We start from the raw sequence: 57,671 nt of genomic DNA on the forward strand, positions 1-57,671 counted from the left end.
TTGAGCAAAACGATAAAATAAAAACGCTATACGACAAACAAAAGGAAAAAATAGTTGAGTTATTAAATTTTAATAAGGGAAATCCAAATAATGCTACAGAACAGTTGTTAGAAGAGCGATTAAAAGTGTTAGGTAAATATATAGCCACGCAGCTACATTTACAAAATGTATTTAGGATTAAAGATGTTGATGAGTTGTTTAAGGCTTTTGGGTATGAAGGATCAACTTTATTCAAGCAACAAGCATTATATCATATATTAAAACTTCTGCCACTAAAAATTGAAACTAAAACTTTAGACTCTAAAATTAAAGTAGAGCAAAAAATAGAAATAGGGTTTATCCATGATATAATTAAAAATTATTACTTATTTGAAACAATTAAAGATGAAATTAAAGAATCCAAAAAAAGTGAAATACTTGCTAGTCACAGCATAGTTAAGAATGTTGAGCTAATTAAATTAATCGCGGAAGATTTGGCTTATAACAAGGATTTACAATATTTACAAGAATTTTTAAGAGAGTCAATTAATGAAACTAAACAAGATAAATCTGATGAAGCAGTGACTTTAGCAGCCAATAGCATAACATTACTTGTGGCAGCACAGTATTCATTTTCTGGAGAAGATTTAAATGGTATATCAATCATAGGAGCAAATATTAGAAATGGGATTTTTCAATATGTAGATTTTAGCAATGCAAATTTAACTGGAGTTAATTTAACTAACGCAAATCTAGTAGGTGCTAAGTTTATTGGTACTAATATGAACAGTATTGAGTTGTCAATACATCCTGATTTAGAGCATAATTCTCCTGTTAACTGTGTAAGCTATTCACCTGATGGCAACTATCTTGCCTCGGGTTCTGATGATGAAACAGTAAAAATATGGAATGCTGAGAATGGTAGCTTACTCCAAACTCTAGGAGGAGATGAAGGACATACCAGTTTTGTTTGGTGTATAAGCTATTCACCTGATGGCAAATATCTTGCCTCAGGTTCTAATGATAAAACAGTGAAAATATGGAATGCTGAGAATGATAGGTTACCCCAAACTCTAAAATGTCGTGAAGGATACACCAGTACTGTCGGGTGTATAAGTTATTCACCTGATGGTCAATACCTTGCCTCAGGTTCTTGGGATAAAACAGTAAGAATATTGAATGCTAAGGATGGTAGCTTATTCCAAACTCTAGGAGGACATGAAGGACATACCAATACTGTCTGGTGTATAAGCTATTCCCCTGATGGTAAATATCTTGCCTCATGTTCTTCTGATAACACAGTAAAAATATGGCATGCTAATAATGGTAGCTTACTCCAAACTCTAGGAGGAGATGAAGGACACACCAGTGTTATCCGGTGTATAAGCTATGCCCCTAATGGCAACTATCTTGCCTCAGGTTCTGATGATAAAACAGTAAAAATATGGAATATTAAGGAAGGGAAGAACCCCCAAACTTTAAAAGGACATACCAGTATTGTCGGGTGTATAAAATATTCCCCTAATGGGGAATACCTTGCCTCATGTTCTTTGGATAAAACAGTAAAAATATGGCATGCTGAGAATGGTAGGTTACTTAAAAATCTAAGAGGACATGAAGGAGACACCCATGTAGTCGGGTGTATAAGCTATTCACCTGATGGTAAATATCTTGCCTCATGTTCTTCTGATAACACAATAAAAATATGGCAGAATGGTAGCTTACTTCAAACTCTAGCGGGACATACCAGTACTGTCAGCTGTATAAGCTATTCACCTGATGGTAAATACCTTACCTCAGGTTCTTGGGATAGCACAGTAAAAATATGGCAGAATGGTAGCTTACTTCAAAATCTAGCAGGACACACCGGGGGTGTCGATTGTATAAGCTATTCACCTGATGGCAACTATCTTGCCTCGGGTTCTGATGATGAAACAGTAAAAATATGGGGTCAAAGAAGCAATCCACAACCAAAAGAAGATATGTGGTATCTATCGAAAGAGATATCAGCAACTGAAACTCCTTTAGTAGTAGAAGATTCAATTATTGAAGAAGCTAATATATCAACTAAAAATCAAAAAGTTTTTGAACAAAAAGGAGCTAAAGTACTTAATAATAGAATAAATAACACAGAGAATAAAGAAGTTAACTCTAACGAAGTTGTTATTCCCAAGAAAACTGTCAATAAAGAACCGAACGCTTTATTAAAAGAAAAATTAGAGCTTGCTGCTAAACAAAAAACATTAAAACTAGTGAAAGTTAAAAGTAAGTTTATAAAAGAACCTATTAAAGTAGATATTTCAACTCAAAATGATTATACATCAGTTAATGTACTAGTGGGCATTAAGTATGATAATCCATTACTTAATAATCCGATGTTACTTAAGAAACTTGCCAGTAACTTAAACATTAACTTGAATAAGGCTGTAGACGCGAGCGATTATCTCACTAATTTGTTTGGGAGTAAAAATTTTAACTACATATGTAATTCTGACCAAAACCTGTTACAGGAATTATTGGGGAATTATTGTGAATACTAAGGTAATTATGATCATAAACTTATTAAACAACAAGGAGTAAAATTATGAAAGATAGAGTTCTTAAGTTGCTTACACAAGCTGACTCTGAAAAACAACAAGGAAATATTGAAGTAGCAACAAATACTTTAGACGAAGCTAAAAATCTTCTTCAAGGTGTGGCTGGAATACAGAAATCTAATAGAAATGATACCTCAGGAGATACAAAAGAAATCATATATTTACATAAATACGGTAACATATTGTATGGAATCGAAGAATATGAGCAATCTTTAAAGTATTATAAAGAAATTGCTGAAAAACAACTTAAGCCTAAAGTGAATATATGTAAAGCTCTAGGAGATTGTTTACGTAAACTTACTAGGCATGATGAGGCACTTGAACAATATAATGAGGCTCTTAAAGCATATAAAACTGATAGGTCAGCAAGTTCAGAGGATAAAGCTGCTGTTCATAATAGCATCGGGCTAAATTACGTGGTTACAGAACAAAATGAGGATGCTCTTAAAGCTTTTGAAGAGGCAATTAACGCTAGAACTAAAAACCCCAATCCTCTATATTATTGTAATAAAGGAAGGATACTTTTAGGCATTACAGGTAGAAAAGAAGAAGGTTTAGATTGCTTTAACAAAGCAGTTGAATTAGTTAATAAAGGTAAAGTAGAAGGATTAACTAAGCAGAATATTACTTATATTAACAAGACTTTAGTTCATTACATAAAATTAGCAGATGAAATTGAAAAAACACAAGCAGAAGTTGAAGAAATACAAAGCAAAGGAGTTACTGAACAATTATTGCAAGAATTTAACAAGCTTAAAGAATCTTATAATGAGCTAATGGTACTTGTCAGAAATAGTATATTAAAGAATGAAGAAGCACACTATTTGGAAGAAGCACACTATTTAGAATTGACAGAAAAAATTAGTGAGGTAGAAACAAACTTACAAGTAGTAAAAATAGATTTACAATTAAAAAAGGAAGATATAGCAGATATTAAAGAACAATTAATTAGTTTTGTAAAAAAAGATGAGTTTGAGAAATTAAAATCAACTTCTGCTGAAATTACCAATTTATTTGATAATAAGCTTGAAATAATTGTAACAGAACTGGATGGACAAAAGAAGATGATAGTTCATATTGACGATATTTTAACCAAAGCTAATGTGGATACTGAGGTAGAAATTAAGAAAAAGTTTGAGTTATTAGAAAAAGAACATGGTCCAGAGGTGTGCGAATATGCTACTAAGTTTTACTGTACTTTAAGCGATTGTTTACTTGCATATAAATTGATAAACACTGGTTTAATAAAAGGGAAGGGAGATGATTATAGTTCAATAATCAAAAAGATATCTGATGGCTTAGGTTTAGCTGGTAAGTTTTTTCCACCACTTGGAATTACAGGAGGAGTAATAGGTGTTATAAATGGTTTCTATGAAAAATATACTGAAGTTAAGTTAGTTCGAACGGCAAAAAAAGTAGCTGATAGTATATCTAGTTTTATCCTTCCAAAAGATTTAGATATGGCACTAGCAAGTTCAGCAATTGACATTGCTAAAATCAAAGCTTCAGACGTAATATTATCTAAAGAAAAAAAGCTTGAAGGAATTGATAAAGCAAAAGAATGGTTAAGTAGTGTATTAGACAAACTAGAATTAAAAATTACTAAAATACCAAGCATATCAAAAAGCGAGATAAGTAAGATGGTTTTGGAAGATGTAGTGCTATTTATTTATAGTATCGTTAAATCTGATGACCAGCTTGTGGGAAATAATGAAGATGTTAATATATTAGGTCAGAGAATAGTGGCTCAGTTTAAAAATGACGTTGGAATTAAACAGTTATTAAAAGACCTATACGATGAGGCTCATACTAATGCTAAAACAACAAAACAGGTTCATTTTTTAAATGAAGTAGTTTACGACAACCATTTATTAAATAATTTAGAGTTAATGAAAGATGCAGCCAAATTATTGGGCTTTAATTTTAATAAGGCATTAAATTTAAGTAAAGAATTAAGTCGAGATTTAATAACAGAGGCTATAGAAAATAACGATCCTTCTATTGTATTAGGTGGTTTACTAAGTTTAGCAGATAATAGTAGTGAATGTATTTGAGTAGAATCCTTGCTGAGTGAGAGAGGGACTCTATTGAGTTTCTCTTTCAAAAGATGTAGGTGTATGATTTTACAAAAGTCAAGTGTACTAATCAAATACGAATACTTTTACAATTTTATAAATACATAAAAATTTTTATATATAACTATTATAGCTGGAGTACTAAATATGTCTAAGAGCCAAATGCAAGAAGATGTTCCAGTACTAGTAGGAGGGAAAACAATAGAGGAAGTAAAACTAATATTAGGTTCAAAAGATGTAAGTAATGAATACAAATTTGACCAACTTGAAAAAGTACTAAGTAATAAAACTGAAGATAAGAATGAAAGACTGAAATTAGCAATAAAATACCTAAATGACTTAAAGAGTCCTAAAGTTAAGGAATATATATCTGCTTCAAATAAGATCATGGAACAGTTGCATAAGGCTTTTCAGGGAGACGAATTATATAAACCATGGGTACGTTATTTTGATGTATCATGCAAAGTTGAAGAAGAATCTATAAAAAAGTCAGAACATAGTATATTTACAAGTGGTATAACTACGCTAGTGAAGAAATTGCTATTTGAGAATGGAAATGACCCAATAGACTGGCGAATAACAAAGAAAATGCTTGAAGTAAGAGATATCTTGTTTGAAGAAGATACAATAGATATCTTTCAACTAGAAGATTTATTTAAGCCAATTAAAGCCGAAATAGAAAAAGCAATTGAGTTTCTTTTATGGAAAGATACAAACATTGCTGCTGATAGTATCAAGCTAACTACTGGTACACTAAAAAAACTGAAAGAACATTTTAGTGATCAGAGTAAATTTAATCAACTGCGGGAAGCAATTTTAACTAGCAGATTTGATAAAGAGGAGTTTAATTTACCTAATACAGTGATTATGGGTGAAGATGGTGGTATGTATTTGCTGTTAAATAACCTGAACAGTAATGAGAAAGTTCTTAAAGAAGTTGCTAGCACTGATTACCTAAACAAGATAAGTAACTTAAAGATAAAACAAGGAAAACAATTAGAACAGATTACTATTGGTAAAGGTGGTTTTGGTACAGTAAGGTTTGCCTTAAGTTTATTTGATGCTAAATCCAAGCCTGGTGATTTAATTTGTATCAAAAAAACTAAAAGTATTAACTATCCAGAACCATCTTATGAACAAATTATTGATACAACCCTTAGAGATTACTTTACCAATGATGTAGCAGATATAATATATGCACCAGGTGTTTTTGATATAGCGTTAGTTACTGATAGAGATGCAGGGGAAAATCATCGTAAAGGCTATTTAATGATGGAAATATTACCACAAAATACAGCTACAAAAATGTTTGCAAATCCAAACTATCAAAAGTGGGAATATCAAAAACCTTATCTATTAGATGTGTTTGATAAAACACAAAAGTTATTAGAGCAGAATGTTGCAATGACAGACCTAAAGTCAGACAATACACTTTATAATACAGATACAAGGAAAGCGACAATCATAGATCTTGGTGGAATAGTTAAAATTGACAAAGAAGAAGAAAAAACAAAATTTAATATCCGTAAATATCCTTTTCAACACACAAAAGAGTTTAGTGCTCCAGAATTACAACAAAAAGAGGGAATTATTGATATTGAGAAAGCCTTGTCATTTGCTTGTGGCAGAATTATAGAGGATATTACAAAAGGTGGTACAGATATCAGTAATGTTGAAGTTAAAAACTTAATTAACAGTTTGACAAATCCAAACTCAGAGCAAAGGATTTCAATTACAGATGCCATAGCACAAATAAAAGCAGTTGGTGATGATAGTTATAAAGAAAATGTTATTTTTACCCACTATATCAATAAAATCAAAGAACGACTTAAAAATAATAAATCATCGATAAGTATTAATGAAGATATAGAAAACTTAATAAGTGATATAGAGGTAAGAAAGTTAGTCAGTAATAACAATATAGAAAATACTGAAAATTTATACATAGAACTTTATAGCACCGGGCTTGATCCTTATAGGTATGCTAAGTTAAAAACCGATATTTTATTCAGTAAAATAGATAATTTTTGGAACAGCCAAAAAGAGGTAATGTTACTACTTGGAGTAGCTGGTGCTGGTAAAAGTATCACTCTACAATTAAAGTTTATTGAAGCAGTAAAAAACTGGCAGCCCGGTAACTCTCTTCCAATATATTTTAATTTGGATAGTAATATTGATTTAGTTAAAATCATAGATTCTCTTAATAATGCACTAGGTACTAATCTTAAACTTAATGATCTTAAAAATGTCCATTTGTATATTGATAGTTTTGATGAAGGGTTAGGAATTGCTACTAGTCGTGAAGTATTAATTAGGGATTATATTAAAAAGTTAGAAAATCCTAAAATATTAATCTCTTGTAGAACAGATTATTTACCAAGTAATAATGATTATAATTGGTTCATGCCTGAGTCAAAGCAACTTGAAGTTTGTTATATTGCTCCTATTAATTATAGTGATGAACAAAAATTAGAAAACTATGTAAGCCAATATGTTAAATATGTTGGTAAGTGTAGCAATGACCCAGTTCACGATGAAAAATATTACTTAGATAGAATAGCTAAATTAAAAATAGAACCAATTATTGATACTGGTTTTATGTTTACAATTGTAATGCAAACAATACCTTCAATACGTACACCTTCAATGGAAGAAAAACCTATTAGCAAACAAGATATTTATGATGAATATGTTAAAATTAAGCAAAGCAATAGAGTAGCCGAGCTACACAAAAAACAACAAGACGAAATGGTCAAATTATTGCCAGACTTTAATATAGACCTTAAGAAAAACCCTCAAGAACCAAAGCTAAATCAATTGTTGAAAGAGCTAGGTAAATATATAGCTATACAACTACATTTACAAAATGAATTTAGAATTAAAGATGACAGTGAGTTATTTAAGGCTTTTGGATATGAAGAATCAACTTTATTCACGCAACAGGCATTATATCATATATTAAAGCTTCTACCGCTAAAAATTGACACTAAAACTTCAGTATCTAAAGTTAAAATAAAGCAAAAAGTAGAAATAGGCTTTGCCCATGTCATATTTAAAAATTATTACTTATTTGAAGCAATTAAAGATGAAGTTGAAAAATCTGAAAAAAGTGAAATATTAGCTAGCCATAGCATAGTTAAGGATGTTGAATTAATTAAGTTAATTGCAGAAGATTTAGTTTATAATAAGAATTTACAAGTATTCTTAAGACAAGCTATTAATGCAACTAAACAAGATAAATCTGATGAAGAAGCAACAACTTTTGCATCTAATAGCATAACATTACTGGTAGCAGCACAATATTCATTTTCTGGAGAAGATTTAAGTAATATAGCAATCAAAGGGGCAAATATCAGAAATGGGATTTTTCAATATGTAGATTTTAGCAATGCAGATTTAACTGGCGTTAATTTAACTAATGCAAATCTAGTAGGTGCTAAGTTTATCAATAGCAATATGAGCAATACTCAATTGTCAAGATGTTCTGATTTAGTGCATACTGCCATGGTTAGTTGCATAAGCTATTCCCCTGATGGTAAATATCTTGCTTCAGGTTCTTGGGATGACACAGTAAGAATATGGAATGCTGAGAATGGTAGCTTACTCCACAAGCTAGAGGGACACACCAATACTATCCGGTGTGTAAGTTATTCGCCTGATAGCAAATATCTTGCTTCAGGTTCTTGGGATCACACAGTAAAAATATGGAATGCTGAGAATGGTAGCCTACTCCACAAGCTAGAGGGACACACTGGGGTAATCAAGTGTCTAAGCTACTCCCTTGATGGCAAATATCTTGCCTCAGGTTCTTGGGATGACACAGTAATAATATGGAATGCTGAGAATGGTAGCTTACTACACAAGATAGAGGAACACACTGGGCAAATCTGGTGTCTAAGTTATTCTCCTGATGGCAAATATCTTGCTTCAGGTTCTTGGGATCACGCAGTAAAAATATGGAATGCTGAGAATGGTAGTTTATTCTACAAGCTAGAGGGACACACTAAGGTAATCTGCTGTCTAAGTTATTCTCCTGATGGCAAATATCTTGCAACAGGTTCTCGGGATCGCACAGTAAAAATATGGAATGCTAAGGATGGTAGTTTACTGCATGATCTAATAGGACATAACGATAGTGTTATGTGTCTAAGCTATTTGCCTGATGGTAAATATCTTGCCTCAGGTTCTTGGAATTATACAGCAGACTCTGAGGATAATACAGTAAAAATATGGAATACCGAGAATGGTAGCTTATACTGATTATCTTTCAAAATAGAATTAATAATTTAATTCCAACTAATGATAGCCCTAATACTAAATTATACCATGATACCATGTTAATTCTATTTTGAAAGATAATCAGTATTACTACAAACTTTATGGAATACCGAGAATAGTAGGTTTTTACAAAATTCACTAAGACACATTATGGGTATCAACTGTCTAAGCTATTCCCATGATGGGCAATACCTTGCTTCATGTTCCTCTGATAAAACAGTAAGAATATGGGAGAAAAGAATCAATCCACAGTCACATGAAGATATATGGTATCTAGTAAAAGAAATATCAGCAGCTGAATCTCCTTTATCAGTAGAAGATGCAACTATTGAAAAGGCTGTTATATCTGCCAAAAATCAAAAAGTTTTTGAGCAAAAAGGAGCTAAAGTACTTAATAATAGAATAGATAACAAAGAGAATAAAGAGGTTAACTCTAACGAAGTTGTTATTCCCAAAAAAACTGTCAATAAAGAATCGAACGCTTTATTAAAAGAAAAATTAGAGCTTGCTGCTAAACAAAAAACATTAAAACTAGTGAAAGTTAAAAGTAAGTTTATAAAAGAACCTATTAAAGTAGATATTTCAACTCAAAATGATTATACATCAGTTAATGTACTAGTGGGCATTAAGTATGATAATCCATTACTTAATAATCCGATGTTACTTAAGAAACTTGCCAGTAACTTAAACATTAACTTGAATAAGGCTGTAGACGCGAGCGATTATCTCACTAATTTGTTTGGGAGTAAAAATTTTAACTACATATGTAATTCTGACCAAAACCTGTTACAGGAATTATTGGGGAATTATTGTGAATACTAAGGTAATTATGATCATAAACTTATTAAACAACAAGGAGTAAAATTATGATGGTGCTAGGCAAAGCGGGTAAATTACAGTTGGTGGGAATCCAATCTACGTAAAGTTTAGCCAACAGCGTAGAACCAAATTTCACACATAGGGAGGTAACGAACTATGTGAAGCTGAGAGGAGGGATGTAGTGGGTTGTAACGCAAGTGAAGGATATAAGCCCCGAAATGTGTAAATTGTAAGCAGAGTTTGACCCACTATTGTAATCACATCTGACCCACCTCTTGCAATAGTAAAACCCTGATGAGATATGGATTGTGGAGATTAAATTATGAACTTAGGTGAGTCAATAGTTCATTACAATAGTGGGTCAAACTCTGCTTACAATTTACAAAAAACTCTAAACGCCTTCTGCAGGGTAGGGAACATCCCCAGCTAAGGGTAAGTATGTATGGTTTCGTTATTATAAGAAGAGACATATATAATTAATTTCGACTAGGGTGTATCGTCACGAGATTTTAGCCCACATAAGTAATCCCCTTAAACAAAGACCCGCCATGTATGATTTTGTGTTTTTAGCATATCTTGTTGCTATACCACGCCATTCTTTAAATGTTTGAAATGTATTTTCAATAATGTGCCTTAGCTTATATATATCCTTATCTATCTCTCTTTGAATTTTCCTGTTTCTTTTTGATGGTATCACAGGAATTATGTTTGCTTTCTCGATAGATTCTACTATGAGATTTGTATCGTAAGCTTTATCCGCTATAATGTGCTGTGCCTCTATATTTTGGGTTAATTCACAAGCTTGAGTACAATCGTTTCTGGAACCTTCTGTAATAATAATTCTGACCGGCATACCATGCGCATCCACGGCCATATGTATCTTTGTATTGAACCCCCTTTTGTACGACTAATCGTTTGATTTCCGCCTTTCGCCCCAAGTCCTGCTTTATGAACTTTTACAAATGTAGAATCTATCATTAACCATTCGAAATCAGGATCATTTATAAAAATATTTAGTACATGCTCCCATACTCCATTATCTCGCCACCTACAAAATCTTCTGTGTACATTCTTCCAATTCCCATAATCAGGTGGCAAATCTTTCCATGGAGCTCCTGTCCTAAATATCCACATTACTGCATTTACAAAGGTTCTATTATCTCTTGCAACCCCTCCCCAACAACCTTCCCTGCCAGGCAAATGGCTTTGTATCTTATTCCAAAGTTCATCGTTTATATCATGTCTTCTATGTGCTAGCCTCATAACTCTTACCCCTATTTCTATTACTATAATTAGTATAACCAACTTCACAAATTATTCAATTACAATTTCGTGACGACATACCCTAGAATACAAAAGTTAAGGTTTGACTTCAATATTGATAAAAAATAGTATGATTAGCAAAAATTTTACTAATATCTATTAGTGGATAATAAAACAGGTGTATAATGGTATTATAGTCAGTAGAAAACAGTAAAAACAATGACAGAAAAAAAGGGCAAAAATAATATTAATTATCAACCAAAGATGTTAGTGGGTAGTGATGACTTCTATGATCTGCTAATTAATAGTGATATATTCGTTGATAAGAGTTTAATGATCAAGGAGTTATTAGAAGATAGCGGTAAAGTTACCCTAATTACTCGACCAAGACGTTGGGGTAAGAGCTTAAATATGGATATGATTAGGAGATTCTTTGAAATAGAAATAGATGAGCATGGCAACCCCTTATCATTAGAGCATCAGAACAATATCAAATTATTTACAGGTGGAGAAATAGATTTAGGACTTGCAACTGGTAGAAAAAAATTACTTCAAAAGCTCAAAGTAGCTGAGTATCCACATATTATTTTGGAATATCAAGGCCAATTCCCCGTAATATTCATCACATTTAAAAGCGTGGAAGGTTCAGGCTATCACGATATTGAACAAGGTGTAAAAAGCCAGTTACGGAAATTATTTCAATCACATAGATATTTAGCTAATAGTGATAAGCTTGCATCAGATGAACGAGCAGATTTCAACCACTATTTATTTGAGGAAGTAACTCTAGATAATATCAAAAATAGTTTGGCTATTTTAAGCCACTTGCTGTACAAACATCATAATAGGAAACCTTGGGTATTGATTGATGAATATGATACGCCCATTAATAGTGCTTACAGATGGTTTGGTACTAATGAGGTAGAATTTCAAAAAGTGTTAGAAATTTTTCGTGGAATCATGAAATCTACCTTTAAAAGGGAAACTGGCGATCAAGAATTGCCAGTTGAACGGGGAGTTATTACAGGAATTTTGCGGATTGCTAAAGCTGAGTTATTTTCTGGTTTAAATAATGTTCGAGAATATACTTTACTAGATAAGAAATTTGCTAAGTCTTATGGGTTTACCCCAACAGAAGTTGATGAGTTATTAATTAAAGTGCCAACCAAAACTGATCTAGAAAAAATTAAAGATTGGTATAATGGCTACAGATTTGGTGGAGAAATAATCTATAACCCATGGTCAATTATGCAATATTTAGCAAGTGAAGGTGAGATTGATTATTATTGGCTTGATAGTGGTGGGACAGGTTTGATAGATAAAGTATTATTATCAGATGAAATGCAGGAAGATTTACAGAGCTTAGCTGCTGGCAAGAGTATCACTTCACCTATTACCAAACAAATTAGTTTTGCTGACATCAATAAGCCAATAGGACTATTTAGTTTGTTATTATTTAGTGGATATTTAAACCCTACAGTTCAAAATTCAGAAGAAAATATATATGAATTGTCAGCACCGAATAGAGAAGTACGGTACATATATAAAGTAAGAATGCTCCAATGGGTTACCGATCAGTTAAAAATTGATAGTTCTAGATATTATTCGTTTATTAGTTTGTTACCAGCAGGTAAAGTAGAAGAATTTAAAGAAAGGTTACAAGAATTGTTGCAAAATTCTACCAGTTTTCATCAGACAGGAGAGAAAAAGGCAGAGTTATTTTATAGTGGCTTTATGCTAGGGTTTGTTAATATGCTAGCACCGAGCTATATAATATCAAGTGAGCAAGAATCAGGTGATGGACGCCCTGATGTAATCATGATCCCCAAAGCTGGCAAAGGAGATAGGGCAATTATTATTGAGTATAAGATAGCTAAAAATACAGAAGATTTAGCCTTGGTAGCCCAAATGGGCTTAAAGCAGATTATAGATAAACAATATGACACTAGGATAAAAGAACACTCTCACGTTAAAAAGATCATTAAACTTTCTATGGCTTTTTGTAGAAAAAATATGGAGTTACAATATCAGGTTACAGAGCTTTAGTAATAGACTGTAAGCGTTTGAATAATCAGTAATTTTATGTCTATCGTGGTTCTGAAATTGTCCACTACGCCCCGCCAATCCCTATCAGGGTTTCAGGATTTCTTTACTCTTTTTAAAAATTTCATATGTGTACCATATGTACTAATCTTAAAAATTGACCTACAAAAAAATCTATTTTGGGGGACTTTTGGTGGGAAACCAAAATAAAAATGCTTTTAAAAAATTATAAAAGCCTTGGAGTCCTAATACATATGGTGGCGCACCCGGAGGGAGTCGAACCCCCAGCCTTATGATCCGTAGTCATATACTCTATCCAATTGAGCTACGGGTGCTATATATACTCTTCTGTTTTAAAGAATTGTTTTTTGAGATATTATTGGATTCACGTACCAAAGTACACTGAGTGCGTTCCTAATTCATTTTCAATTCGTAAGACCATTCGAGTATACTTGAATCCTAGATAGCATAGTGTGCTTATTTTTATAAAACATCTTAAAATTGAAAATTTTTAGAAAGAGTATACTATATCCCTAAACTCCTATTATGTCAAGATCATAAGTTTCCAAACCTAGAACAGGGCAGTTTAAAAATCGCAACTGTGAGTAGAAGGGGGTGCAAATGTTTAGAACAGGAATAAAAGAACTAAAAGATACTGCAAGCTAGGAAATAAGGTATCTAGAAAGGGATAAAGATAGTAAGAAAAAGTGGCTTTGTTGCATAAATAGGATTTGAGATAAATTACCCCTAACCCCAAAATAGAAGGTTAGCAAACGGCAACAGAAATTGGTTTGCCAATCTCAAACATTTTGTTTAGAAGGTAGCATTTAAATTGTAAAAGTAAAGACTTGATCTGACAGTTTGGAGTTGTTGGGTACGAAAATATGGAATAAAATCGTACCCAGCAAATTTTAACAACCTCTTATTAAGGAGACTGTCAGATGACAACATATCAAGAAAAAATCATAAAACCAAGAATTGGTTTATTACAATTAGCAGAACAACTAGGAAACGTATAGCAAGCTTGTAAAGTAATGGGCTATAGCAGAGATACATTTTACCGCTATAAGGAACTGCATGAGCAAGGTGGAGCAGAATCTTTGTTTGAGATGACTAGAAAGAAGCCATGTTTGAAGAATCGTGTTCCATCTAATATCGAGGATGCAGTAGTTAATATAGCTGTTGAATTTCCTGCTTATGGTCAGGAACGTACTGCTAATGAATTACGTAGGAGAGGTATCGTTATCTCTGGAGGTGGAGTAAGGTCTGTTTGGCTACGTCATGATCTAGAGAATTTCAAAAAACGTCTAAAAGCATTGGATGCTAAAGTTGCAAATGATGGTATTATTTTGAGTGATGCACAACTTGCTGCACTTGAGAAAATCAAGAATAAACGTGAAGCAACTGGTGAGATTGAAACCATGCATCCTAGTTACCTTGGCTCTCAAGATACCTATTATGTTGGAAACATTAAAGGCATAGGACGTATCTACCAACAAACCTTTGTAGACACTTATTCTAGGGTAGCTATTTGTAAGCTTTATACCGAGAAAACAGCTATTACTACAGCAGACCATTTGAATGATAGGGTTATTCCATTTTTTGAAAAGTATAATATCCCTTTGCTTCGAATACTTACAGATAGAGGCACGGAATATTGTGGTAAACCTGAGAATCATGCTTATCAACTATATCTTGGTATTGAGAATATAGATCATTCTAGAACTAAAGCATATAGCCCTCAAACTAATGGTATATGTGAGCGTTTTCACAAAACTATGCAGGAAGAGTGCTATCACATTCTATTTCGTAAAAAGCTCTATAATACATTAGATGAGTTACAAGCTGATATAGATACTTGGCTTACAAATTATAATAACGAAAGGTCTCATTCAGGTAAACATTGTTTTGGTAAAACACCAATGCAAACTTTTAGAGATTCACTTTATATTGCTAAAGATAAAAATATTAGTAATATAGAGAGAATATCAGACAACTTGGCTATTACTTATCAAGCTGCCTGATTATTACTTATTGTCAGATTAAGTCGTAACTAGTACATAAAAAGTCTATCTTAATCCACTTACGAGGTAAACAATAGGATTAACTAGAGACACTTTTTGCCAAAAATCTGGTAACATGTAAGTAAAAACCTTCTCTTTTGTCCAGTAGTGTGACTAGTTGTACGCCTAGCATGCTCACCATTCATTTTCAAATCCAATTCTTCAAATCTATTTGAGTATATTCTTTATACTTTGCAAAATTAACTCTCTTAAGTAAGTTAAGCCAAGCAATCCAGTCACGTTTGCCTAAATCTTCTTCAAATGACAATAGATCTTGCACAGATTTTTTACAAATTTCTTGAGATGGCAAGATTAACTCCTGATTTGTTGAACATGCTAAACATTGGGTCTTACATGCTTGCTCTAGATGATAAGTATAGAACATAGCTTCATGGATTGTTTTACCACAAGCTAATATTCCATGATTACGTAGAAACATAACATAATTTTGTCCAAGATCATCAAGCATTGTATTACTTTGATTAGATTTAAGTAGAAGAGAGTTATAGTCATGATAAGATAGTTTTCCATAAAAATGCAACGCCCATTGACTTATGGGCATCAATCCAACTCGCATGGATGATACAGCAACAGTTGCTGGAGTATGTAGATGAAAGATAGATAAAATGTCTGATCTTTTTTTGTATATATTACCGTGAGTGACGTAGCCGGTTTCATTGTAACTATCTTCGCTACCCTCTAGAACTGTTCCATCAAAACCAACTCGCAGTAAATTATCGCTAGTTACTTCTTCAAACCTTAAACCAAAAGGATAAATATAGTAAAAATCCGCCCCTTCAGGTCTTGCAGATAGATGTGTATAAGTATGGTCATCTAGGGTCAAAATCGCAAGAATTTGATATGCAGAAGCTAAGTTAAATTTGATCTCTTCTAAAGTCATTGTTATATTAGTTTAAGCTTATACATTATTATTTTGAAATACTTTTAATTTGAATTCAGGAATCACTGCAAACAAATGATCAAAAATACCGCTTTGAATATCTTCATATATATCCCCTCTTGTTTCATTAGTAAAGACATATAATTCTATTGGTAAACCATTAGGGGTTGGAGCTAACTGACGTACCAAAAATGTAAAATTTTCTTTATATATCGCAGGGTGATTTTTAAGATATTCTTTTATATATAATCTAAATATTTTTATATTTGTTATATCGCTACCTATATGTTCCAAATTCACTTTATTTATTGCTTCCGGTGCAAGATATGGTGATTTTTGTAACTCCTGTATAAATATAGTTGGAACAAATACGATACTATTTGTATCAATACATATTGCTCTCTGAATTTTTTTTGCCACTGATTCCGTTATACCACGAGAATTCACTACATTAGTTGTTAAAAGACTAGATGTAGGTATTGTTGAAATAGTTTGATCGGCATTTTTAATCTTAACTACTGTAATAGTAATTTTTTCTACAGTACCTTCAACATTATACTGGTTAACAGTAACAAAATCACCAATTCGTATTATATCCTGAGAAATAAGTTGTAAGCTTGCTAACAAACCTGTAACAGTATCTTTAAATAGGAAGGTTAACAACGCTGCCGCTGCTCCTAAACTAGTAAAAAATGCACCAAGGGAAATATTCAAAATACTGGAAATAATTATAATGGTAGCAACAGAAACAATAAGTATTTTTGATATTTGTGTGTATAAACTTAAATAGGCTTGTACAGAAGTTGCCATTTTGTTTCGATAAATATCGGCAAAAGCCTCTATAAGAGATAGGATTAGCAATGTAACGAAGCTACCTGTATAGAGTGTTATTACAATATTCTTAATACTAATTATCCAATGTGGAATAGGAAATGCCTGTAAGATATTGCCACAAAATATAAGGTATAAACTTAGCAATGTATGTAATAAGTAGGTGTATATAGAGTATTTTTTAAATGTTTTTTCATAATCATGATGGCGTTTATTAATATAGTTTTTTATCATTGAAAATATTACTGTCTTAATAACAATAACCAATGGAATGATTGAAACTATCATAATTATTAACATTAAAGTTTCTTTATCGTATTTGTGATAAAGATGCAATAAATACTGTGTCATAAATCAACCTTTTTGATATTTGTTCATTGTATGATATTAATTAGTCAACTATTAGTCTAATTAATTCGATGATTTATTTAATATTTTTTCCAACACTTGCAATCTATCAAGTTGGTGTATATAATTACCGTATGCTCTTCCCAAATATCAATCCTGTTATTTTTTCTATTGGATCATTTACCGTTTATTGGTACTCCATGGCTTATGTTTTGGGTATAATAGTTGGGTGGTTCTATGCTTATAAAATTATAAAAAAATTTGAAGTTGGTGTTACCGCGTCACACTTAGAAAATTTTGTTACTTGGGCTATTCTCGGTATAGTAATAGGGGGAAGATTAGGCTATGTATTACTATATAATCCGATTAAATATTTTTCTGATCCTATTACCATTTTAAAGACTTATGAAGGAGGTATGTCATTTCATGGTGGTATGATTGGTTTAATCATATCTAGTTATTTTTTCTGCCATAAGTATAAAATTAACTTCTTATTTCTATGTGATCTATTAGCTACAATTGGTCCTATCGGTTTATTTTTAGGTAGAATAGCCAATTTTATTAATGGTGAATTATATGGTAGAATAACTAAAATGCCTTGGGGAATGATTTTCCCAAATAGTGATCTACAAATAAGACACCCCAGCCAACTTTATGAGGCATTTTTTGAAGGAATTATATTACTGTCAATTCTAGCTTATGCCACTTTTAAATACAAAACTATAAATATCCGTGGTTTGAATTTTGCTATATTTTTAATATTATATTCTGTATTTCGAATTATTATAGAAATGTTTCGTGAGCCAGATTTTCACATAGGCTTTATTTTTAATAACTTAACTATGGGACAAATTTTATCATTACCTATGCTAATACTAGGAATTTATTTAATAATACGAATTAGATGCCAATCGACTCTAAAGTAAGAAAACTTATTGAACAGAATGGTAGTATTAAGCTTGACGAAATGATGCTCCAAGTAATGTCGGTAAATCCTTCTTCTTACTACAAAAAACAAGATAAGTTAGGTTGCCTAGGAGATTTTACCACAGCTCCAGAAATTTCTCAGCTTTTTGGTGAAATGATAGCGTTATGGGCTATTGATCAATGGCATAAAATGGGATGTCCTCAGAAGACTAATTTAGTTGAGTTAGGTCCTGGACAAGGAGTATTAATGCGGGATTTTCTCAATGTTGCTAAATTAGTTCCAAAATTCTACCAATCCATTTCAATAGAATTGATTGAAATTAATCTTCATTTTATCAAGAAACAGAAAACAAACCTCAAATTAGCTGGTTTACCTATTAAACATCATACAGCAGTACAATATATATCTAAAATTCCTTCTATTATAATAGCTAACGAATTTTTTGACGCTATGCCAATTAAACAATATATTAAAAGCAAAGAACTTTGGTACGAGTCAATACTTATTATTGACCCAACTGATGGTAAAATTAAGTTCGATAAGATAGAAGTTAGTAAAGAATTGCAACACTACTTACTGCAAGAACACCCAAACGCATATGACGGAGCAGTAATAGAAGAATCACCTAAATCATTAGAAATCATAAAATTTATTAGCAAGCATATAATGAAATTTGGTGGGGCTAGCTTAGTTATTGATTACGGTTATGATATAGATCCAATAAAAAGGATGCGTAACCAATACGACCCTACTTTACAAGCGATAAAAAATCATAAATATTACCCTCTGCTTGAAACTTTAGGAGAAGCTGATTTGTCAGCACATGTTGACTTTTATGCTTTAAAAACAGTAGCCCAAAATATAGGAATAAATGTTTATGGATCAATAACACAACGTGATTTTCTAATTGGTAATGGTATATTATTACGAAGTAAACTATTGCAAAATAAATTACCTATTATAGAAGCAAATATAATAGCAAAACAAGTTGATAGGCTAATCGCTCCTAATAAAATGGGACTATTGTTTAAAGTATTGTGCCTTGTACAGGAGTAAGGTATAATTCCACGGCGTCATTGCGAGGAGACCGTAGGTCGACGAAGCAATTGTAACTTAGATATTAATGAAGAATTTTTAAAACTAGCAAAGTCAATTAATGAAAAGGCTAGGACTAATTTAATATCGGAAGATGTCGGATCAGCAAAAAAAGAAGCGTTATCTTACTTATCTAGTAAAGATAAATGGTTATTAGTATTTGATAATTTAAAAATTAAAGAAAATCATAAGGTGCAAGAATTTGTTAATTGGGAACATAATGGTCATGTTATTTTTGCTTCCCAAGATAGTGAGCTATTACCTAATATAGTCAAAATGACGGCATTTAATAAAGATGATGCTATTACTCTTGCTAATAATATTTTAGAAAAAAATGATCCTAAACTAGCAGAGTTTTTGGTTCGAGAATTTGTATGTAATGTAGTATATTTCTTAGCTAAAGCCTATATTTCACTAGGGAGAACTCAAAAAGCAGAGGAAAATATTCAAATAGTAGAAAATATGTTTAATAAGGAGTTGGTAAATAGTCCAGATGTAGTAAATTTGTATTATGCCAAAACAAGTTTATTTTTTATGCAAGGAAAATATAAAGAAGCACTAGAGCAAGTTAATAATACTATAAAAAAACATATTGAGGGTGGAGTACAAGCTAATGATATATATCTTGTAGGACCTTATATGTCAAGATCTGAAATACTAAACTCCTTAGGTAAATATAATGAAGCCTATGAACAATCACAGCAATTATATGATATGCATAAGTCAGTAAAGAAAGAAGATCATGAAGTATTTGCTCGCATTTATACCCAAATGTCGAGAGCTATACTTGGATTGGGTAATACTCAAGAAGCTCTAGAATATGCCCAAAAAGCAATAACCATATTTATTCAGAATCCAAGCAGACCTAATAAAAACCTTACCATCTCACCAGATATAGATTTAGCTAAGGCTTTTGTTGCAGAAGGAGATGCATTAGCAGCTCTTGGTCAAAATGAGAAAGCAGTTCAGTCTTATTTAACAGCAGAAATGTTATATTGGAATAATTACAAAGATAATGTGAAAAATGTTGACGAAGTAAGTAGAATGTACCTAGCAGCAGCAAAAGCTACTTGCCATTTAGCAGAAAAATCTTGGTATATTAAATTTCATGATCAGCATATAAACAAATTTGGTTTAGATCATCCTAAAAGTGTTGAAATACTAAAGATGGATTCGACATGCTATCCTAAATCTCAACGTTGAGTAATTTAGATTCAGAAGAATAATTAAACACTTCATTGATCATTGAGGTGACATCAACACATGAAACATTTAATCGCTGCACTTTAATTTCAATTATTACTTGCTCTGCTACTTTTATAAGTAAATCTGAGTCTTCAGGTATCAAAGATGGATAATACCAATTCCCTAATTTAAATTAGTATAAATAGTAGAAAAAAGCTCAGTACAGGACAAAGAGATTAAGGAGAGAATAAAAAATAGTAGATAACGCGTAGACAAAGCTCTATTAATTAGGTTGTTAAAGACTTAAGAGGCAAGAGAATGATTACAGCGTTATCACAATTAATAGGAGACTACTTTTTTATCAGCATTGCTTGGGGATCGGGAGTTTATTGGTGATTTATGGCTAAAGTTTTTAGCTGATAAAATGATACCATTTTATATTAGAATCAAAGCCAATCTTACCATTGGTAGAGCAGAAGATGAATTAGTTACTGCTAATCATTTAATTAAGAGGTTACAGAATGGTGAATATATGTTGTTTAAAGGAAAAAGATATTTGGGTAAGAATTATAAAGGACCTAAAGTATCTGTAGCAGCATTGCGTAATGATCAAGGAGAATTAGTAATCATAGCTACCAATGATAACCCTAATATAGCACTAAATAATATATAAAAAAAGATGGGAAATAGAAAATCTTTTTGCTTGCCTTAAAACACGAGGATTTAACTTTGAAAACACCCATATAATACATTTAGATAGAATTAGTAAATTGCTTGGTTTACTTGCTATAGCATTTACTTTTGCTTATGTTGTGGGTCAATGGCAAAATTCTATCAGACCCATAAAGCTTAAAAAACACGGTAGAAAGTCTATCTCCTTATTCAGGTATGGCTTAGATTACTTGCAGAGAATATTTTTGAATATTGAAGAAATGATGGAAGTTATAACAAAATTTATTAAGCCCATAACACCATCTTTACTTCGATTATCACCTTGTTAATCTCTTTGTCCTGTACTGAGATATTTGTCAATTTATCATAAAAACTAGGGCGATTTCTTAAAAAAACCAAAATAAAACCTACATGAGAAATAATAGTTTCTAGTCACATTATTAGTTGAATTATTATTTTAATATTAAACTAAAATAAGTTAATTAAATAAATTAATCTTTTTCAATTGTTTTTGCTTAAAACTTAACATTAATAATTAAACTAATAGACTAGTTGATTAAATTAGTCATTATATCATAAATACTACTCAAATCGTTGATATCTTGATAAAAACTTGCTACCAAAAGAAGTTTTAAAACGAAAAAGCGTATTTTCTACGCTCTCCCTTCGGTCATAACTATTCTTTACTATCCATGCTTGATATCCCCTCTTTCGTTGATATTTTACAGCTTTATCTCTCTCTGTTTTAGGCTTGTGTAATTTAACTGATAATGAATGGTTGGGAGGTCTGATAACTGGCTTCATTCCTTTCTTTCTCAACAATTGATATACAGCTTCACCGTCATACCCTGAATCCCCAAGGAAATCTTTAGCCCTGATACCAATCAGCAATGGCTCAATCTGAGATATGTCACCTGTGTTATGTTCTGTAGTGCTATCAGCTAGGATTATTCCCTTATCATTTACAACAATATATGGTTCTTTTTTCTTCTCTCTTGTCAATTCTGATTTCTTTTTAATTTCTCTCCTTTCTATCAGATTATTTATACTTTTATACTCTATTCTCTATTTATGCAACAAAGCCAGACGGTATTAAAGAAAAAATTGATGAGAGATCAGGGTTCTTTTAGCTTATCACTACAATCTTTGAAATTAGTCACCAGCCCTTTAATAATTGACTCACTTGATTGTTATTGAGTAGCTTAGGTTTTTATGGTTATTTTTTCTAAAACTATTTTATTGTCAAAAGCACCATTGGTATCTTTTTTGTGCTTTTTAATGTTTAGTATATCCTTTAATTTATAAGAGTTGCTATTACATATTGCCTCAAGTACTTCTATGATATCAGCAATTTCTTCGATAGATTCACTTTCTAAAAATTCTTCTACCTCTTCAGAAAGTTTCTGTCTTAATAATTGTTTATACTCAGCCAATTCTGCAATACGAAAGACTGGTATTCGACCAGATTTTAAGATAATTTGCGGAACTGAATCTCTCACTAATTTTGTCATATTACCTGTGTATTATTGGTTAAAGGTTAACCAATTGTCATAAAATTGGCATTTTCTAGCCATAAAATTTTGCAAATAATTTCATTGTTAGGATATAGTTTTGCTACTATATGTTGGTAAAAATTCAACTGATCAATATAAGATTCCTGAACTAATTGACAGGTTTTAGGTGGACCAGCATCGGATTTATAATCAATAATGGTTATTTTTCCCGTATCAATGGCAAGTAAATCAATTCTTCCTATCTTAACCTCATAATTTAGAGTTGTCCCTATCGTCACTTCAGTTTTTAGCTCTTGGGAAATAAGTGCCATAAATTCTATATTATTCAGTAATTTATCAATATTGCTATGAATCTTTTCTTGCAGAGTTGTTGGTAACTTGTGAATAAACGGATGTTTATTCATCATAGAAAAATCATTGATCTTTGTGGCATCTTCTAGAATTTTATGAAATATCTTACCATATTCTAAATGATCATTAACTATAATAGGAGAATTGACTGAATAATTTTGCTTTGTATTTTTGGTGATTTTATTAATTAAAAAAAGATTTGGTATCCAATCTTCAATATCATTCCCACTACCTTCAATGTCATTCCTGCTTTCCTTGATGTCATCCTGCTTCGGTGCGGGATATAGAATATCTAAAGCACCTTTTTGGTCTATTTCTTTAGATTTCTGCCCATTTCCACTTCCTTCAATAACTGATTCATAAACTATAATACCATTTTCCTGTACCTTCCCGTGCATATTCATTGTTCTAGCAACCAACTCATACCAACAATTTTGTGGTAGCTTACTACTTGACTGATAACCACATATCACTAAATGGTCTTCGGCTCTAGTCATTGCAACATAAAGTAGTCTAATATATTCTTGTAAGTCTTTTTGTTGCTCCTTTTCTTTGAGAATTTTAAAGAATTCTGGGCTATTGGCTGATTGAGTGGTAGAGAACACTTGATTTTCGTCCCAAATGAATTTATTACTATTAGTTGGTACTGAACTAGTATCGCACAGAATAACAATAGGTGCTTGCAGACCTTTAGAAGCATGCACGGTCATAATTTTTATCTTACTTGACGATTCTAAGTTTCTTTTAATCTCAATTTTGTTATTTTCAAACCAATAAACAAAGCTTTGCAATGAGCTATCTATATTATTAGCATAATTGCTACTCAAATATATCAATTCATTTATTACGTCATCACTATCAAAGCCATTAGCCTCAACTAAAACTTTTCTAACATCCAAACAATCGACAATAAGTGGAAAAAAATTCTCACAATTGGCAACCTTATATAGCTGCAAGAAATGGCACAGTTTCTTATATATACTTGCATAGTCTTGGACAGTTTGTAGGTAACCCCAGATAGAATTTTTGCCTCGAGAAATTGCAATAGTTTGTAGTGCCTGTTCACTCATGCCGATTATTGGTGATTTTAACAGACTAGCCAAATTCAAATCATCTTGAGGTAGTAGTACAAATTTCGCTATGCTCATTAGGTCTAATACTGACAAACTTTTATTTAAAGTAATCCGATCAACATCTTCTACTGGCAAACCATGTTGCTTAAGACAGTTAATAATCTCAAAAATCAACTCATCTCTCTTGCGTACCAAAATCATAAAATCTGATTCTTTGACTGCGGAATTAGTAGCAGGCAGGATTCTTCGACTTGCTATTTGGCTTTTTATAAAACTAGCAATTTGTTGTGCAAGTAATTGCTGAGCAGATTTGGATTTATTATGCTCTTCCAGTAAAGGCCAAAACAACTTACTCTCTTTTTCATCCTTAACTAATGGCCAAAGTTCAACTCTACCTTTATGAGTTTGACGAAATGGCAAAATTTTAGGGTTATCAGATGTAAATAATTGTGGGGTAGTATGTTTAATTTGTTGAAAAATTAGATAGACAATATCAATAATTTCTTTAGTAGATCTATAAGACCACTGGAGGGTAATATTTCTGAAATTCTTATTTGCATCAGATAGGTTTTTATACAAATTTTCATTAACATAACTAAAAGAACTAATATCTGCTCCTTGGAAGCTAAAAATCGACTGTTTCTCATCGCCTACAACAAAAATAGTACTTTTTTGCTTAGTGCTAGAAGTAAAGTCTGCTATAATTGCAGTGATAATGTCCCATTGTTCTGGGCTAGTATCTTGTGCTTCATCAACAAGCAAGTGGTCAATCCCGCCATTAAGTTTATAAGCTACCCAATTTTTTGCAGTATTATCCGTTAATAATAACTGCGTAAGATAAATTAAATCATCATAATCAAGCAAACTATGCCCGGTTTTGTAGGAATCATATTTATCAAGAAAAATCTTTGCCAAGTTACGTAATGAATTTGAGTAATTCTCCATATCTTGCATTTTAGCTTGTTGATCTAGCTGAAAAATTCTCTCTTGAATATATTCAAGTTCATTCAATAACTTTGGGTACTTCATTGCCACAGATTTAGGCAATATGTTCTTACGCTTAAGGTTTTCTTTAGTAAGAAAAAATTGTTGAATTTCTTGATCTAGGTCAATAACTATTGAGTATTTTGCCAATAATTGCTTAGCTTGATCATAAATATTTAGTAATTGTGCAGAAATAGTTTGAGTATCGTACTCTACAGAATCCATTTGTTTGGCAAATAATTTCTTAAACTTAATTTTTTGCTGGATTATTTCAGAGAAAATATCATTGATAGTTGTTTCATGGAAATTTGTCAGAAAAAAACTAATCAGCTCATTATAAGTCGGATCTAAATAGATTTGGTTTCTTATTTTGCTAAGAACCCCTTGTGCTGTAATCTCGTCAAGAATCTGAAATTTTGGATTAATACCAACTTCAAAAGGAAATAATTTAAGCATTTTCTGACAGAAAGCATGGATAGTGTAAATATGAATACCATCTTCAGAGTTTAGTAGTCTGTGATATAAAGTTTTGGTATATTGTACCTCACTTTTTAAAGGCTCTCTAGTAAGTAATAAACCTAACTCTTCAGTTAATTTAGTGGTTTCGTTTGCAGCAAATTTAGCAAGCTTATTTTTAATCCTACTCTGCATTTCAAGGGCGGCTGCATTAGTAAAAGTTAAGCATAGAATCTTTTCAAATGGAACTCCCTTAATTAGTAACCGCAGCACCCTATCTGTTAAAATTTTGGTTTTGCCTGTACCAGCTGATGCAGAAACCCAAACAGAATATTTTGGGTCAGATGCTTGTTGTTGTAATTCATTCATTTAATTCCTATTTACCTCAGTTTTGGATTAAAATTAAAAATTTCAATCCAAAACTGGCTAGAATATCAGAAAAATGCATTCTTAAAGCGGTTTTGCGAATGCATTTTAAACCTTTCTAAAGCTAAAAACATGATTTTAAAAGATTAAAATCATGTTTTTAGCAAAATGGATTGCCACGCTCACGTATGTTTGTTCGCTAATAGACATATACGTCTATAAAACGTCTATTAGCGAGGAGTCGCGAAAAAGCGGCGACGTGGCAATCTAGGATACGCGAAGCGTACTAGACAGCTTCGCTGTTTACCTAGATCGCCACGGCATCTAAAGAGCCTTGCTATGACGATTATAGGAAAATGTAGGATACTATGCTTTTTTACTCACATTAATAGCCATATTACACATTAATTTAATAACTTTATTGATTAAGGAAGCAAATACTACCTTACTGCTACCTTGTACTAGAGCTATATCTTTATGTTCAATTTCCTCAGCCTGAAATTGTTTTATGCTATCTACCAATTCTTTCTCTAAATTATACAATTCGAGATAATCTATTTGTTTCTGATAATGTTGTTCAATCACTTCTTCTACACTTTGCGTTAGTAGCATGGCAGTTTTTGTTCCTATCAATATCGATCCACTACCAAGTATATAGCCAATAATATGCCAAAATGGTATAAAAATAGTTGGTCTAACATTACGTTGTAATAACAAATTAGTAAAGTAGCTCAAATGTACTTCTTCTTGCTGCATCATATGTTTTATTGTAGAGGAAGCTTCGTGGTTTTTGCAATAATTTAATTGCCCTTGATAAATTCGTTTAGCTCCATATTCTCCAGCATGATTTACTCTAATAATTTCTTTTATGATATTGTCTGAATTGGTGAAATCGGGTCTTGCCATATGCTGCTTTAGTATCTAAATAACGGATAATTTATTGCATTTTATAATATATCAATTTTATTAGATCGGGTAATCTTAGAGATAGTACTAGGAATTAATACAAAAATTCCAAAAACAAGAACACTATATTTTAATATAATACTACAATAGAAAATAAAAATGTTTATTTTTAGAGTAGGTATGAATTTTGCTATGCCAATTAAAATGGTCAGGGATATTAGAGCGGTTGGAATACTAATTTTGTGCTGTAGACCAACTGCCTGATTTTCTATCCATCGTAAGGATAACCCAAAGCCAATGAGAGCTCCTATTGCCATCGGTATCATAGGTGGCCATGGTAAAGATTGAGACACTATGGTGTATAGTGAGATTATTATAGCAAGTAAAAACCAAAATTTTTTGCAACTATGTTGAAATACTTCTACAAGTAATGCTCTTTCTAAATATGTTTTCCATATATGGAAAACACAAAACCCAAATATCAAACCACCAATTACATCATATATACTATGAACACCAAGATATACTCTTGAAAGACCAATACCAATTATTGGCAGTAAGCATAAATACTTAAAAGGACTATTTTTAAGACTTAAAAAGATTGCTAGCCAAAAAGTGGTTGCCACTTGAACATCACCACTAGGAAAGCCAAAAGGATCATACACAGATATTAAATGTAAAGATATGTCAGGACGCGATATTTTAAATAAATTCTTTAACAAGCAATTAAGTAAAGTACAAAAAGGTATTAAAAATCCTAATGATCTGAATAATAATGCCGATGGATTTAACCAATATCCTAAAGCAGTAATGGTAATGTAAAAGTAATCACTAGCAAAAAATGGAAATAACTTAAATATGGTTGTTAGAAAATCTGTTCTTATTTCTACAATCCAACTAGTATCTATCATGAAAAGAACGCTTATAATGATTGATATAGTTTGCAATAAAAACTGATGCTGGGATACAAAATCCGATTATAGCCCATTGCATTTGCCTGATAGCTAATGGTAAAGAGGAGATATAACCAACTGTAAAAAGCATTTTGATTATAAAGAGCATGAAAAAACACAGTATTGTTGCTGATATTTTGCTTCGTAGATTTATAATTATAATTGTTATTTTTTTTGTAAAAATGTTTTCAGAAAATATTACTCCAATAAGAGCGTAATATGCCATATATAGATGTTCTTCTACCTTATGTATAGATGCAATGTACAACATCAAAAATGTAGTAAAAGTCAATAAAACTGGTGGCAATATTTGCTTTTTTGTGCTTGCAAGAAATGTATAAAAGGCTATTAATAAAGAACCAAAAAATATGGCTCCTAGAATATCAAAATAATTATGATAGCCAAAATAGACTAAACTCATTCCTATTCCAAATAGCAAGCCAGTTATCAGAATTTTACATATACGGCTTTGTGTTTTTGTCATCAGCCAACCATACAAAACAACTGAAGACTGCATATGACCACTTGGAAAAGCAAAACCTTGTTTACCAATATGAGCAGATAGTGGTACTTGAAATATAATTTTTAGAGCAAAATTAAATAACATACTTACTAATATTAAACATATTGCATTAAAAAACACTTTTTGCTCTAACCAAATATAGCCTAGTATCAGTAGTGGGATAATGACTATATCATGACTAAAACTTAAAAAAATCTTAGCAACATTGTCTAGCATAAAAAATTGTAGAAGATTTGAACTTATAGACACTATTTACCTAGTCGCCAATTAAACTTCACCCATTATACAGAGTATCTGTATACAAGATTTTATCATTTTGTCAATAGCTAATTACCCAGCTAAAAGCTCCAGTGATTATAATTGTCTTTTTATAGGTGATCATTTATAATTACCTAATTACTTACTGTACAAACTATCAGAGTTGGCTAGAGGAAAAACAACATATTGTTATAAAAAATATTTGATCCTTGATGACTTAGTGGAAATCTAATATATTGTATAATATAGGGAGGGTGCTTATGAATTTATCCAAAAAAATAAAGAACCATAAAAAACAAAAAAACTACACTCTGTTATATGTGCTTGTAGCTATGATTGTATTGGTGTATTTTGTAACTTTAATAAAGCTTTCAAGTTAAAACTATGGAAAAAAAAACTATCCTTCAATTTTTTGGAGGTATTATTCTATTGATAGGTGTAATAATTTTTGCAATTAGTCATCGAAGCACATCTAAGAATGATGTAGATATTAATATAGTAGAAATTGTAACGGTTATAAAGAATCATAGATTTGAGCCAAATATTATTAGAGTAGAAAGTGGTAAGAAGATTCGTTTTACTATCCACAACCAAGATAGTACAGTAGAAGAGTTTGAGAGTCATGATCTGCACCGCGAAAAGATTATTATGCCAAATGACTCTATAAATATCATCCTTGCCCCTTTAGCCCCGGGTAAATATGATTTTTTTGGAGACTTTCATCAAGAGACAGCACAAGGGTCTCTCATTGTTAATTAAATTTATTTAGGTTTAGATGTTTAAAATAGCATTAGTGGTATTCAGGGAATGCCTAGAAATAGCTTTGTTGCTTGGTGTAATACTTGCTGTGACAAAACAATTAGAAAAATCTAGAATTTATATAATTGCTGGAGTCATGCTTGGTACAGTTTCTGCTGCGTTATTTGCTTTCTTTACTCGTAGTATAACCGTAGCATTTAGTGGTCTAGGTGATGAGATATTTAACTCTGGAATTATTTTATTAACAGTTGCATTAATTGGTTGGACTATAGTATGGATGCAAGGTTATGGTATTAAGATAAAACAAAATCTTAATGATTTGTCTGTAAAAATTAGTAGCGGTGATAGTAGTTATATAATGCTAGTACTGATTGTTGCGGCAACTATTCTTCGAGAAGGAATGGAAATTATTATATTAGTTTATAGTATTTCTTCAGTCGAAATTATTGACAGTAATAGCTATCTATTAGGATTAATTATTGGTATAGTCAGTGGTCTAACTTTGGGTGTCATTATCTATTTAGGTTTAATAAAAATAGTAAACCAACAATATATATTTCGTATATCTTCCATTTTATTAATGCTTGTTGCTAGTGGCTTTGCAGCAGAAGCTGCTGGTATATTGAGTTCTTCAGGGATTATTACTATTTTATCCGACCAGCTTTGGGATAGCTCTTGGCTCATTTCTGACAGAAGTATCTATGGTAAATTCCTAAAAATGATTACTGGATATATTGCTAGACCTAACGGATTACAAGTTGTTTTTTATGTTTGTACTCTAGGTTTAATTAATATCTTAATACAAATAAAAATCAGACACACAAAAGCAGTAACAGAGAAATAAAACTATTTATGATTAATTTTTTATCAGAAGTTGCTCCGCTTATAGCTTTTTTTATTGGCTATTTTTATGGTGGTAGTATACAAAGTGCGACGTTATATATACTTATTACTTCAATTATTTGTGTTAGTTTGTGTTATCTTATAGAAGGAAAAGTTTCCAAATCCTCCTTAATATCTTCTGGAGTGTTATTAGTTTCAGCTAGTATAGTTTTGATTAGTGGTAACTCTATGTATATCAAAATCAAACCAACTATTCTATATGTAATTTTTGCTAGTATATTTTTTATCAGTGCCATAAGAAATAAGGCCTTTTTGAAATATATGTTTAATCATTTTGTCCAACTTGAAGATAAGAACTGGAATATTTTAAGCTATAGATCTGCTGCTTTTTTACTGTTCATGGCAGTGTTAAATGAAATAATATGGCGTAATTTTGCAGAATCTACATGGGTTATATTTAAAATATTTGGAGCAATACCTGTAACGATCATTTTCTTTTTACTACAACTACCTTTTATATTGAAGAACAGACTTCCAGATTCAACAGAGTAAGGTATATTCGATGAAAATCAAGAATTGCGTTGTCGTCTTCAGGACACAACTGTTGAAAGTTAAAAAATCATCTATTAGCGAAGTGCTGTTGTAAGGCTTAAACCGTCATTGCGAGACGCCGCTGCAAGTGGCGACGTGGCAATCCATGAAGCTTGTTATATAGATCAACTATGTTCGCAATAAAAATTTAAATAAATTTGGTTTAAATTTTTATTGCTTGTGCAGAGCTAGTTAAATCACGTAACTTAGCGTTTGCAATCACAATGATTTTACGCATTAATGCTACCATCGCCACCATTTTCTTTTTTCCTCTATTGATCAATTTTTCATAAAATACCTTCAGTTCAGAGTTGGAATTTCTAGCAGCCATAGCAGCTACAAACAACATAGGTCTAACAAAATTTCGACCATGTCCTGTATGTCTATATCCGCTATATCTACCGCTATCATTAGATATTGGTGCAACACCTACTAATGATGCTATTTGTTTGCGCTTCAATGTACCAAGTTCAGGTAACAAAGCTATAAGCTCATTAGATACTACTGTGCCTATACCACTAATAGTTTGCAGAGTCTCTTTTAGCCTGCAAGAGTTTATCTTTTGCTATTAAGTCGTCTATTTCTTTAGTAATAGATGCAATTTGCTCTTCTAGTACTTCGATCATTTTAACACAACTAGACTTGATTAAATCAGCTCTCGGGGACTGAAACCTATTTTTTTCTGCAATCAACATTTGTTTAAGATCGTTCCTACGTCCTACTAATTCATACAAGTTTAAAGCTTGCTTAGATTGTACTTTAAATAGCTCTAATCTTTCTGATCGTTCAAAACCATAAAGTGCTAGAGCTTTAGCGTCAAGACTGTCAGTTTTAGCTGCATTACCAAAAGACCTAATAAAGTTTTTAACTTTACGAGTATTGGCTCTATGTACAGCAAAACCCTGATTGCAAAGCGTTAGTAATAGTTCCATTTCATATCCACCAGTAGTTTCTAAAACACACAATGCAGAACTAATCTCTTTTTTGTAATCCTTGATAAAATCAGCTATTCCATTAGAGTTGTTATTATATTCTTTAGTTTCTTTTTTTCCATGAATAGCAACAACAAAATTGAATTTTCCTATATCAAGACCGATAAAATTATTGTATAATAGCATAATACCTCGAAGGCTTTTAATGTTTACGATTGTAAGCGGGCGTGCAAAGGCATCCCAATCAACTATTCAAACGTCTCGGGGATTTGGGCTAGAGTACCAGGATCTATACGATCTTAAAACCAATTGCTTCACGGTCGCTCACGCCTGCACAGCGATAGTCATTTATATTATTAATGACTATCGCTGTAATACCCCCTTATAAGTCAGTATAAATCATTATTTACATTGACTTCAATATCTATTATATCATACTTTTAACTTACAATTGCTTCGTCGACCTACGGTCATAACTGTCGAAAGTTAAAAAAGGTATTAAAATATAACTAAAGATTGTGTATAAATTAAGTTCATATAAATACAAAAAGTTGAATAATATACAAATATTATAAATTTAATAGGTGAAGATAAACTAAATGAAGTAAATAAATTATACAAAATAGATAGGTCATTGCTTGAGACAGAAATTATCAAAGATATAGTATTATTTTGCAGCGGAGAGCCTAATCTTGTAGATTTAAAATTATAAATGTTAGATTATTATTTATGTATAATTTTTGGTTGCAATGAATTATAGTTTTTAACTTTCGACAGTTGTGGACCTACGGTCTCCTCGCAATGACGTTTTGTACTTTTCGGCAATTTTTAAATGCTATACGTAAGGTGAATGACTCAGAAAAAAACTTGATTATCGAGCAGTATATAGATTGATGAAATATTTTGTAACATAATGTAACTTGCATGTAGTTGTTTAAGGCATTAAAATAAGTTGAATTTCTAAAATGTTAGTAAAATTAACCAATGCAAGTATCAATACTAAACCCAGTAAGTTGTTATGGTGTGGGCGTTCATTCCGGTAACATTACTCAGATGACTTTAAGACCAGCTGTAGAAAATACCGGTATTGTTTTTATCAGAACTGATGTAAGGCAAGAGATAAATTTTATTCAAGCTAGTTGTTTAAATGTTTCAGAAACTTATTTATCTACTACCATAAAAAATGAACATCATATTTATGTTTCAACTATAGAACATTTAATGGCAGCTCTTTGGGGATGTGGAATCGATAATTTAATAATTGAAATCGATGGTCCTGAAGTCCCGATAATGGATGGTAGCAGTAAACCATTCGTCTTTATGATAGAATGTGCTGGTAGACAATTACAAAATACTCCAAAGAAATACCTAAAAATCTTAAAAGAAATTAGGGCAATTCACAAAGATTGCGAGTTAGTAGCTAGCCCTGCTCATAGCATGACGGTTGATATAACAATAGATTTTGCTAGTAAGGCTATTGGCAAGCAAAATTTAGTCTTCTCGGAGAATGAGTCTTTCAAAAATAACATTGCTGATGCTAGAACTTTTGGATTTATCCATGAACTTGAATATTTAAAAAGTAAGGGCTTAGCACGTGGTGCATCTCTCGATAACGCTATAGGTATAGATCAAGATATTATAATGAACCACGATGGACTAAGATATACTGATGAATTCGTGCGTCACAAACTTCTCGACCTGTTTGGAGATTTATATACTACAGGAGGTCATCTAATAGCTGACATCACGGGTTATAAAACTAGTCATGCTCTTAATAACCAATTCTTACGACAAGTATTTAGTGATCGCAGCTTCTATCAATGGGTTAGTGCTAGAGAAATTTAGGTTATTTTTTACCCAAAAACTTGAAAATTGGTTTACCAACTCTTCAAGTTTTTGCAGTATACTCGAATAATTTAAAGAGGGGGTATTTCTATTTATACTGCTCGTAAAGGAAGAGTTGATAGACGATAGAATCAAAATCATAATAGTAGCAGGAATTACCAAGTCGAGGAGTGGAGCGTACATTTAGTACGTTAGCACCGCTAGAATCTTGGATAATGACAACGCAATTCTTGATAATATCGGCTATTTTACATAAATCGTTAGTATCTTGAAATTGCATATTTGAAGTTGTAGTAAATTTGTTTTTAAAATAATATTATGATAGAAAAATAAGCTTGTCAATTAATAGAAATCATTTATTGAATAAGTAATAGGCAATTATACCTATTGAGAGTAACCCTGCCTATTCTTTTTGCTCTTTAGCTAGGCTTCTTTATTATTGATCACAAAGACCACAAAGAAGTCCAAAAAGTCAAAGAAGCCGAAGTATGATGAAATTGTTAAAGTAGCAATGGAAAATCCTATGGTAGCTTATGATTTTCTTAAAACTCATTTGCCTAAGGATGTGCTGGCTATAATTGATACGTCTACGTTAAAAATAGAAAACGCAAGCTTTATTGAACCAAGGCTTACTCGTAGTAGCTCGGATGTATTATTTTCGGCTAAATTTAATGATCAGGATGTTATATTTTCACATTGATAGAACATGTGCGACATGAAGTTGCACAAGAGAATATGCATAAATATGCATTAGGACAGCATCGAAATCCTATTGTCACGCCTTTGGTGCAAATCGGGTAACTAATTTGTGCTAAGCAAGGGCGAAAGCCGAACCAAAGTATTTAGTTGGAAAAAAAATGGAGGCAAGACAAAATCGAAATAGGTTGAACGCAAGTGAATCTTTGATTTAAAATACCGTAGCGACTCATCTTCGAGACAAAAAAGTGCTTAAAACGTCTAAAGAATCAGGTTTGCAGTGGTTTTGGCATGAAGTTTGTAGTCATGTAAACATCACTTTTCTACTTGACATACTAAAAATTAGTCAACATAATGCTTCTTATGTGTATTACCATTGTTTTGTTTCAAATAAAAACTCTTGTCATTAAAGTACACTTTTATCAGTATTTCTTTATTATAAAATTCCACAGGTGAAAAAATAATGGTATGAACCTCCTGATATACAGAATGAAAAGCAGTTGCTAATCTTCTAAAGTTAATATTAAAATAACAATCAGGAGGCTAAGATGGAAGTTACCACAATTGGTATAGATATTGCAAAAAGAATTTTCCAAATTCATGGTGTAGATAAAAATGGTAAGACGGTATTAAAGAAAAAATTAATGAGAGATCAAGTTTTAACATTTATGGCTAATTTACCAAAATGTTTGGTAGGGATGGAAGCTTGCGGCGGAGCTAGTTACTGGGCAAGAGAAATAACTAAATTGGGGCATACAGTAAAACTAATGGCAGCACAATTTGTCAAACCGTATGTTAAAACTAATAAAAATGATCAAGTTGATGCAGAAGCTATATGTGAAGCGGTAACAAGACCAAATATGAGGTTTGTACCAATTAGAACTGTAGAACAACAAGATATTTTATCAATTCATCGAGTAAGAGAGAGATTGGTAAAAAATCGTACTGCCCTTGCTAATGAAATTAGGGGTCTACTACATGAATTTGGTTTTATTATTCCTCAAGGGATCAATAAGGTTATGACAAAATTAACCGAGATTTTAGATGAAGGAAATTTAAGCCAGCTGGGTTATCAAACATTTAGTGAACTGAAAGAGGAATTTTTGGATAATGACAAAAAAATAAAAGAGATAGAAAAAAGATTAAAAATAATAGCTAGCAACTTAACTCAATATCAACGATTAACAGCTATACCTGGTCTTGGTTTAATTACTGCTACTGCTTTAATAGCATCAATAGGTAATGCTACAAGTTTTGAGAATGGTAGGCAATTATCGGCATGGTTTGGATTAGTGCCAAGGCAGCATTCCAGTGGAGGGAAAGATAAGTTGCTTGGAATTAGCAAGCGAGGTGATGTTTACTTGCGTACTCTATTGATCCAAGGAGCTAGAGCTGTACTAAATGCCAAGATAAGATTTACATTGGAAGAACAAAAATCTAAAAAAGATTTTAGCAAATTTACGCAGTGGATGTTTAATTTATCTGAGCGAAATGGACATAATAAAACAGTAGTTGCTGTAGCTAATAAACTGGCAAGAGTGGTGTTTGCAGTACTAAGGTCAGGGGATGATTATGTAGAGAGTAAAGTTTGTAGCACAAAGCTATTATAATTAACATAAAATAAAATAAATAGTGGTTTATTAATTAATAGGTAAACAAAGAATATGTAAGAGATTCCAACCCGGAATATGCGTGAGATAATAATATTGATGGTAAATAAGACAAACCTTAGCTTACAAAGAAACTGATGACTACAATGGCTCTTTGAAGCCGATAAAATGATAAGTATATAGTAAATTTGTAAGCCAGCGAATTCCATCAGGGCTGTAGGATAAATTACACATAATTTATTAACTATAAGCCGGATACATGTATGCATTTGCATTTTTGCTATTAGATGTTATTTTTTTCTTGCATTTTACAGGAGGTTCATACATGTAGTCAGTAACGAGAATTTAATTCTACACTCCACTCGTCGCATAATACTCACGTTCTATAGCATAATTTCTGCTCATATTTATCTCGAAGATGAGTCGCTCACCCCTTGTTTTACGTTCCAATTCTTTAAATCATTTGAGTATAGTTGTAAATGTTGCTCTAGTAAATGATCAGGCAGTAGTGCCATATCAGGTATTAAATATGGCTTATTGTCTATTTGCTGTACTAAATGCTGATAAAGATGCCAATTACTTTCATTAATGCCATATCTATTAAGCAAAGTTTGTAAGTTATGATATAGTGAGTTAAAGGGCTTATTAACTTGTAATGCTAAATTATGCGATAACAAATTACCAACTGTAGATTTCCAAGTATTATCCCACCATTCCATAAAGTTTAGTTTAAAAAATGCATTGGTAAGTTTAAATATGCTACCAGATACTGGATACTCTCCTGCAAAACGAGAATGACTGTGACTAAGCAGTGAATCTACAGCCACACCAAGCAAACTAGCAAGCTCTTTTTTCTTTTTACCATTAAAGCCTGTAGCCGCCACTTGTAATAAATTAGCATAAGACTGAAGTAGTGGTATGCCATTGTTCTGTAACTCACTGACAAAACTTATCATATCAGGGATTGAAGAAAGTACCACCTTGCCAAGATTTACCATACATTTCCAAGCACGATAAGCTCCAAAGATACGGTCAACTGATGGTATTTGTGGTTTTACTCCTAGCATTAGGTCTAATTGATTAGTAAAACTGTTGGAATTACTAAGTACTGCTAGTTGCTTTAAAATAGCTGGGTCTTTAATTGCTAACTCTTGTAGCTCCTTGGTAAAAGTGCCTTTGATTGATTGTAGCATTAATTCAGGATTACAACCCATACTCTCCATTACCCCAATACTCCGACCTAGTATATTAAGGTTACTAACTATCGAATCAGCGATAAAGGATCGACTTTTAATTAAAGGGCTAATGAGCTTGTCAACAAAGTCATTTTGTACGTAATTACCAAACTCCTTCTGATATGTTAACCAAGCTTCTGCCGATTTAAAATGTAGTTTCCTACTAGCTGACAACACATCAGCTACGTTACTTCCTCTAACGTGAGTGAATGCTATATTTAAATATTGGTCAGTGTCTTTTAGATGAATGCTACTAGCAAGATTATTAAATATTGCCTTATGATCTATTTTCTCATTTAGTTTAGCAATTTTTTGGTGATCAAGTAGCGGATGGATGAATTTCAACCATGCCTCATAACCAGCTTCTCGAAGTTTAAGACTGTTATGCTCTTGTTTAGTAATATAACCCTCTAACGGTATTATATTACTACCGGCTAGATTAGCTCTATTGATGGCAGCTGTTTGCCATTTATTGATTATTTGAGCTACTATTATTGCCCTCTCACTCCCTGTCGGATTTTTATCAGGATGGCTGATATTCCATAATTCCTGTATTATGTCCTTTTCATAAGCAATATTTCCAAACTCGTGTATCAACACCAGCTTTTTCTAAATCTCTTGTAATGCCATATAACAGCTCTTTAGCAATAGTTTGTTGCCGTAAATCAACCTGCCGTAAATATTCTTTTATCGCAGCAATCTTATTGTCATGATTTCTAACAAATCTCTCTATGGTAGCCATCTTGATTAAATTCAGGGCATTATTTCTTTTTTTTACAAACTGTTCCTTCTTAAAATCATCAATGAACATATCTATTTGTTTGTCTCTCTCTAGCAAATCCAATCTTTTCTGTCCAACAAATTCTTTATGGATAGTTTTTAGCTCATCCACTAACTGTGGATCGATGAGACTGAGAGTTTTAAATAACTCCTCTAGTTCTGAAGGGTTAGCCCCTTGCTTAATCTTACGTAAAATTTCTTCGGTTTGCTGGTAAATAACATCTTGCTTGATGGATTCTGCTTGATAAGTAACTTTTTGTTGTTCAGGTAAATTGGCTATTTCAGCTTCTAAAGAAGCTAGATGCTCTTGTAGATTAGGACTGGCATTGTTATTCTCAAATTTCTTATCATCACCATGGTAAAAAGATTCAGCTTTTTGTGGATTCTCAAGATTTATATGTTTGCCTTCCTCTAGCTGTTTTCTTGCTATATATAACTCTTCGGGTGATAAATCATAGCCTTTAGTCTCCCATTGCTGACGTCGTAAATTATTGATAATTTGCTGATCTAATTGTTTTACTGCTGTCAAATATTCCTGAAACTCCGGGTTATTAATATGCTCCTGATATAATTGTTGTAATTTACCTTCTTCCTCTAGTAAAATATCCAAGAACCATCTTGGTATTGCTTCAGTTTTACCATTAGTACCAAACTGATCATGCATATGTTGTTGTAATTCTGCTATTTGCCTCTGCTGGGCAGAATATGAGGGAAATTGTTGCTCGGCTGCCGTAATTAATTGTAACTTCTTTGCTTGTAACTCAGCTAACCTTGATAAAGAACTGTTTCCAATATTAGCATCGGTACTTGTTGGTACTTGACTATCAACTTGCTCAGTTTCTATTATATTCTCCTGAGGAGATGATTCTTTTAGTACAGTGTCAATATTATCTTTTAACTGACTATCAACTATCGGATGTAAGGTCTCAATTTCAGGATGTAGCTTATTTGAATATAAATACAATCTGTCTCGCAAATATTTAGCCGAATAACCAAGACCATGCAAAGTTGCACCAAATAAACCACTTTCTATAATATTAATCAAACTATTTGACAAGTCATAAGGTCTTTGTTCAGTATGTCGTTCATTATGAAGAACTGGCTCGGTAACTCCCTGACCTATAGCCCCGCCTAGCAAATCCTTAACTAATGTTGTTGGAATTTTGCCATATTTTTGGCTAAGTGCCGCCCACATTGCTGGTCTACCAATAGGAATGAAGCTAGCAGCAATATTAATTGGTGACAAGTTGCCAAATACTACCTCAGCTCCAAACTTGCCAATAGCTTCAACTAATCCGCCTTTACCCGCAGCAATAATATATTCATTAATTTCTCGCTGCTTTTTCCTCTCTAAAATATCTTCTACTAGTGTTTCGGTAAAATTAGGGTCATATTTTAAACCTGAGTCACCATATTTTTGCTCAAACTCTTCCTTGCTTAATTTATTATTATAACTTTTTAAATGTTCAGCAACATCCCGTAATTCAGGATCAATAATATCTTGTGGGTCAAAAGCTCGCCATAAAGTTGATAGGCTTGGACTATCTGCATAAGCTTGCCGGCTAACTGCTCCCAAAACATCCCATGTACTACTGCCTAACAGATCAACGACACTATTAGTTCTAAAACTCGGTATTAAGATAGAATAGTAAAGTGATTGATTATTTGCGTAGTAACGTGATTGGTCATTTGAGTAATTATTTAAGCTGTCATTATTTTGCATCATACTAATCTATTGTATATGATTCAGAGATACCTTGTAATATTCTTTGCTTTTGCTGCTCTAAAGCTTGAGGGTTATTTAACTCTGACAAATCAAATTTTAATATTTTACCAACTCCTGCCATAACTGGCAAATACTGACCATCTTTGGTCGGGAAAGTATAATAGACACTCTTTTTGTCAGGCGTTAGTTTCCATTTACCTTGTTGCAAACATTCTCGTATTATTGCTGCAGCGGCATATTGTCCTATTGGGTCATTGATATTATCAATAATATTGTTACGACGACTGTCCCTAAAACTAGTAATATAATCATACTCTATAGTTCCGTTAATGAGACCATGTTGCAGCTCTGCTAGGCTACTCTCTATGTAATCAGCATTTAAATCAATGATCATACCTCGTACTATTATCTGACGGGGTATTTGCAGATTCTTACTATCTAGTCGCATATCGACCTCACTAATCAATTTGGTGGTTGCTTTTTTTACTGCTTTGTCAATATCTAAATCTTCAGTATGTTGGTAATATTTAGCTAAATATTTTATGCCTTGTCGTATTTGATTAATCTCTGTCTCATTTTGTATATTACTTCTTACTAGATCGCTACTCCATTGTCTGAATATACCATTGTCTTTCATTTCTTTGTTAAATTCTGTAATTTCATGATTGGTAAATAAAGGCTGACTTTTTAATGATAGCTCGTTAGCTAATACTATCATCTGTATAAAGGCTGAAGCAGTCTTACGGTCGTAAAGTCTATTTTCAGCATACAGACGAGTTAATAACCCTAAATCCCCCTTATCCCTTAAGATTTCTTCCAGTATCTCCAAACCATATTGATTACTACTCCCTTCATCATCTCGCAGACTAATTATACTGTCAGTGGTTTGTTGAATTTGGTTAACATCTTTAGTCTCAATCTTTTTTAAATACTCATCACGTTCTTTGTTCATTAAATATCTTTGGTCGTAACTAGGGATGCCTTTTTGTTGTTGCAATTGTTTCCTAAGCAATAAACGTTGTAATAATGGTATGTCTTTAGGTATTTCACCGTTTTCCTCAGCCAGCCTAGCTGGGTCTGTTTGAGCCAATTTAAGCTGTTTGTTAAACTGCTCTACTAAAATATGATATAGTCTCTCTTTCTTGTCATAATCACTATCCCCACCCTTTGGGGCAATTTGTTGTAATATTTCCTGACCTTGGTTGAATGGTAGGTGTTTTATTTGTTGTGAAATAACAAAAGCCTGCTTATACAAAGCTTCTTGGCTTCTAAATTGCAGTAATCGTGGATCACCAGCATTAAAGCTGGCTTGCAGTAGGTTTTCAATGCCCTTAACACGCTCTCCAGTATTTAGGATACTGTGCAAATCGGCATTGATAAGCGAACTAAGTTGATGTTGTCTCAGTAATTGCTGATGATGCAGTAGATTATTTGCTTGATGTTCTAGTTTAAGCCTTTGTTCAAACGATAAAGCTTCTTTCCATTCAGCAACTATATTGGGATTTAATATATCATTCGGCGAATGCTTTAAAGTAGCTTGTGCCGCGGCAAATGCTAAATCATGTTTGGCATTAATCAACATTTGATCTCGCTCTTGCGGCAGTAATGATAGAGAATTAATAGCTACTGCGACATCTTGTAAGTGACTAGTATAAAACTGTGGATTATCATAGGTAGCGTTTTTTAGTTTTTCAATGGCTTCAATTGCTAAATGGTGACGTTTACCATCAATCAGTTTGGCTTCTGTGTGACTTATTTGCCCAGCTAACGATATCCTATAATCATTAATCTTAGCTTGCAACAAACGCTTGGTCAGTGGATTATTAGTACGCTGCAAATAATCATTGGCTCGTTGGTCATATTTACTTAAGAAGTAATCAAGACATGGTTTGTTATTCTCAAGAAAATCCGGGTGCATCTTATCAAATTGCGTTAAACACGTCAGACCACCAGTTTTACTATTGGGGGCTACTTCAATATTACTTTGTGACTGGTTTAGATGCTTGGTGGTATCGCTAAGGAAATCTGACCAAAGATGTGGCATTTCTACACTAGCATCTTTCTCTAGCTTACGTGCCAAATAGCCTTTAGCTTCCTCGTTAATCTGATTAGTTACTGCTGCAATAGCTTGCCATTTCATTTTTAAACTTCCACTGTTACTTTCTTTTTTCTTCCCCGGTACTTAGTCGTGCTATCTCGCCAAGATCCGATACACCGCTTAACACCGTACCTAATACCTGCCAAGGTGCAGCTGAGTTAATCGAACTAATATTGCGGTTAATTGCCTGCTTCTTTAAGTCAATCAGTGCTGTGTTTAAGTTTGATCTCGGTCTTTGATGAAAATACTCCGCCTCAACGCTTCTTGCCTTCATCTCATCCATATAAGCCATATGTCGTAGTAATAAGCCAGCTGAATCAGTGCCAGTTATACCAATGCCAGTTTTTAGGATATTATAGCCCAGCTGCTGACGATTATATAATTGCTCTTGCCTTAACATATCAACGTGATAACTCGATATCGCTCCATATTCAGCGGTTCGCTCAAATAATTGTTGACGATCAAACTTAAGATGCTCTTGTTGTTGCTTGAGTAAATGCTGCTGCTCATATAATGATTGTTTGGTTTTTTCTCTATTACTTCTGAGTTGGGCATAAGTGTTAAGCAAAGACGTCCCCGTAGCAAATACATTCGCACCACTCGAGAAAAAGTTTAGAAAATCAAACATTATTATTTTTCTTCATTATTTACAAAACATAGTATTTGTGATAAGCTAATACTTGGACTGGGGAACTCGGTCGGCGTTATGACCCCCGCGGATTAGTAGGGGTCTCTCGCTTTGAAGTGAACTGGGAAACTTAGGTATGTAATGGCATTCTGTTAATCTTCTAACCTATTATTTCTATGTTCTGTAAACAAAATTTTAATTGTCTAGATTTTGAGTGTTTTTAAGCGAAAATTAATAAAATTTTTGCTGGAATAGTTAGTTCTATTTCAAAAAAATCTTATAATTTGCAGCAAAAAGAGTCAAAATCTAGTAATTTAAATTTTGTTCACACCTAAATAATGTCCTTTACAACTCTCTATCTAGATAATTTTCGCCAGCAGATAACTCTCAATTCTTTCCCCTTTTTTCTTGTAATTCTTTTTCTGCTTTTAAAAGCTGTTCTGTAATATCTTCTGCAGGAATTCCACTGTCATAATTCATCCACCATTGATCTTCAGCATTTTCTATTTGAACAATATCTTCTTTTGAAATTGATAAAAGATAATCTTTAATATCCTTTATTACATCAGTTTTAAAGAACTTACACATTTCTTCTTTCGTAATAATTTTATTTTGGCGTATAATAGCTTTACACCAAATAGAATGTGTATGTATTAAATTACGTAAATACGCAGCTGTATGCTCACCAAAAAAAGAATAGACTTTATAAATTAATTCTTTCTGATTTTTGCTATAAATATCAAAATCTATTTCTCTAGGCGGAGGAATGCCATCATCTTCAAAATTACCAAATGTTGAACGTAAAGCTCGTACTACTGTTCCATGTTTCCATACTTCAACCTCTTCTGCAAAAAGTGGTCTATCAAATAAAGCAAGACTTATTCCTTGAGCAAAATATATTAGTTTTTGTAACTTTAGCTGGGTTATGGTATCGCCGGCTTTTCTATCTACTAAAACTAAAAAATAATTAGCTATATCCAAACAACTAAGTATCTTGTCTCTTTGTTTTTTATTCATATACCCTTGTAATTTGGTAAAATCTTTGCTTTAGCATAGATTTTTAATATACTAACTGGATAAGGCTTATCGACCTTAAAAGTAACATCGATATCAGTTTTGATTGCTCCCCGCATGATGAAATTCACCCAGCCTGATTGGTAAGGAGTGGCAAATAAGTCACATACTTCTTTAGTAGCTGTTGGTGTTGTTAAATATTTTTTATCATTAACCAATCTAATCAACGCATCACTATCTACATATCTACTATTAATATGTTGCCTGTCTATTTGCCCATTATCAAGCCTTTCTTCAATATAACCACCTTTACTATTAAAGACTTTCAATCCAAGCTCAGCGTCTTTTTTTGGAGCGTGTTCTACTTCATCCGGGAATATTAGGGGAAAAGTTTGCATTATCGAAGAATAAGGAAAGCCTACCGACAAATGTCTTACTGGATGTTTTAGCTTAATCAGCTCATTATCGATAATCCTCAAATCATGTAATTCCTCATCACCAATAATAGATACAGCAATTTTCTGAAAGATCGGTAATATAGTGGCAATATTTATTTGCTGGAATGATGGTAGGCAGTTACGAGCTATACTACTTAACTCATAAGCACCAATATCAGGAAACAGCTTTTTAAAAACAGGAAAATATCTTTTTGACAGAAGCAGGTACTTTTCTAATTTAATACTCTTCTCATCTTCAAGGATATCTTTCAGTAAAGCTGGATGAAAGCTCGGCATAATTAACTGACAATACTCAATAATGTTACGCTGCAAATAAGCTAGCCCTTCTTTGAGTTCTTGCATTTGCTCAAATATTCTATCCGCTAATGGGTCAGTATAACCTTCTTTACTATATACCCACGCTCTAGAGGACGATAATGAGGACTTACGATCTCTTCCCATTATCGGGGCAATTCTGTTTAGTACTTCATCTACAATTCCATCGATAGTTTGACTAAAAATATCAGATAGAATATATTCCCTAACATCTTTACTTAATGGTTTATCAAGCATGATACTTCTTAGGCAATCAACTATTTCTTCTCGTCTTTTGAAATTGGTTAGCTCTTTAATCTTGTTGTCATTATGTATTTGTTGTAATTCATCGATTAATTGATTAGTAATAGTTGATAATTTATCATTTATTTGTTGCTTACTAGTATGTTGATTAAATCCAATAATTTGCTGGTCAATTAATTGTTTGGTTTGCTCACCAAATATATATTGAGTCAGTTCCGGATGAGCGATATTTAGCAATTCTGGGTAAAAATCTACTGCAGTTTTGGCAAAAAACTTTTGTAAATTAACTAGCAGTCCGGATTTTTTATCACTATCCTGCTCGGCATAATATAGCAATATTTTCTTATTGAGGTGACTAACCGCTAGTCGCATCTCTTGTATTTCTCTACTTATTTCAAATTGCAGATCAATATTTTGCTTAGCAGTTGCCATAATATCTTGCACCGTACCAGCAATAAACCTGATTAACTCAGTATTTAACTTTTTTATTTGCAGGCAAATAGTTGGACGAAAAGAAAAAGCACTATTAGGCAAATATTCCATCAAACCACCATCTCTTAAAATGGCTGGTACATCTATTTCATTTAGTAGCTCCACGGCTTCAATAACATCACCACCAAGCCGCTCACCATCATATAATAATTGTTCTATTGTAACAAAACTTTCAGGATTATTTAAAAATAGATTGTCTAACTCTGCATAAATACGCGAGAATATTCGATGATAGGCAAAAGATACCGCCAAAATATTCATAATCTTAGGTAAATAATTTTGATAATATTTTTGTAAAAAATTCTCTATCTCTGCTCTATGTTCATCATAATTAGCAACTAGCCTATTTTTGTATTTAAAAGAATTGCCAACATTATCTAACTTAAGTCTTAGAATAGTTTCTGCTTGAGCTTGTACAATATGCTCTAGTTTTGTTATATCACCTCTAAACTCATAAGCACTATCGTCTTTTAATGCTTGTATGATTGAGCGGTAGGCGGCATTCTCTCCGGGCTGTTGGATATTTACATGACAATCGGCATATACTGCTTTATCAGTAACAAAATGCTTGGCTGAAAAATAACGAGTTTGCAGCACTTCTAGATATTCCTTGCTACTTATACCAGTATCATCACTTCTCCGAACATGCAAATATAACATGTCGCTACTCTCAGCATAGATTGGCGTGATGCCTAATACTTGACCATTACCACCTAGCCAATGTTGTGACCAGCCCATAATTTTTAAATCATGCGAATAGATAAAACTAGCAAAAGAGCCATTTTTTAGTACTGCCACTACCATTGAAAATGGGCTATTACAGCCGACAATTTGTCTGATGCCACCAGCAAATATATGTTCAGCATAGGCAGTAATGTCTGATATCTGAAAACCACCTTTTTCTTGTGAATAATACAAACTATTTATTTTACAGCCATTACCTTCAACAAAAAAGATAGTCTTACCGATTACTACTGGTTTCAGTGGTGATATCGGTAACTCAATCTCTTTATGGATTTTGACAAATTCCCCCTTAGCTCGATCTCCTTCTTTGACTAAATAAATGCCATCACTAGTACCTAATAATAATTCATCAGCAAAAGGTACTGACCACAGGACATTATCAAAAGTAGATGAAGAGAAAGTTGCTGAAAAAGCGGTTAATGGATTTCGTGCTTCTAGTAAGGTTCTATATGCCATCCTAAAATCACTAAAATCTCCCTTATAACTTGCCCAAATTGAATGAATATTTTTATTAACCCCAAAGCACCATAATCGGTTTTCAAAAGTAACCACTGAAGTACAATATAACTTCTCCTTATTGGCTTGGTAGATATTGCTTTGTCCAGCTGACTGCCTAGCTGCTCGTTGGTGAATAGCTTTTAGCTCATCGTTAATTTTGTCTACCTCTGCTCCGTAGATTACTTCATTAAAAGGTTTTTGTATTAAGCGTTCTCTTTGGTCACTTCGTCCTGTCGAAAAATAGTTAACATGACATTTCAATGCTTCAATGATAAACATCTTATCTTTGTTAGGGAAATTGCTGGCTAGCTCATAGCTGCTACTGGACGCTATCTCAGCTCTTTCACCATATTCTACCTGTCTCTTTCTTGCCTGCTCTTCAATATGTTGGTAAAATTGCTCGACAATTTCCGGGTCAATGGAGAATTTAAAGATTGGTCTCTTATCGCCAAAAGAAATATAAGCAATTCCTTGAAACACTACATAAGAAAAATCCTTAGGACGAAAATGAAAATTTTGCCCTTCATCCTGTATAACTTTACTAGTTAACAACAATTCACCACCAACAAAGAATAAGCAACGAGTTTCTAGCTGATGCGATTCAAAAACCAGCAAGTAGGATAATTTCCTTGAGAACATTACTGCTGCCATTTTCTTTGGCACATTATCAGTGAACAAGTGAACAAATTGTGTACCGTGTCTACGCATAATGCCACCTGATGGCAGCAGCATGAAGTTAATCAACTTCTTAACTCCGTTCTGATACAAAGCCAGCTCGGTTCTCCCTTCAATGGTGGGAGTTAGCTCACCACCTGAGAAGTTATTTTTTTGCGAATATACAAATTGCTCTTGTTGCATAGAATATTTACACTTCGCCGGAATTAATTAGGTTATAATCAACCGAGTAAATCCTTCTTGTTTCTTCTAATTTGATCAAATATTGTTTCTTTAGTCCATCAGTAAACACACTATCGGAATACATAGCAAATGATACTTGTGAGGCTAACGATAAAGCAGCTAATAACTTAAAGCTGCTTGGCACTTGTTGCCAAATAGTCGTATCATTATTTAGCAAATTATCAACGATGTTTCTGCTATAGTAAAACAGCGAGGTAAGTTTACCCCCTTTAAAGTGAATCTTACCTGCTTCACTGTAAAATTGCAGGTTAGATGGCACTATTACTGCACATTTAATACAATCATTAATATCCGGTATTTCAGTGAAGTTTTGTCTATTACCTTCGATATTATCGACTCTCCGTAAGGCAAATGACCATTTAACCATTAGCACAGTATCTTCAATAGCAGGATTAACAAACTCCTCACATAATTCTTCGGCTTTTGATATCCTGCCACCACCAATGCTACTAATACCAACATTTGATCCAAGTAGTACTACTGCCTTCTTGATAATATCATATTTCACGGTAGTTACACTCAACTACAAATAATACAAATTTTCCATGAATAAATTTTGTAGTTATGCATCATCCTCATTCTCACTCTCAACAATACCACCACCAACAGCATCAGCAAAATCATCAACAACACCACCACCAGCAGCACCAGCAGCAACACCACCACCAGCAGCACCACCAGCAGCAGCAACAGCATCACCTGCTCTCCTCATTACTACTACTTGTGGCTTTTTAGTAGTAGCTAAATTATCGTTGGCAATTACTGCTAAATCATTATCATTGATATCCGCCTTATTATCAACATTACGACACTGACTACCAAACATCTGCCATGGCATTGTTATGCTATTCACACCTCTCTTGTGATTCACAGCCTCTATTGCTTTCCACAACTCACCACGATGGCTGTTGCGGTCATAATTCTCTAAACATTTAATCACTACTACGGCTTGCTCATTATCCCGGCTAGCACCAAAAGCTTCACTGTAATATAGTACCTTGGCATAATGATATTGTACTAGCTCTTCTATGCCTTTCTTGCTAGAACCGTTGACAGTATTGAACCTTATCGCTCCTTCATTAAAGGCATAGCAATCCTTCACAGCATATCTAGATTGAACCGCATCCCCAGTATTATCAAATATACCACCCAACATCTCACTAGTAATAAAGGTAAAGCCTAAGAAGCTATTAACTTCACCACTCACTAAAGCTCTAACATTATTATAGTCATAATTGGTAATTTGCGGATCGCGTAACAAGTCGGAGATTTGATTACTTGAACATAGTAAGTATAATTTATCATACATACCGAAAGAGCGTTTTTTTAATATATGATGAGCTTTAATTAGTTTCTCAACAGTTAGCCCGGCTCTTTTCGAGTCAATGATACCTCTGTTGGCATCAACTGCAGCTTGAGCATTTAAGGTTAAATTAACATGAGTAACCCTAATTCCTACCGGTATCACATTATTAGCTACATCAAAGTTAATCACATTATTGCCTGTCCGTCCTGCTCTAACAGGACTGGCAAAAGCACTAATAATTACCCGGTCTTGTTGTCTACCCATTGCCCAACCTGCCATTTTAGGAAAATGTGAGGTGGGGTCGGTTAATAAGTTCAACTTATCATTTCTATCCATGGTAGCGTTCCAATGATAGCTTGATGCCGTCAAAAAGCGTCTTGAAATAGTGGGAATTTTAAATTCTATTTGTTCTAATCTAGCAGGGTCTCTAGCATCCGCATAATGTCCATGTAGATGATCATCAGGATCAATTGCCTGTCTAGTTCTGCTCTCCACCTCATGGGTAGTCATTGACTCAAAGCTAATTACTTCAGTATCTTGCGTACCATTAGTAACGCATTTTCGCAGCTTAGAACCTTCTTGTTGAATAACTAGGCTGATATTTTTGGCAAATTGTTCTTTAAGACCATCTGTTATTTGTTGCATTTTTCCTCCTCAAATAATCTATCAATATTTAAAGTGCGATATCATTTATACTAGAATGTGGTCGTTGTCCGCTATGCAGCTAACAAGCTTTCGGGTATATATGCTATTAGTGGCTCTTTTATGATAGGTTATTGCGAAGTTGCAGCCTTAAAATGAGTTGTCACCTACTTCATGACTTTAATGATTGGTTGGTTACGTTATTTTTTCTTGTTTTTCATCATAAGCGATTTTGTATAATTGTTGCATACGTTTTACAGCTTGATCATGTCCCGTATGGTTTTTAGTCCTTAATTTTACCATAAACTCAGGGTCAGAATCAAGTTTTTCTATCTCTGACAATGCAGCTTCCCGGCTATTAATTGTAGGTAGCTCTTTACCAGTTACTAACGAGTCGGATTTTAAAGTTTCACCAACCCTAACTAACAAATCTACTAAAGCTGGCGAGTAATTGGAATCTTCAATTAATTCAGCCAGTTCTTTAGTACCGAACCTAGATAAAGCTGCCTGCATCACTGTCATCTTACTGTCAAAACCTTCACCATAAGTGTTTTTCAACCAACCAATATGAGAGTGACGTGTTTGCTCGATAGCATTTTTTTGCTGTTTTTGTAAATCCTGCGAAAAACCATACAGAGAATTAAGTAGCTTCTCACCTTGCCTTTTAGATAGTCCGCTTTGGTAAAACATGTCTTCATAGCGAGCTAGATATTCTTCATCTTCTTTACTTCGTTTATCAGTATATTTCTTATCCTCAGGCAGCCCCATCCTAGAATAAAATTTATGCCACTCTTCATCAGAGCTGTCATCCTTTGGCACAGCAACTCGTTGATTCAAGCTCTTCTCTGCTTCCAAATAGCTCTGAGCTGATGAGACATCCTTGAATTTACCCAGTGACTCAGCTTTACGTATCTCCTCAGGCATATTAGCTAGCCAATCGCTAGCAGAGGAAGTAGGGTTAATTTCATAGTTATTAGCAGTTCCCTCTTTGCTCATCGGCTTACTCTTCTTTTAACTGTTCTATTTTTTCAATAGTTAGTTTTGTATATTTAGCTATTTTTTCTATTGGCTCATTATTAATTAACATTTCTTTTGCCACAACTATAGCTTTTTCTTCAATACCTTCAGCTTTACCTTCTTTAAAATTTTCTGCTAGAGCAAGTTCTTCTGCATCTTCCTGCAATTTGGTTCTAATATATAAGTCATATTCTGCTGGGGTAAGCTTATACCGTTCAATCATATGGTAAGCATCTAATACCTTACTGCTCTTAATATCTTTAGGTGGCTCTGTCTCTTGTGTTGCACATTTGAATAGATGTAACCACTCATCAGCAACACTCATTAATTTCGTTTCTTTAAATTTTCCAAGCTCTATAAATACATAAGAGAGGTCAAATAAATATTGTTTATTAGTAGTAGTCTCAACATTTTTATGAATACTTATATAAGGCACTTCTTTGTCAAATATTCTAGTTTTTACCAATGAAATCACTATTACTGGCAATAAATCCAAGTGAGTTAAACCTTCTATAAGTTGCCCAACATATGAATGGGCAGAATAATATTGTACTCTTTTTAAATAATCACTTTCATTTCTTTTCTGCATTTCGATAATGTACCAGTTTCCTGATTCATCTTTAACTTTTAAATCAAATACACTTCTCCTACCCTTATGAATCCCCGCTAATTCTTCTACTGGAATAAATTCAATTTCCTTAATTCTGTACATTTCAGATAAATCAAGAACGCTATTAAGAAATTCTTTTAAATTCTCCTTATCACGGAAGATTTTCTTAAACAAACTATCATTTGTTGGGTCTAAATATTTTTCCATATCAATTACTCCCTTTTCCTTCAATATTATCAACTCCATCATCTTCTGAGACCTGCGAGCATATATATAGGAACAAAGATCGGTGTCCTTCAAGAAAAGCAGTGTAATCACTTTCTTGTCGAACAAAATTGCTGCGATATATACCACTCATTTGAGCTAAATCCTCTAATATTATTTTACCATCTTCTCCACTAAAAAGCTTGCAATAAATTGATTTTAATTGTTCTTTTGTTCGTAAATTTGATGGGGATGATGATAGTTTCATGTACTCCTTACCCTTGTATCTGTTGTTGCTGTTGTAATTGTTGCATTTGCATCATCTTACGTTGTTGTCTGATTTGTAATACTTCTTGTTCACTCTTGAGGATTGAGCTTGGGGCTTCTCTCAGCTCGAAGAATAGTTTAAAACATTTATCCCAGTTGACATTATCATAAATCTCAGGAAAAAAGTTACTTATACCACTTCTTTGGAAAAAACCTAATACCTGTTCAACGCTGGCTATTGCTGATGTTTTCTGTACCCTAGATAGTGGTGAAACATATCCAATCTCTATCTCAGGCGGGCTATTTGCCCCCTCTAAGATCGGTACTCTATTATATTTGATTAGTGTTTGATATATTGCCATGATTAACGGATTTAACAACTCACTCTCAATTCTTCCAACCATCGGGGACATTAAACGGTATTGTTCTTCCGTTCTAATTTGCACCTCAGTGGCAGTCATTTCTTTGTTTTCTTTCTGCATTCTAAAAATATCAACATAGAATGCCTTAAATATAGCATCGCGGCATTGATTCTGCTCGATTTCAGTTGGCAAGATATTCTCCATACCAGTTAGGGGCATTATTTTATCTGCCATACCATTACGATAGAAATTAACACTACCCGGCGTAGTGTATAGCGGTAAGTAATATCCATCTTTTGGCACTAATAATGGTGGGTCTAGTTGTTTTTGGGCTACTTTTAGGGTAATTTGTCTTAAACTATTGAGTAATTTAATATCAGGTAGCACATGATGAGCCGGAGCATAACCATACACTTCACCTTCTTCTTTTACCCACCGCGTGACAAAAAATGGGAAATAAGAATAGCCTGATTGACTGATAATTTTTTGTTCAGCGAGATAGATGTATTCTGAACTATAGGGCAATAGCGATGAGCTAGATGTTGAAGGACTAGCTGCCTTTATTTTTCTGATTTTGAGCCTGTGGGCTAACTATGTGCAATATTTCTACGGTCTCATCAGGATTCTTGGCTAACCTTTCCTTGAAAGGGGCAAAGTCTACCCATTTCGCTGATGCCGATTTTATTGGCATGCTAAATAGTCGGTACATTGTATTAACAAAACCAAACTTATCCTCTTCAAAATAACATTCCTGTAAATTAATATTACGAAAGAACAGAGTCTGTGCTAATTCTATATCTTCTTCAACATAGAATATTGCAGTACCAAAGGCTGATAAATTCAAAAAAAACTGGTGAATTTGATTATAAAAATTAGAAGCCGGACTGTTGAATATATCCATTAAAGTTTTTTCTAGCATTTGGGCTAACATGTTGCGTTCAGCTGTGGTTAAATATTGCTGTTGCTCATCATTTTCAGCGACTATAGTAAGATTAAACCAGTTCATTGCTGGGTTTACCAGCAAGCTTTGTAAACCTGATGCTAATTGCTCCCTTGACCAAATGGAAGTTGAATCAAATATTACCTTATTGCTTTCAGTTTGCGGACAAACATATTTCTTCAACTCATCCCATATATGATGCCATTTCTCCCGCTTGCTCTTGAGATTGTCAAAATATTCAATCTTTTTGTTTAAATCATTATCAGCCATAAGATGTCACCATATTTGTGTTGTAATTGGTACGTGTTGAGTTTGGGTTTAAATAAGGCTCGCCCAACTTCTTTGACACTTTCTTGAGTTTCTTAATAAACTCGTTATCATATAACACCTCATAGTTATACTTTTTACCGCTAGCTGCCGTCATACTAGGCAAACCAAGGGTTAACCCCTCAATATCCTTAAGAGACACGATTTTGCCAAGAGATTCGTGTAACAGCGGTAAATCTTTTAATTGTGGCACTGACCGCATGCCAAAATGTTCCAAAGCTTGTTTTAGACCACCAAGCTCAGGTATGGCTCTTTTTTCTAATCCTGAAGGACCGTATCTTGCTATTCGCGACAAATCAGCCCCTATATTTGGATCATTGTTGTTAAGATTAATTCTTTCAAAACCAGCAAGTTTACGACTAATATCGGATTTGTTCATATAATGACCAATACCAACAAGCGGAGATAACATTTGGATTCCCGAACCTATCCCAGCAAGTATTGAACCCTCAGCAGCAATCCCTCCTAAGCCTGCCCCAAGTCCAAAAGTTAAAGCTGTTAGCCCCAATCCTTGTGCTAGCCCAGTATCTCTTGCAGATTTTTGATACTTACCAGCTCGCCACTCTAAATCTCTAGCATAGCTATCCAACTGGCTTTGAGCTGCCGCCCCATAACTTTTTAATTGGTTTTGCAGCCCTTCAGCATGCGATTGCTGCCTTGCATAATTAGCAGTGATTTGCTCTTGTCTATTCTGTTCTTGTTTGTATTGTTCAATCATGCTGAGTAATTGTTGTCTAGTATTATCAAAGTTACTAGTCTCCTGCAACAATCGATTTTGCTGTGATTGATAGTTGCTAAGTTGATGTTCAAGATTAGCTTTTTCCCTTGTTAGCTGTTGATGCTCTTTGGTGATGCTATCCATCGAATGGCGTATTTTGCTTTCTGTTTCGCTACGTTGCTTTTTTAACACTTCAACGTCTTGCTGATATTGAGTAATATGGCTACCGGCTTCCTCTTCGGTTAAACCTTTCAAGCTTTCTCTTCGCTGGGCTACTTGATCATACAGGTTTTGAAACTGACCCGGTAATTGTTCTACCTCACTTATTTTCGCATCAAGAGCAGGAGCTTTTTGTGTAAATGCTGCAAAAGCTTGTTTTAGCTGATCAGCTGATGTGACCAAACTAGCTCTTTGTGATTCTATGTTTCTTAAGGCACTATCATATTGTAGAGTATGATAATCTAGTTGGTGTTGCATATCATAGCTTCTCGAGCTAGCTTGATACTGTTGCTCCTCTAGAGAACATAAGACCTGCTGAGCTTGTTGCAACTGCTGCGACAAATTATTGATAGTATTTTGTGGGCGATGTGAGGTTGCTTATGAAATTGTTGAACTATGAAAATAGATTTAACCTGTTGTTCTACCAACAGTAGCCTACTGATACAAGCATTGAAGTGATTCACTGTTTGAAGCTATCAGGACAATGTACTTGGCTCGTAAGAGAGTTAAAACCGTGAGGGAATAACTAGACTGCTAGCATCAAGCGGTTAGAGGCTAGGCTTAAGTGGTATGGTTAATGTATATGAACTACTGATAAATGTCGTGACCATCAAAGAGCCAAAGATGCTGACAGGCTCTGCCCAAAAGGGGAAGTGATTTGGTTATTGTGTTACAAAATCGCAATACGTAGACTAAACGATCACCGGCAGACAGGTAGAACCTAACCCATTTACTGTTACATAAGCAAAACACAGTAAGCCTGTATCTCTTCCCTTTAGGGAAGGTGAATCGTAAGAGGAGCTGATAGAGGTGCAGGTAGAGGAAAGACGGAGAAAGCAAATGCTGTTTTGTAATGAAGCAGATAGGGATTGAAACATTATTCCACGCGAAAGCGGGCAGACTTCCGTTGTGGTCTCTTATTACGAGAGAATTTGATGAAACTTTTAAAGGAGGAAAGCAAATGGTGGTTGTAAGTCAAATTACAGCTAGTGCGTCTACTGATAATGATAGGAATTGACACAATATTAATTGGTGTCAATGCAATAAAGTTGTTAAAAGTCATCAAATGCGTATCGTAAAGGCAACGAAGGAAGGTAGATGGGGTAAGGTTAAAGCCTTACAACGCTTACTAACCCACTCTTTTAGCGGGAAAGCTATTGCTGTGAGAAGAGTGATTGAGAATCGAGGAAAAAGAACTGCTGGGGTAGACGGAGAAATCTGGAACACTCCAGAACTTAAATCTCAAGCAATTACTAACTTGAGGCAACATGGTTATAACCCAGCTTCTCTTAGAAGGATTTATATACCTAAAGCAAATGGACAACGTAGACCTTTAAGTATACCTACTATGAAAGATAGAGCCATGCAAGCTTTATATAAGTTGGCGTTAGAACCAGTTGCGGAGATAACAGCCGATAGGCATTCTTATGGTTTTAGACCGGAGCGCTCAACTGCAGATGCAATACATCAATGTTATATTGTACTATCTACAGGAAAATCTGCTCAATGGATATTGGAAGCTGATATTAAGGGGTGCTTTGATAATATTAGTCATCAATGGCTTCTTGATAACATCCCAATGGACAAAACTATATTAAAGAAGTGGCTAAAAGCTGGATATATGGAAGCTGGTAATATCTATCCTACTGAAACTGGCACTCCGCAAGGGGGCATAGCATCGCCATTACTTGCAAACATGGCACTGGATGGGTTAGGTAAATTATTAGCTAAAAAGTTTCCGATAAAAATATCCTCAAGAAAGCCAACTCATAAGATTAACTATATAAGATACGCAGATGATTTTGTTATCACAGGCAGATCTAAAGAGCAATTAGAAAATCTTGTTTTGCCGATAGTTGAACAATTCTTGCAAGAGCGAGGACTTGAACTATCAAAAGCTAAAACTAGAATTACTCATATTGATCAAGGCTTTGATTTTTTGGGGCAGAATGTACGCAAATATAATGGCAAATTCCTTACTAAGCCATCTAAAACTAGCTTACAAACTGTCATAAGAAAAATAAGAAAAGTGGCTAAAGATAACAAGATGATTAAACAAGTTCTATTGATTACTATGCTCAATCCCATTATCAGAGGTTGGACATTGTACCATAGACATATAGTTGCTAAAGAGAGTTTTAGTAAATTAAGGCATGAGATATTTAAGATTTTATGGCGATGGGCTAAACGTAGGCATCCAAATAAGAGTAGTAGTTGGGTTAAACATAAATATTTTAAACTTATAAATGGCGATACTTGGAGGTTTGCTTGTGAAGGTGTCAAACCAAAATCAGGTGAAAAACCAGTAATCTATAAGTTAGTTGACCCAGCTAAACTTCCTATTAAGCGACATGTAAAGATTTTATCTGAAGCTAATCCATATGATAAAGAATGGGATGGTTATTTTGAGAAAAGATTAGGACATAAAATGTATAACTCTTTAGCAGGAGACCAGACATTGCAAAAATTATGGAATAAGCAAGAAGGTAAATGTCCGAATTGTAAGCAAGTAATAACTCTAGAAACTGACTGGGATATACATCATATCATTCCAAAGTCTAAAGGTGGAGATAATAGGAATTCTAATTTAATGATGCTTCACATTAATTGTCATAAACAAGTTCATAATCCGAGATTCAAATAAAATTCTTTATGCACAGATGTTGAAGCTGGTTCTAAAGAAATTGGGCTTAAAGAGGCTTGAGCCGTATGACGGGAAACTGTCATGTACGGTTCTTAGGGGACAGAGAAAATGGTAACATTTTCTCTATTACCCGACTCTTCACTCGCATAACTACTATAACGATCTCGTGACTCATTATAGAGACGCTTCTGTCTTGATGTATCAGCTCCAGTAATGTACCTGTTCCTAGATGCACCAACCGCTAAAGCACCAAGTCCTAGTAAACCTAATATTGGCCACATATATTACTTTGCCTTAATTATTTATTAATTACCATTATCTATTATTGCATCATCAATTCTTGCTTCTTCTGCTCCATCATCTTTCCAACGCATTGTAATCATTCATTACTTTACGATATTGTAATATATTATATTGCGATTGTTGTTGCTCATTACCAGTTTTAACATCCATGGCAAGATAACAAAAGCTCTCGGTTATATCAGTTGCTCTAGATGAATTAGAATGCACTCCTCTTTTTGTAGCATCAAACTCGAAAAGTCCGTTAATGCCACGTTGACATTTTTCGGCATCTATTCGGCACGTGCCTAGCAAATTTCTTGCTTTAGTTATCATCTCTTCTCGCAAATATTTCCTGCCAATAGCAAAGGGTGAGAAGGCCACTTTCTCTGCTACCTCATTAGCTTGTTGTAATCTTGTATCCAAAGTTGGCATTTGTCTTCGACTCATATCATGGGGCAATACGTTACGTCCATATTGATAGGGTCTAGTTCTTAAATGATTCAAGTAAAACTCTAAATCCTTACCCCTGTTCATATAAAAGTCAATAATATCGATAGAATCTTTTTTTTCTTGAACAAACCAAATAACCGTATAATCAACAATTCCTATATCCCAGTAAGTATGAACCTGATAGGCTGGGTCATATGGCACATAGCCAATACGCCCCTGACTTTCAGCTAGTCGTAACTGTTCAACAAAAGTACCACCTTGATCAGCTCTCTTGTAACGATAAGCAGCAAAGTCACAATAAAACTCTCTTTGAATCTCTTCGTTACTCATGTCGACTGAAGTCAACTTGTTTTTATCAACTAATGGCTGCCCCTCATGATCAGTAGTATCTTCAATAGTTTTTATTTGGCAAAATACTTCCGGACTATCTTGGTATTTCCGGTATAATTCTTCACCATGTACAAGTTTTGGATTATCAGAAGGGGTATACAAATAAAGCAACCAGCCATTATTACGAATTACCATCGGCTCTATAACACAACTCATAGCTCGTGGATCATGATAGGAATATTCCGAAATAACTGCTCCTTTAATACCACTACCCCTGATAGTGGCATAACGATCGCTACCAACAAACTGAATCACTGAACCATTTTTAAATAATATCCGTTGCTTATATTGCTGACTACGAGCAATAATCCCTTTAGGAATAAATGACATATAAGGATGCCCCGATAATGTCATACCATCCCATATGCTCATTTTAGCTTGATTATAGGTAGGATAGACATACCAAT

Annotated in this window: 47 protein-coding genes, 1 tRNA gene and 3 pseudogenes (2 of these 51 only partly in view); 21 read left to right on the forward strand and 30 right to left on the reverse strand. The window is 33.4% G+C overall.

Going from position 1 to position 57,671, the window contains the following annotated elements:
- From ACFEL1_RS05325 to ACFEL1_RS05340, 4 genes are all read left to right on the forward strand, one after another.
- A protein-coding gene (locus ACFEL1_RS05325; protein WP_375330736.1) for a pentapeptide repeat-containing protein crosses the window boundary here: on the forward strand, window positions 1-2,519 show its 3' portion. Its footprint begins 271 nt before the window's first position; the window shows 2,519 of its 2,790 coding nt (coding positions 272-2,790); its start codon lies off the left edge, out of view; its stop codon occupies window positions 2,517-2,519.
- 44 nt (window positions 2,520-2,563) lie between these two features.
- Window positions 2,564-4,630 (forward strand): tetratricopeptide repeat protein, encoded by a 2,067-nt coding sequence (locus ACFEL1_RS05330; RefSeq protein WP_375330737.1) that lies wholly within the window; start codon window positions 2,564-2,566, stop codon window positions 4,628-4,630.
- Between the two features lie 168 nt (window positions 4,631-4,798).
- Window positions 4,799-8,911 carry an NACHT and WD40 repeat domain-containing protein gene (locus ACFEL1_RS05335; protein ID WP_375330738.1) on the forward strand — a complete coding sequence of 1,371 codons (4,113 nt, stop codon included), beginning with the start codon at window positions 4,799-4,801 and terminating at the stop codon, window positions 8,909-8,911.
- Window positions 8,912-9,079: 168 nt separating this feature from the next.
- Window positions 9,080-9,751, forward strand: coding sequence for a WD40 repeat domain-containing protein (locus tag ACFEL1_RS05340; protein WP_375330739.1), 672 nt, complete (start codon window positions 9,080-9,082; stop codon window positions 9,749-9,751).
- Between the two features lie 496 nt (window positions 9,752-10,247).
- On the opposite strand, the gene ACFEL1_RS05345 is transcribed toward ACFEL1_RS05340, so the two are convergent.
- Window positions 10,248-11,011, reverse strand: a protein-coding gene (locus ACFEL1_RS05345) for an IS5 family transposase (RefSeq protein WP_375331556.1) whose coding sequence is annotated in 2 segments (ribosomal slippage) — window positions 10,248-10,654 and window positions 10,654-11,011 — 765 coding nt in all. Because the reading frame shifts where the segments join, the coding sequence is not laid out codon by codon here.
- Window positions 11,012-11,230: 219 nt separating this feature from the next.
- Between ACFEL1_RS05345 and ACFEL1_RS05350 the strand changes: the two genes are divergently transcribed.
- Complete coding sequence (locus ACFEL1_RS05350) at window positions 11,231-13,057, forward strand: AAA family ATPase (RefSeq protein ID WP_375330740.1); 1,827 nt, start codon at window positions 11,231-11,233, stop codon at window positions 13,055-13,057.
- A 255-nt stretch (window positions 13,058-13,312) separates the two neighbouring features.
- Here the strand turns inward: ACFEL1_RS05350 and ACFEL1_RS05355 are convergent.
- Window positions 13,313-13,389 (reverse strand) — tRNA-Arg (locus tag ACFEL1_RS05355).
- A 606-nt stretch (window positions 13,390-13,995) separates the two neighbouring features.
- On the opposite strand from ACFEL1_RS05355, the pseudogene ACFEL1_RS05360 reads away from it, so the two are divergent.
- Window positions 13,996-15,078 (forward strand): annotated as a pseudogene (locus ACFEL1_RS05360) (IS481 family transposase).
- Window positions 15,079-15,265: 187 nt separating this feature from the next.
- Here the strand turns inward: ACFEL1_RS05360 and ACFEL1_RS05365 are convergent.
- Both ACFEL1_RS05365 and ACFEL1_RS05370 read right to left on the reverse strand, forming a co-directional pair.
- A complete protein-coding gene (locus ACFEL1_RS05365; RefSeq protein WP_341761789.1) occupies window positions 15,266-16,018 on the reverse strand; it encodes a class II aldolase/adducin family protein in 753 nt (250 codons plus the stop codon).
- 18 nt (window positions 16,019-16,036) lie between these two features.
- Window positions 16,037-17,200, reverse strand: a complete 1,164-nt coding sequence (locus ACFEL1_RS05370) for a mechanosensitive ion channel family protein (RefSeq protein ID WP_375330741.1) — start codon at window positions 17,198-17,200, stop codon at window positions 16,037-16,039.
- Window positions 17,201-17,331: 131 nt separating this feature from the next.
- Here ACFEL1_RS05370 and lgt point away from each other — a divergent pair, with 131 nt between their 5' ends.
- The 6 genes and pseudogenes from lgt (at window position 17,332) to ACFEL1_RS05400 (ending at window position 21,406) form a co-directional block, all read left to right on the forward strand.
- Window positions 17,332-18,123 (forward strand): prolipoprotein diacylglyceryl transferase, encoded by a 792-nt coding sequence (gene lgt / locus ACFEL1_RS05375; RefSeq protein WP_375331557.1) that lies wholly within the window; start codon window positions 17,332-17,334, stop codon window positions 18,121-18,123.
- Window positions 18,102-19,181 carry a class I SAM-dependent methyltransferase gene (locus ACFEL1_RS05380; RefSeq protein ID WP_341761787.1) on the forward strand — a complete coding sequence of 360 codons (1,080 nt, stop codon included), beginning with the start codon at window positions 18,102-18,104 and terminating at the stop codon, window positions 19,179-19,181. Before lgt ends, ACFEL1_RS05380 begins: the two co-directional genes overlap by 22 nt.
- 231 nt (window positions 19,182-19,412) lie before the next feature.
- The gene (locus ACFEL1_RS05385) at window positions 19,413-20,423 is read left to right on the forward strand and encodes a tetratricopeptide repeat protein (protein ID WP_375330742.1); all 1,011 of its coding nucleotides are present in this window, start codon (window positions 19,413-19,415) and stop codon (window positions 20,421-20,423) included.
- Window positions 20,424-20,772: 349 nt separating this feature from the next.
- Window positions 20,773-21,078 carry a hypothetical protein gene (locus tag ACFEL1_RS05390; protein ID WP_375330743.1) on the forward strand — a complete coding sequence of 102 codons (306 nt, stop codon included), beginning with the start codon at window positions 20,773-20,775 and terminating at the stop codon, window positions 21,076-21,078.
- Window positions 21,079-21,091: 13 nt separating this feature from the next.
- Window positions 21,092-21,142: pseudogene (locus ACFEL1_RS05395) on the forward strand (hypothetical protein); the annotation flags it as partial.
- A gap of 33 nt (window positions 21,143-21,175) precedes the next feature.
- The gene (locus ACFEL1_RS05400) at window positions 21,176-21,406 is read left to right on the forward strand and encodes a hypothetical protein (protein WP_342279046.1); all 231 of its coding nucleotides are present in this window, start codon (window positions 21,176-21,178) and stop codon (window positions 21,404-21,406) included.
- Window positions 21,407-21,659: 253 nt separating this feature from the next.
- Here ACFEL1_RS05400 and ACFEL1_RS05405 read toward each other — a convergent pair whose 3' ends face one another.
- From ACFEL1_RS05405 to ACFEL1_RS05435, 7 genes and pseudogenes are all read right to left on the reverse strand, one after another.
- The gene (locus tag ACFEL1_RS05405; protein WP_342279045.1) at window positions 21,660-22,079 is read right to left on the reverse strand and encodes a transposase; all 420 of its coding nucleotides are present in this window, start codon (window positions 22,077-22,079) and stop codon (window positions 21,660-21,662) included.
- Window positions 22,080-22,279: 200 nt separating this feature from the next.
- The gene (locus tag ACFEL1_RS05410) at window positions 22,280-22,588 is read right to left on the reverse strand and encodes a nucleoside triphosphate pyrophosphohydrolase (RefSeq protein WP_341761783.1); all 309 of its coding nucleotides are present in this window, start codon (window positions 22,586-22,588) and stop codon (window positions 22,280-22,282) included.
- A 26-nt stretch (window positions 22,589-22,614) separates the two neighbouring features.
- Complete coding sequence (locus ACFEL1_RS05415) at window positions 22,615-23,346, reverse strand: PD-(D/E)XK nuclease family protein (RefSeq protein ID WP_375331558.1); 732 nt, start codon at window positions 23,344-23,346, stop codon at window positions 22,615-22,617.
- Window positions 23,347-25,824, reverse strand: a pseudogene (locus ACFEL1_RS05420) (UvrD-helicase domain-containing protein); the annotation flags it as partial.
- Window positions 25,825-26,187: 363 nt separating this feature from the next.
- Window positions 26,188-26,727: a demethoxyubiquinone hydroxylase family protein gene (locus ACFEL1_RS05425; RefSeq protein WP_375330744.1), complete on the reverse strand. Its 540-nt coding sequence runs from the start codon at window positions 26,725-26,727 to the stop codon at window positions 26,188-26,190.
- A gap of 41 nt (window positions 26,728-26,768) precedes the next feature.
- Window positions 26,769-27,638, reverse strand: coding sequence for a phosphatase PAP2 family protein (locus tag ACFEL1_RS05430; protein ID WP_342279042.1), 870 nt, complete (start codon window positions 27,636-27,638; stop codon window positions 26,769-26,771).
- Complete coding sequence (locus tag ACFEL1_RS05435) at window positions 27,625-28,419, reverse strand: phosphatase PAP2 family protein (RefSeq protein ID WP_375330745.1); 795 nt, start codon at window positions 28,417-28,419, stop codon at window positions 27,625-27,627. Before ACFEL1_RS05435 ends, ACFEL1_RS05430 begins: the two co-directional genes overlap by 14 nt.
- A gap of 426 nt (window positions 28,420-28,845) precedes the next feature.
- Between ACFEL1_RS05435 and ACFEL1_RS05440 the strand changes: the two genes are divergently transcribed.
- Genes ACFEL1_RS05440 through ACFEL1_RS05450 form a run of 3 tightly spaced genes read left to right on the forward strand, consistent with a single transcriptional unit; the run spans window position 28,846 to window position 30,615 of the window.
- Window positions 28,846-29,220: a cupredoxin domain-containing protein gene (locus ACFEL1_RS05440; protein ID WP_341761142.1), complete on the forward strand. Its 375-nt coding sequence runs from the start codon at window positions 28,846-28,848 to the stop codon at window positions 29,218-29,220.
- Window positions 29,221-29,236: 16 nt separating this feature from the next.
- Window positions 29,237-30,064: an FTR1 family protein gene (locus ACFEL1_RS05445; RefSeq protein WP_375330746.1), complete on the forward strand. Its 828-nt coding sequence runs from the start codon at window positions 29,237-29,239 to the stop codon at window positions 30,062-30,064.
- An 8-nt stretch (window positions 30,065-30,072) separates the two neighbouring features.
- Window positions 30,073-30,615 (forward strand): septation protein A, encoded by a 543-nt coding sequence (locus tag ACFEL1_RS05450; protein WP_341761144.1) that lies wholly within the window; start codon window positions 30,073-30,075, stop codon window positions 30,613-30,615.
- 202 nt (window positions 30,616-30,817) lie between these two features.
- Here the strand turns inward: ACFEL1_RS05450 and ACFEL1_RS05455 are convergent, their stop codons facing one another.
- Both ACFEL1_RS05455 and ACFEL1_RS05460 read right to left on the reverse strand, forming a co-directional pair.
- Window positions 30,818-31,135 carry a transposase gene (locus ACFEL1_RS05455; protein ID WP_342279038.1) on the reverse strand — a complete coding sequence of 106 codons (318 nt, stop codon included), beginning with the start codon at window positions 31,133-31,135 and terminating at the stop codon, window positions 30,818-30,820.
- Window positions 31,136-31,172: 37 nt separating this feature from the next.
- Window positions 31,173-31,772, reverse strand: a complete 600-nt coding sequence (locus tag ACFEL1_RS05460; RefSeq protein WP_342279037.1) for an IS110 family transposase — start codon at window positions 31,770-31,772, stop codon at window positions 31,173-31,175.
- Between the two features lie 798 nt (window positions 31,773-32,570).
- On the opposite strand from ACFEL1_RS05460, the gene lpxC reads away from it, so the two are divergent.
- A complete protein-coding gene (gene lpxC, locus ACFEL1_RS05465; RefSeq protein ID WP_342279036.1) occupies window positions 32,571-33,431 on the forward strand; it encodes a UDP-3-O-acyl-N-acetylglucosamine deacetylase in 861 nt (286 codons plus the stop codon).
- Window positions 33,432-33,519: 88 nt separating this feature from the next.
- On the opposite strand, the gene ACFEL1_RS05470 is transcribed toward lpxC, so the two are convergent.
- Window positions 33,520-33,711 carry a hypothetical protein gene (locus ACFEL1_RS05470; protein WP_375330747.1) on the reverse strand — a complete coding sequence of 64 codons (192 nt, stop codon included), beginning with the start codon at window positions 33,709-33,711 and terminating at the stop codon, window positions 33,520-33,522.
- Between the two features lie 159 nt (window positions 33,712-33,870).
- Between ACFEL1_RS05470 and ACFEL1_RS05475 the strand changes: the two genes are divergently transcribed.
- The 3 genes from ACFEL1_RS05475 (at window position 33,871) to ACFEL1_RS05485 (ending at window position 35,737) form a co-directional block, all read left to right on the forward strand.
- A complete protein-coding gene (locus ACFEL1_RS05475; protein ID WP_341762742.1) occupies window positions 33,871-34,131 on the forward strand; it encodes an Rpn family recombination-promoting nuclease/putative transposase in 261 nt (86 codons plus the stop codon).
- Window positions 34,132-34,375: 244 nt separating this feature from the next.
- On the forward strand, window positions 34,376-34,537 hold the full coding sequence (locus ACFEL1_RS05480) for a hypothetical protein (protein WP_341761148.1): 162 nt from the start codon (window positions 34,376-34,378) through the stop codon (window positions 34,535-34,537).
- Window positions 34,538-34,675: 138 nt separating this feature from the next.
- Complete coding sequence (locus ACFEL1_RS05485; RefSeq protein WP_375330748.1) at window positions 34,676-35,737, forward strand: IS110 family transposase; 1,062 nt, start codon at window positions 34,676-34,678, stop codon at window positions 35,735-35,737.
- 407 nt (window positions 35,738-36,144) lie between these two features.
- On the opposite strand, the gene ACFEL1_RS05490 is transcribed toward ACFEL1_RS05485, so the two are convergent.
- From ACFEL1_RS05490 to ACFEL1_RS05555, 14 genes are all read right to left on the reverse strand, one after another.
- Window positions 36,145-37,569, reverse strand: coding sequence for a hypothetical protein (locus tag ACFEL1_RS05490; RefSeq protein WP_375330749.1), 1,425 nt, complete (start codon window positions 37,567-37,569; stop codon window positions 36,145-36,147).
- A complete protein-coding gene (locus tag ACFEL1_RS05495; RefSeq protein ID WP_375330750.1) occupies window positions 37,538-39,478 on the reverse strand; it encodes a hypothetical protein in 1,941 nt (646 codons plus the stop codon). The genes ACFEL1_RS05490 and ACFEL1_RS05495 overlap by 32 nt, the downstream gene beginning before the upstream one ends.
- A 1-nt stretch (window position 39,479) precedes the next feature.
- Window positions 39,480-41,618, reverse strand: coding sequence for a hypothetical protein (locus tag ACFEL1_RS05500; RefSeq protein ID WP_375330751.1), 2,139 nt, complete (start codon window positions 41,616-41,618; stop codon window positions 39,480-39,482).
- Between the two features lie 16 nt (window positions 41,619-41,634).
- Entirely contained in the window at window positions 41,635-42,204 is a 570-nt protein-coding gene (locus tag ACFEL1_RS05505) for a hypothetical protein (protein ID WP_375330752.1), read from the reverse strand.
- A gap of 387 nt (window positions 42,205-42,591) precedes the next feature.
- Complete coding sequence (locus tag ACFEL1_RS05510) at window positions 42,592-43,221, reverse strand: Panacea domain-containing protein (protein ID WP_375330753.1); 630 nt, start codon at window positions 43,219-43,221, stop codon at window positions 42,592-42,594.
- Window positions 43,218-46,826 (reverse strand): hypothetical protein, encoded by a 3,609-nt coding sequence (locus tag ACFEL1_RS05515; protein WP_375330754.1) that lies wholly within the window; start codon window positions 46,824-46,826, stop codon window positions 43,218-43,220. The genes ACFEL1_RS05510 and ACFEL1_RS05515 overlap by 4 nt, the downstream gene beginning before the upstream one ends.
- Before the next feature lie 7 nt (window positions 46,827-46,833).
- Window positions 46,834-47,394 carry a hypothetical protein gene (locus ACFEL1_RS05520; protein ID WP_375330755.1) on the reverse strand — a complete coding sequence of 187 codons (561 nt, stop codon included), beginning with the start codon at window positions 47,392-47,394 and terminating at the stop codon, window positions 46,834-46,836.
- 54 nt (window positions 47,395-47,448) lie between these two features.
- Window positions 47,449-48,837, reverse strand: a complete 1,389-nt coding sequence (locus tag ACFEL1_RS05525) for a phage capsid protein (protein ID WP_375330756.1) — start codon at window positions 48,835-48,837, stop codon at window positions 47,449-47,451.
- A 192-nt stretch (window positions 48,838-49,029) separates the two neighbouring features.
- Window positions 49,030-49,830, reverse strand: a complete 801-nt coding sequence (locus ACFEL1_RS05530; protein ID WP_375330757.1) for a hypothetical protein — start codon at window positions 49,828-49,830, stop codon at window positions 49,030-49,032.
- Between the two features lie 4 nt (window positions 49,831-49,834).
- Window positions 49,835-50,668 carry an Rpn family recombination-promoting nuclease/putative transposase gene (locus ACFEL1_RS05535; RefSeq protein WP_375330758.1) on the reverse strand — a complete coding sequence of 278 codons (834 nt, stop codon included), beginning with the start codon at window positions 50,666-50,668 and terminating at the stop codon, window positions 49,835-49,837.
- 1 nt (window position 50,669) lies between these two features.
- Window positions 50,670-50,933 (reverse strand): hypothetical protein, encoded by a 264-nt coding sequence (locus tag ACFEL1_RS05540; RefSeq protein ID WP_375330759.1) that lies wholly within the window; start codon window positions 50,931-50,933, stop codon window positions 50,670-50,672.
- Between the two features lie 7 nt (window positions 50,934-50,940).
- Entirely contained in the window at window positions 50,941-51,819 is an 879-nt protein-coding gene (locus tag ACFEL1_RS05545; protein ID WP_375330760.1) for a portal protein, read from the reverse strand.
- 25 nt (window positions 51,820-51,844) lie between these two features.
- On the reverse strand, window positions 51,845-52,504 hold the full coding sequence (locus ACFEL1_RS05550; protein ID WP_375330761.1) for a portal protein: 660 nt from the start codon (window positions 52,502-52,504) through the stop codon (window positions 51,845-51,847).
- Window positions 52,497-53,756: a hypothetical protein gene (locus tag ACFEL1_RS05555; protein WP_375330762.1), complete on the reverse strand. Its 1,260-nt coding sequence runs from the start codon at window positions 53,754-53,756 to the stop codon at window positions 52,497-52,499. Before ACFEL1_RS05555 ends, ACFEL1_RS05550 begins: the two co-directional genes overlap by 8 nt.
- 595 nt (window positions 53,757-54,351) lie before the next feature.
- On the opposite strand from ACFEL1_RS05555, the gene ACFEL1_RS05560 reads away from it, so the two are divergent.
- Together ACFEL1_RS05560 and ltrA are read left to right on the forward strand one after the other, a co-directional pair.
- Window positions 54,352-54,516, forward strand: a complete 165-nt coding sequence (locus ACFEL1_RS05560; protein WP_375330763.1) for a hypothetical protein — start codon at window positions 54,352-54,354, stop codon at window positions 54,514-54,516.
- 6 nt (window positions 54,517-54,522) lie between these two features.
- Window positions 54,523-56,142, forward strand: a complete 1,620-nt coding sequence (gene ltrA / locus ACFEL1_RS05565) for a group II intron reverse transcriptase/maturase (RefSeq protein ID WP_410521702.1) — start codon at window positions 54,523-54,525, stop codon at window positions 56,140-56,142.
- Window positions 56,143-56,234: 92 nt separating this feature from the next.
- Here the strand turns inward: ltrA and ACFEL1_RS05570 are convergent, their stop codons facing one another.
- Both ACFEL1_RS05570 and ACFEL1_RS05575 read right to left on the reverse strand, forming a co-directional pair.
- A complete protein-coding gene (locus ACFEL1_RS05570) occupies window positions 56,235-56,423 on the reverse strand; it encodes a hypothetical protein (RefSeq protein ID WP_375330765.1) in 189 nt (62 codons plus the stop codon).
- Between the two features lie 76 nt (window positions 56,424-56,499).
- Window positions 56,500-57,671: the 3' portion of a hypothetical protein gene (locus tag ACFEL1_RS05575; RefSeq protein WP_375330766.1), read on the reverse strand. It continues 271 nt past the right edge of the window; only the last 1,172 of its 1,443 coding nucleotides appear in the window; its start codon lies off the right edge, out of view — the gene reads right to left on this strand; the stop codon is at window positions 56,500-56,502.

Origin of the sequence: Candidatus Tisiphia endosymbiont of Oplodontha viridula (assembly GCF_964264865.1) — a bacterium.
GTDB lineage: Bacteria > Pseudomonadota > Alphaproteobacteria > Rickettsiales > Rickettsiaceae > Tisiphia.

What these genes read in the sequence shown, in the direction of transcription:
- ACFEL1_RS05330 (WP_375330737.1), top strand. Translation starts at nt 2,564, where the DNA reads ATGAAAGATAGAGTTCTTAAGTTGCTTACACAAGCTGACTCTGAAAAA.
- ACFEL1_RS05335 (WP_375330738.1), top strand. Translation starts at nt 4,799, where the DNA reads ATGTCTAAGAGCCAAATGCAAGAAGATGTTCCAGTACTAGTAGGAGGG.
- ACFEL1_RS05340 (WP_375330739.1), top strand. Translation starts at nt 9,080, where the DNA reads ATGGGTATCAACTGTCTAAGCTATTCCCATGATGGGCAATACCTTGCT.
- ACFEL1_RS05350 (WP_375330740.1), top strand. Translation starts at nt 11,231, where the DNA reads ATGACAGAAAAAAAGGGCAAAAATAATATTAATTATCAACCAAAGATG.
- ACFEL1_RS05365 (WP_341761789.1), bottom strand. Translation starts at nt 16,018, where the DNA reads ATGACTTTAGAAGAGATCAAATTTAACTTAGCTTCTGCATATCAAATT.
- ACFEL1_RS05370 (WP_375330741.1), bottom strand. Translation starts at nt 17,200, where the DNA reads ATGACACAGTATTTATTGCATCTTTATCACAAATACGATAAAGAAACT.
- lgt (WP_375331557.1), top strand. Translation starts at nt 17,332, where the DNA reads ATGCTCTTCCCAAATATCAATCCTGTTATTTTTTCTATTGGATCATTT.
- ACFEL1_RS05380 (WP_341761787.1), top strand. Translation starts at nt 18,102, where the DNA reads ATGCCAATCGACTCTAAAGTAAGAAAACTTATTGAACAGAATGGTAGT.
- ACFEL1_RS05410 (WP_341761783.1), bottom strand. Translation starts at nt 22,588, where the DNA reads ATGACAAAATTAGTGAGAGATTCAGTTCCGCAAATTATCTTAAAATCT.
- ACFEL1_RS05415 (WP_375331558.1), bottom strand. Translation starts at nt 23,346, where the DNA reads ATGAATATGCACGGGAAGGTACAGGAAAATGGTATTATAGTTTATGAA.
- ACFEL1_RS05425 (WP_375330744.1), bottom strand. Translation starts at nt 26,727, where the DNA reads ATGGCAAGACCCGATTTCACCAATTCAGACAATATCATAAAAGAAATT.
- ACFEL1_RS05430 (WP_342279042.1), bottom strand. Translation starts at nt 27,638, where the DNA reads ATGATAGATACTAGTTGGATTGTAGAAATAAGAACAGATTTTCTAACA.
- ACFEL1_RS05435 (WP_375330745.1), bottom strand. Translation starts at nt 28,419, where the DNA reads ATGCTAGACAATGTTGCTAAGATTTTTTTAAGTTTTAGTCATGATATA.
- ACFEL1_RS05440 (WP_341761142.1), top strand. Translation starts at nt 28,846, where the DNA reads ATGGAAAAAAAAACTATCCTTCAATTTTTTGGAGGTATTATTCTATTG.
- ACFEL1_RS05445 (WP_375330746.1), top strand. Translation starts at nt 29,237, where the DNA reads ATGTTTAAAATAGCATTAGTGGTATTCAGGGAATGCCTAGAAATAGCT.
- ACFEL1_RS05450 (WP_341761144.1), top strand. Translation starts at nt 30,073, where the DNA reads ATGATTAATTTTTTATCAGAAGTTGCTCCGCTTATAGCTTTTTTTATT.
- ACFEL1_RS05460 (WP_342279037.1), bottom strand. Translation starts at nt 31,772, where the DNA reads ATGCTATTATACAATAATTTTATCGGTCTTGATATAGGAAAATTCAAT.
- lpxC (WP_342279036.1), top strand. Translation starts at nt 32,571, where the DNA reads ATGCAAGTATCAATACTAAACCCAGTAAGTTGTTATGGTGTGGGCGTT.
- ACFEL1_RS05470 (WP_375330747.1), bottom strand. Translation starts at nt 33,711, where the DNA reads ATGCAATTTCAAGATACTAACGATTTATGTAAAATAGCCGATATTATC.
- ACFEL1_RS05485 (WP_375330748.1), top strand. Translation starts at nt 34,676, where the DNA reads ATGGAAGTTACCACAATTGGTATAGATATTGCAAAAAGAATTTTCCAA.
- ACFEL1_RS05495 (WP_375330750.1), bottom strand. Translation starts at nt 39,478, where the DNA reads ATGATGCAAAATAATGACAGCTTAAATAATTACTCAAATGACCAATCA.
- ACFEL1_RS05500 (WP_375330751.1), bottom strand. Translation starts at nt 41,618, where the DNA reads ATGAAATGGCAAGCTATTGCAGCAGTAACTAATCAGATTAACGAGGAA.
- ACFEL1_RS05505 (WP_375330752.1), bottom strand. Translation starts at nt 42,204, where the DNA reads ATGTTTGATTTTCTAAACTTTTTCTCGAGTGGTGCGAATGTATTTGCT.
- ACFEL1_RS05510 (WP_375330753.1), bottom strand. Translation starts at nt 43,221, where the DNA reads ATGAATAAAAAACAAAGAGACAAGATACTTAGTTGTTTGGATATAGCT.
- ACFEL1_RS05515 (WP_375330754.1), bottom strand. Translation starts at nt 46,826, where the DNA reads ATGCAACAAGAGCAATTTGTATATTCGCAAAAAAATAACTTCTCAGGT.
- ACFEL1_RS05525 (WP_375330756.1), bottom strand. Translation starts at nt 48,837, where the DNA reads ATGCAACAAATAACAGATGGTCTTAAAGAACAATTTGCCAAAAATATC.
- ACFEL1_RS05530 (WP_375330757.1), bottom strand. Translation starts at nt 49,830, where the DNA reads ATGAGCAAAGAGGGAACTGCTAATAACTATGAAATTAACCCTACTTCC.
- ACFEL1_RS05535 (WP_375330758.1), bottom strand. Translation starts at nt 50,668, where the DNA reads ATGGAAAAATATTTAGACCCAACAAATGATAGTTTGTTTAAGAAAATC.
- ACFEL1_RS05540 (WP_375330759.1), bottom strand. Translation starts at nt 50,933, where the DNA reads ATGAAACTATCATCATCCCCATCAAATTTACGAACAAAAGAACAATTA.
- ACFEL1_RS05550 (WP_375330761.1), bottom strand. Translation starts at nt 52,504, where the DNA reads ATGGCTGATAATGATTTAAACAAAAAGATTGAATATTTTGACAATCTC.
- ACFEL1_RS05555 (WP_375330762.1), bottom strand. Translation starts at nt 53,756, where the DNA reads ATGCAACACCAACTAGATTATCATACTCTACAATATGATAGTGCCTTA.
- ACFEL1_RS05560 (WP_375330763.1), top strand. Translation starts at nt 54,352, where the DNA reads ATGAAGCAGATAGGGATTGAAACATTATTCCACGCGAAAGCGGGCAGA.
- ACFEL1_RS05570 (WP_375330765.1), bottom strand. Translation starts at nt 56,423, where the DNA reads ATGTGGCCAATATTAGGTTTACTAGGACTTGGTGCTTTAGCGGTTGGT.